Source organism: Flagellimonas sp., assembly GCF_965233845.1.
Taxonomy (GTDB): domain Bacteria; phylum Bacteroidota; class Bacteroidia; order Flavobacteriales; family Flavobacteriaceae; genus Flagellimonas.
Window position 1 is genome coordinate 461128 of the sequence record NZ_OZ247584.1, and the last position, 57671, is coordinate 518798.

Genomic DNA, 57671 nt, shown 5'->3' on the forward strand with positions numbered 1-57671 from the left:
CTGTTTTTCAGCAATGTTTGGAGCTGTATCCCAAGCAGGAATTTGATGTTTTGATGCAGAAAGTGATGAAGAAAAGCAAGATTAATCGCAAGTACGATGCCTTTGTCCGAAACTTCGTGGCCGGAATGAAAGAGTTGTCCGTTGATGGGGATACCGGGAGAATTCAGATTCCGAGAAACCTTGTGGAATATGCAGGCATTGAAAAAGAAGTGGTCCTTAATGCGGTGTTTGACAAGATAGAGATCTGGAGCAAGGACAAATATGAAAAAGTCCTGGCGGAAAGCGAAAAGGACTACGCGGATTTGGCAGAAGAGATTTTTGCTGACGATGAGTAATCAATACCATGATCCCGTTTTGCTGCAAGAATCAGTTGACGGGTTAAATATAAAAGAAAATGGAGTGTATGTGGATGTCACCTTTGGGGGCGGAGGGCATTCCAAGGAGATTTTGAAACGGCTGGGTAAGGAAGGCAGATTGTTTGCCTTTGATCAAGATGAGGATGCGCTGGCCAACGCTATTGATGACGATAGATTTCAATTGATCAACCAAAACTTTCAATTTCTAAAACAGTATTTAAAGTTCTATGGCATTCGGAAAGTTGACGGAATCTTGGCAGATTTTGGGGTGTCTTCGCACCAATTTGATGAAGCTGAACGTGGTTTCTCCATTCGGTATGATGCCGAATTGGATATGCGGATGAACAGAAACAGCGAATTGTCCGCTTATGAAGTGGTCAATACCTATTCCCAAGAAGATTTAGCAGCAGTTTTATTTCAGTATGGCGAATTGCGAAATGCCAAAGCATTGGCAAAAACCATAGTGGATTATAGGACTGAACAACCCATCAAGACCACGGACCAATTGAAAGCGGTTTTGCAAAGGTTTCTGCCCAAGATGAAGGAGAACAAGATTTTGGCACAAATCTATCAGGCTATTAGGATTGAGGTCAACCAGGAAATTGAGGTCTTGAAGGCATTTTTGCAACAAGCACCAGATCTATTGGAGGCAGGAGGGAGATTAAGCCTGATCAGTTACCACTCTTTGGAGGATCGTTTGGTAAAACGGTTTATCCGCGCCGGCAAGTTTGAAGGAGAGCCGGAAAAGGATTTTTATGGCAACATCAACGTCCCCTTAAAAAAAGTGGGTGGACTCATAGTTCCGACAACCGAAGAAATAGCCAGGAACAACCGGGCAAGAAGTGCAAAACTCCGGATTGCGGAACGCATATAAGATGTACGCCCATTAAAGGGTATCTGTGAAATTCGTGTCAAGCCGATGACGGATTTTGGGAGTTTGCACAGAGCACTGTTTAAGAATAAGACATTTGGATTGCCGCCTTTGCGGAAATGACAAAAGGAACATAGAAATGAAAAAAGGATTACTGGACATACTAAAAGGAAAGTTTTTGGTGAGCGGGGATGCTCCCAAAAACTGGATGTTTTTGTTGTTTGCCTCTTTCTTGGCGGCCATGATGATCTCCAGTAGCCACAACGCCGATAAAAAGGTACATGAAATCGCGGCCTTGAACGAAGAGGTGAGAAAACTTAAAAGCGAATTCTTCAAGCACCGATCCACCGTACAGCAACTCAAACTGGAGTCCACATTAAGGGAGACCGTTGCGGTTGAAGGTTTGGCGCCATCAAAAAATCCACCGCAAAAAATCAAAGTAAAGTCTGAAGATTAATGGCCATCACCGAAAAAAATATCATGAATCGCCTATACCTTGTAGCAGGATGTCTGCTGGTATTCGCTATTGCCGTGGTGGTGCGTTTGGTGGATATCCAAATGGTCAAAGGGGAAGAATATAAAGAGCTGGCCCTTAGTAAGACCGAAAAAATGTTCACCATAGAGCCAAACCGGGGCAATCTGTATTCGGATGACGGAAGTTTGTTGGCCGCTTCAGTGCCCAAGTATGAGATTCGGTTTGATGCCAAAACGGTATCCGAAGAAAATTTTACCGAAAACGTGGCTGCCCTATCGGATTCTTTGGGCAATATGTTTAATAGGCCGTCCTCGTATTATCGGAAGTTGTTCAGAAAAGCCAGGGCCAATGGTAATCGCTACAAATTGGTGGCTCGCAACGTGGATTATTTGGATTATGTCCGCATCAAACAATTCCCTCTTTTTGAAAATGGACCCTATAAAGGGGGTTTTATTGAAACCCATCGAGTGGTTCGGGAATATCCATTGGGTAAACTGGCGGCGCGTAGCATTGGTTATGAGCGCGTGGATGAAAATGGATATTATACCCGAGTTGGCTTGGACGGAGCTTTTGGGGAGCAATATTTGAGAGGTAAGGAGGGTAAGCGCCTAAAGCAAAAAATAGCCAAGGGACAATGGAAACCCGTAGGCTTGGACAATATTGTGGAGCCTCAGGATGGTTTGGACGTGGTATCGACCATTGATATCAGCATCCAGGACATTGCGCACCATGAATTGCTGGCACAATTAGAAAAGTATCAAGCGGACCACGGTTGTGTGGTGGTTATGGAAACAAAAACTGGAGAGGTGAAGGCCATTTCCAATTTAGGGAGGACATCAGAAGGGAAATACTATGAAAAACTCAACTATGCTGTTGGGGAATCCCATGAGCCTGGTTCCACCTTTAAGTTGATGTCACTTGTTGCCGCTTTGGAGGATCAAGTAGTGGACACCAGCTCGGTAATCGATACGGAAAAAGGAAGGTATCGCATCTACGATAGGGTAGTAAAGGATTCAAAATGGGGCGGTTACGGAAAGATTTCCGTATCAGAAGCCTTTGCGGTTTCCTCAAATACGGCATTTGCCAAAATGATCCATGAAAACTATAAGGAAACTCCAGGAAAGTTTGTCAACCGCTTAATGAACATGGGGCTGCATAAAAAGCTGGATTTGCCCATAATCGGAGAAGGAAAACCTGTGATCCGCTATCCCGGCGATGAAGGTTGGTCCGGTATTTCATTGGGATGGATGTCGCATGGTTATGAAGTTTCGCTCACACCCATGCAAACCCTGGCCTTTTACAATGCCATTGCCAATGATGGTGAGATGGTAAAGCCAAGATTGATCAAAGCAGTGAAGGAAGGGAACAAAGTATTGAAAAGGTTTGATAAGGAAGTGGCCAATGCATCCATTTGTTCGGAGGAAACGGTTAAAAAGGTAAAACACTTGATGAAGGAAGTAGTTGAAAAGGACTATGGAACAGGTCATAAACTGTATTCCAAAAACTTTTCCATGGCTGGTAAAACAGGAACCACACAAAAGAACTATGTGGCCAAGGATCCAGATAAATTGGCTTATATCTCATCCTTTGCAGGCTATTTTCCAGCGGATAACCCCAAATATTCCTGCATTGTGGTCATTCATGAACCGGACAAGAGCGTGGGCTACTACGGTGCTGACGTATCCGGACCCGTATTCAAGTCCATGGCCCAAAAAATATATGCCACATCCCCGGTTACAGATGAAGTAAAGGGCAAAGCTTTCAATGGGGAGCTTTTGGATGAAAAATACAGGCAATACTATGCCCAAGTGCAAAAAGAGCACCCAAGGGTGCCCAATGTAAAGGGCATGTGTGGAATGGATGCCGTATCCCTGCTGGAAAATTTGGGATTGGAAGTGGAAGTAAGGGGTAACGGTAAGGTGAAAAAACAATCGGTCAATCAAGGAACGGATATCAACCAGGTTACAAAAATTGTGTTGGAACTTTCATGAAATTGTTGAAGGACATATTATATGGAGTAAGTCTATCTGCCGTAAGTGGGGATACAAACGTTATGATCAATAACGTGCATTTTGATTCCAGAGAGGTAGCAATGGATGATGTCTTTGTGGCTGTAAGAGGAACCATTACGGATGGTCACAAGTACATTCAGAAGGCGGTGGAGTTGGGTGCAAAAGCTGTAGTTTGTGAAGAACTTCCGGATATTTTGGTCAATGGCGTTACCTATTTAAAAGTAGCGGATAGTAACAGTGCACTTGCTGTTTTGGCCTCCAATTTTTATGACAACCCCTCCAAAAACCTGAAACTGGTCGGGATTACGGGTACCAATGGAAAAACAACGGTAAGCACCTTGTTGTACAATTTGTTCAAAAAGGCCGGCTATAAAGTTGGATTGATTTCTACCATCAAGATTATGGTGGATAATCAGGAATACAAAACAAGCCATACCACTCCGGATGTATTGACCATTAATCAACGACTTGCCCAAATGAACGAGGAAGGGGTGGAGTTTTGTTTTATGGAGGTGAGCTCCCACGGGATACATCAAAAACGGTCAGAAGGATTACACTTTGCAGGTGCCATTTTCACTAATCTTTCCCATGATCATTTGGACTACCACAAGAATTTTGCGGAATACAGGGATACCAAAAAGAAGTTGTTTGATGCCCTCCCAAAATCCGCTTTTGCCCTAACCAATCTTGATGATAAGAATGGGAAGGTAATGTTGCAGAATACCAAGGCCAGAAAGCAAACCTATGCCTTAAAAACCTATGCGGATTACAGGGCCCAAATTTTGGAAGAGCAGTTCAATGGGCAGTTGTTGAAGATTGATGATAATGAACTGTGGTCAAAGCTTATAGGCGATTTTAATGCCTATAACCTACTGGCAATTTATGCCACTGCAGACCTTTTGGGCTTGGAAAAAATGGAAACCTTGAAACTTATCAGTGAGCTGGAAAACGTTGACGGTAGGTTCCAATATTTTATATCGAAAGAGAAAATTACGGCTATTGTTGATTATGCCCATACGCCGGATGCATTAAAAAATGTGTTGGTTACCATCAACGCATTGAGGACTGGAAATGAAAACGTCATCACCGTAGTGGGGTGTGGTGGTGATCGTGACAAGTCTAAGCGTCCGGTTATGGGTCATATCGCCTCAGAAATGAGCAATCAGGCCATATTTACATCAGACAATCCCAGAACCGAATCCCCAACAACAATTATTGAGGAAATGGAGGCCGGGGTAGAACCCCAAAACACCAGAAAGGTGTTGTCCATTGAAAACAGGAAGCAAGCCATTAAGACAGCTTGCAAACTGGCTTTGGCCAACGATATTATTCTGGTGGCGGGCAAAGGACATGAAACCTATCAGGAAACTGACGGGGTTCGGGTGGATTTTGATGATTTTAAAGAAGTAAAGGAGGCCCTTGAGGGTCTTGGAAAGTAATATTGAAAAGAAAGATGAAACAAGAGACAAGAACCAAGAAACAAGATTGAGGTTTCAAGACCTGGCATAATACCGTCTGATATCTAACGTCTTTTATCTAACGTCTAATGTCTAACGTCTAATGTCTAATGACTATCATCTAACATCTAGTAAATGCTGTACTACTTATTTGATTATTTAGAGAAACAATACCAACTGCCGGGAGCAGGACTCTTTGGGTTCCTTACTTTCCGCGCAGCCATGTCCGTGCTTTTATCCCTTTTAATAGCCATGGTTTACGGTAAAAGAATCATTCTCTTCCTTCAAAAAAAGCAGATAGGGGAAAGCATCCGTGATTTGGGCCTGGAAGGACAGCAACAAAAGGCGGGTACACCCACCATGGGAGGACTGATCATTATTATGTCTACCCTTATACCGGTCTTGTTGTTTGCCGATATAAAGAACATCTATGTCATCCTATTGGTAATAACCACCATATGGATGGGTATCATTGGCTTTGTGGATGACTATATCAAGATCTTCAAAAAAGACAAACAAGGATTAAAAGGGCGCTTCAAGATTATGGGGCAGGTGGTATTGGGTCTTATTGTAGGCTCTATCATGTATTTCCATCCCGAAGTGACCATTAAGGAAAAAGATAGCACTCGAATTACGGAAAATTTTAAGGTTGAAACCGTTTTTGGTCAAGAAACCAAATCCGTTATGACCAATGTGCCCTTTTTTAAGAATAACGAGCTGGATTATGCCGAGTGGATTTCTTGGACAGGAGAGGGCATGGAAAATTATGCATGGCTCATATTTATTCCAGTAGTGATTTTGATTGTTACCGCGGTTTCCAATGGGGCCAACCTTACGGATGGGATTGATGGCCTGGCAGCAGGTTCTTCGGCCATAATAGCATTGGCCCTTGGGATTTTTGCTTGGGTATCGGGAAATATTCAGTTCTCGGACTACCTGGACATTTTCTATATCCCCAGGGTAAGTGAGCTTTTGATTTTTATTGCTGCTTTTGTGGGAGCGCTGATTGGTTTTTTATGGTATAACGCATATCCAGCCCAAGTCTTTATGGGAGATACAGGTAGTTTGACCATAGGTGGGGTAATTGCGGTGATCGCCATTATTGTAAGAAAGGAATTGTTGATTCCCATTTTGTGCGGAATCTTCTTTGCCGAGACCTTATCCGTAATGTTGCAGGTGAGTTATTTCAAAAGGACCAAGAAGAAATACGGTGAAGGCAAACGATTGTTTTTAATGGCTCCCTTGCATCATCATTTTCAAAAGAAAATGTACCATGAAAGCAAGATAGTAACACGCTTTTGGATCATTGGAATATTTCTGGCCATTGTGAGTATCGTCACCTTGAAGATTCGGTAGATGGCACGCTTGGTGGTACTTGGTGGAGGAGAAAGCGGTGTGGGAGCCGCCATTTTGGGACAAAAAAAGGGATTTGAGGTCTTTGTTTCGGACAAAGGTGAAATCCAGGAAAAGTATAAGAAAGTTCTTGAACATTTTGAGATTGAATGGGAGTCGGGACAGCATACGGAAGCTAAGATTCTGAATGCTGATCTGGTGATGAAAAGCCCTGGGATTCCGGATAAGGTCCCCTTGGTTAAGCAATTGGTGAATAAAGGGATTCCGGTCATTTCTGAAATTGAGTTTGCATCAAACTATACCGATGCCAGGCTCATAGGAATTACAGGAAGTAATGGAAAAACCACAACCACCATGTTGACCTATCACCTGCTAAAGGAAGAAGGTTTGCCTGTTGGAATGGCTGGAAACATTGGCGATAGCTATGCCAAAATGGTGGCGCAGGAGAACTTGGATGCTTATGTGTTGGAGATTAGTAGTTTTCAATTGGATGGCATTGTGGATTTTAAACCGAACATAGCCATCATCACCAATATCACCCCTGATCATTTGGATAGGTATGAGTACAAGTTTGAAAACTATATCGCCTCCAAATTTAGGATTGCCATGAATCAAGATCACAATGATTATCTGATTTATGATGCTGATGATCCAGTGATTGGTCAATGGCTTTTGCAAAACCCAGTTCAATCCAAATTATTGCCCTTTTCATTAAAGGCGAAACAGGAAAATGGAGCTTGGCTCGATAAGAATATTATAAAGATGAATGTAGAACATAAAACCTTGGAAATGAGCACAGATATTTTGGCCTTGGATGGTCAGCACAACGTAAAAAACACCATGGCAGCGGGTTTGGCAGCCCTATTGGTGAATGTGAGAAAGGAAACTATCCGTAAAAGTATCCAGTCTTTTCAGGGGGTACCGCATAGATTGGAAAAAGTATTGAAAATCAATCATGTGGAATATGTAAACGATTCCAAGGCAACCAACGTCAATGCTACCTATTATGCCCTGGACGGTATAAAGAAACCTATTGTTTGGATTGTGGGTGGCGTGGATAAAGGCAACGATTATTCGGAATTGATGCCTTTGGTAAGGGAGAAGGTTAAGGCCATTGTGTGTTTGGGGATGGACAATTCCAAACTCAAGGAAGCTTTTGGCAATGTCATTGATTTGATGGTGGAGACCTATTCCATGGAAGAAGCGGTCAAGGTGGCCTATAAAATTTCAGAGCGCGGGGATTCCGTATTACTGTCGCCCGCCTGTGCCAGCTTCGACCTTTTTGAAAACTATGAGGACCGGGGCAATCAATTTAAAAAAGCGATTAAAAATCTATAAATGGAAATCTGAATGTCCGCGATTGATAATTTAAACAGAAAACGTCATTCTGAACTTGTTTCAGAATCACATTTGACGGATAACAAAACCTTGTAGTGAGACCCTGAAATAAATTCAGGGTGACGAATGTAGTTAAGATATAAAACAGATATTTAAAAAGAGGTAAAGTGTTGGCAATATTTAAAAATCTGAAAGGGGATAAAGCCATCTGGGGACTCGTGGCCCTGCTGGCCCTTTTCTCATTTTTGCCGGTTTACAGCGCCAGTACCAACTTGGTCTACGTCAATGATGATGGAACCACTATTGGACATTTGGTAAAACATGGAGTGTTGTTGTTTTTGGGGTTCGGAATTATCTATGCGGTTCATCGCATACCCACCCACTACTTCAAGGGACTTTCCATAATAGCATTGCCCATCGTTCTCATTCTATTGGCATATACCCTAACTGTGGAAACCAAAATTGGGGGTGTCACGGCAAATAGATGGATCAAGATTCCCTTTGTTGGAGTCAACTTTCAGACCTCCACTTTGGCTTCTGTAGTATTGATGATTTGGGTGGCCAGATATCTTACCAAGATCAAGGATACGGTAATCACATTTAAGGAAAGCATTTTGCCACTTTGGTTACCAACTGCCCTAGTGGTCTTGTTAATACTACCAGAGAATTTCTCTACAGCGGCCATCATCTCTTTCATGGTATTGGTATTGTGTTTTTTGGGTGGATACCCGCTAAAATATCTGTTTAGTATTGTCGGTGCTGGGTTAGTGTTGGGAGCCATGTTTATGTTCGTGGTCTTCAAAACACCTGAAGTGATTCCCGGGCAGCGGGCCACAACCTGGAAATCGAGAATTGAGACCTTTTGGAGTCCCGAAAAAGCGGATAAGGATGATTTGCACCAGTTGACCTTGGCTAAAATTGCCATTGCAGAAGGTGGTGTGGTTGGAAAAGGAGCTGGAAAAAGTGTGATCAAGAACATGTTGTCCCAAAGCACCTCGGACTTCATTTTTGCAATCATCATTGAGGAGTATGGACTGCTGGGCGGGGGTGCATTGTTGTTTTTCTATTTGCTATTGCTGTTTCGGATTGTGGTGGTAGCCAATTCGGCCAAGACCATTTTTTCCAAGCTTTTGGTCATAGGTGTGGGCTTGCCTATCGTTTTTCAGGCCTTTATCAATATGGCGGTGGTGGTTCAGTTGTTTCCCGTAACTGGGCAGCCCTTACCGCTTATAAGTATGGGAGGAACTTCCATTTGGATGACTTGTATGGCCATTGGAATTGTGTTGAGTGCCAGCAATAAAAAAGAAAATTTGGAGGAGGAATCCTATGACATAGATGAAACCAATCCTTTAGAAGTATTAAGTGGGCAACTATAGGTTTATACTTTCTGGAGGAGGTACGGGAGGACATATTTATCCGGCCATTGCCATAGCTGGTGAGCTTAAAAAGAGGCATCCAAACGCAGAATTCCTTTTTGTGGGGGCCAAGGATAAAATGGAAATGGAAAAAGTACCGCAGGCCGGCTATAAAATAGAAGGGCTTTGGATAAGCGGATTACAACGGAAACTGACATTGAAAAATCTCATGTTTCCCTTTAAACTGATAAGTAGTTTGTTGAGAGCGCGCAACATAGTAAAAAGGTTTCAACCTGATGTAGCTATAGGCACCGGGGGGTTTGCAAGCGGACCGCTATTGCGAATGGCGGCAGGTTCCCGGGTGCCATGTGTGCTTCAAGAACAGAATTCCTATGCAGGAATAACCAATAAGATCTTGGCAGGCAAGGCCCAAAGTATTTGTGTGGCCTATGATGGAATGGAAAAGTTTTTTCCGAAGGAAAAGATTGTAAAAACAGGAAATCCGGTGCGGCAGGATTTGGTGAATTTGCAAGTAGGACAAAAACAGGCGCTGGAAACCTTTGGTTTGGACAGAGGAAGGAAGACGGTATTGATTCTTGGCGGAAGTTTGGGTGCTAGACGCATCAATCAGTTGATAGAACAAAAACTAGATTTTTTCAAACAACAAAACGTGCAGTTGTTGTGGCAATGTGGGAAACTGTACCATGATGAATACAAGAAATACGATTCGGATGGCGTAAGGGTCATGGCCTTCATCAACCAAATGGACCATGCTTATAGCGCAGCGGATTTTATTATTTCGCGATCCGGGGCCAGTTCCGTGTCTGAATTGTGTCTGGTAGGCAAACCTGTGATTTTTATCCCGTCGCCAAACGTGGCCGAAGATCACCAAACCAAAAATGCACAAGCATTGACATCAAAAAATGCGGCCTTGTTACTGAGAGAATCCGAATTGGAATCCAAGTTTGAAACCGCATTTGGCGAATTAAAGGAATCAGAGGAGAAACAAGCCGAGTTAAGCTCGAATATTAAAAAACTGGCTTTGCCTAAGGCCACTGAACATATTGTTGACGAAATAGAAAAGTTGCTCAAATGAACTTGAAGGACATAGATAACGTCTTTTTTATTGGTATTGGAGGCATTGGGATGTCTGCCTTGGCCCGCTATTTCAAGTATGTTGACAAGAAAGTAATGGGCTATGACAAAACACAATCGCCCATTACGGATGAGCTGATTGAAAGCGAAATTTTTGTCCATTTTAGGGATGAGGTGTATTTAATTCCAGACCTCTTCAAGAATCCGAAAAACACCTTAGTGGTATATACTCCTGCCGTTCCTAATTCGCATAGCCAATTGCAGTATTTCAAAAGAAATGGTTTTGAGGTTAAAAAGCGTTCGGAGGTACTGGGAATTATCACCAAGGATACTTTTTGCTTTGCAGTGGCAGGAACACATGGGAAAACCACTACCTCTTGCATATTGGCCCACTTGCTCAAAGAGACAGGTACTCCCTTGGTGGCATTTTTAGGGGGGATTTCGGAGGATTTCAACAGCAACTTTGTGTTGGAGGGGACCTCCCATGCCGTGGTGGAGGCTGATGAATTTGATCGGTCATTTTTGCAACTATCCCCCAATGTGGCCTGTGTAACCTCTATGGATGCGGACCACTTGGATATCTATGGAACCAAGGAGGAACTACATAAATCATTTCAGGATTTTGTGGCCAAAATAAAGCCTGGAGGTCATTTGTTTATTAGAAACGGCCTGCCCTTAAACGGCTATACTTATGGTATTGATGACCATTCAGACTATAGAATAGAAAATATTTCAATTGAACGAGGCACCTACATTTTTGACTTGATTACCCCATCTGAAGAGGTAAAGCAAGTACGTTTCAATAAACCGGGCAGGCATAACCTGCTCAATGGATTAGCGGCTTTTGCAATGGCGATGCAGGCTGGTTCCCCTCCGCATCGTCTTGCCGAAGCTTTAGGAACTTTTAAAGGCGTGCAGCGACGCTTTTCGTATCAAATTAAGGAAAAGGATTTTGTCTTTATTGATGATTATGCACATCATCCCACAGAAATCAATGCGGTTTATGATGCCATTCGGGAAATGCATCCAGAAGAAGAAGTGATGGCCATATTCCAGCCCCATTTATTTTCAAGGACCCAGGATTTTGGGGATGATTTTGCCAAAAGCCTTGCCAAATTCGATATCATTTTCTTGTTGGAAATCTATCCGGCCAGGGAAGAACCAATTGCTGGAATCAATTCGGAATGGCTATTGGACAAGATTCAAAACCCTCGAAAAAAATTGATTTCAAAATCCAACTTGATTGATGAGATAAAACAAAGTAAAACAGGGGTTTTGGTGACCATGGGAGCAGGTGATATTGGACTGGAAGTCCCCAAAATCAGAAAAGAATTGGCCTATGCGAGTTAACTGGAACAATATAAAACTGGGATTTTTGGGTATGGCGGTTATCGTCCTTTACGGGTTTGCCGATTATAGGAGTGACCAAAAAACAATAGACGATATATCCATTAAATTTTTGGGAGACAACAACTTATATCTCACAGAAGCTTCAGTTAATAAATTGTTAATACAAAATTATGGCACCGTAAAAAATAGGCCCAAAGAACAATTAGTTTTGAATACCATAGAGGAGGTATTACGGTCCAATGATATGGTAAAAAATGCCCAAGTCTATCTTACTGTAAACGGGGAACTTATATCCAAGATTGTTCAGCGAAAACCAATTGGAAGGGTAGAGGGAGTCTCCAAATTTTATTTGGATGATTTGGGAGAACGCATGCCGTTGTCCAAGCACCATTCCGCAAGGGTACCCATAATTACAGGGAAGATTACGGGGAAAACCTTGGAGGATGCCTATGTCATTTTGAATTATATCAACGAAGACGATTTTCTTAGGAAAAATGTCATCGGAATACATATTGAGGAAGAAGGGAAATATCAACTCAAGTTCCGCCTAGAGAATTTTGTGGTGAATTTGGGCGGGGTTGAGAACCTCGATGAGAAGTTCAAAAATTTTATGGCCTTTTATGCAAAAGCTACCAAGGATAAATCCTTGGAGAAATATGCAATAGTGAGTTTGGAATTCAGCAATCAGGTGGTTTGCACCAAAATTTAAAATATGGAACAGGGGAATTATTCAGTTGGATTGGACATTGGAACTACCAAGATCGTAGCGATCATTGGAAAGGAAAATGATTACGGAAAAATTGAAATTTTAGGAACCGGTAGATCCAAGAGTTTGGGTGTGCACCGTGGGGTGGTCAACAACATTACCCAAACCATTTCTTCCATCCAGCAAGCGGTGGAACAGGCAGAGTTGAATTCGGGTCTTAAAATTGGATCGGTTGTGGTAGGTATTGCCGGGCAGCATATAAGAAGCCTTCAACATAGCGACTATATCACCCGTCCCAATTCCGAGGAAGTCATAGATGATGATGATTTGGAAAAACTGTGCAACCAAGTGTACAAGTTGGTCATGCTTCCTGGGGAAGAGATTATCCATGTTTTGCCACAAGAATACAAAGTGGACGGTCAATCCGAGATTAAGGAGCCCAAAGGAATGTATGGCGGTCGATTGGAAGCCAATTTTCATGTAGTGGTAGGGCAGGTGTCCTCCATCAAGAATATTGGTCGATGCATCAAAAGCGCTGGACTTGATTTGGGAAACATCACCTTGGAACCCCTGGCGTCTGCAGAAGCAGTTTTAAGCCAAGAAGAAAAGGAAGCGGGAGTTGCCTTGATCGACATTGGAGGTGGAACTACCGATTTGGCCATTTTTAAGGATGGTATCATTCGACACACCTCTGTGATTCCTTTTGGAGGAAACGTAATCACCGAAGATATCAAGGAAGGTTGTTCCATTATTGAGAAACAGGCGGAGCTTTTGAAAATCAAATTTGGATCCGCATGGCCGGGAGAGAACAAGGATAACGAAATTGTTTCCATTCCTGGACTAAGAGGGCGCGAACCCAAGGAAATCACCCTGAAAAATCTTTCCAAGATTATCCATGCCAGAGTAGTGGAAATTGTGGAGCAGGTTTATGTGGAGATAAAAAATTACGGTCACGAAGAGCAAAAGAAAAAACTCATTGCCGGAATAGTTTTGACCGGTGGCGGAAGCCAATTGAAACATTTGAAACAATTGGTTGAATATATCACGGGAATGGACACCCGTATTGGGTATCCCAACGAACATTTGGCCGGTGATTCCGATGAGGAAATTGCCAGCCCATTGTATGCTACGGCCGTAGGGCTGTTGATGAACGCTTTGGAAACAACGAACAAGCAGCACGCGGTTGAGGAGGAAGCAGTTGTTGAAGAGGAAAAGGTACTTGTAGGCCAAGAGCACTCGGGAAGCACTTCCCACAAAGAACGCAAATCGATATTTGACAAATGGTCCGAGAAATTGAAGGACTTTTTGGATAACGCAGAATAATAACCCCATTAAAACGAAACACAACTGTCATGAGTAAGAGCACCGAATTTGACAACATCGCTTTTGATCTCCCCAAAAACAAGAGCAACGTAATTAAGGTAATCGGCGTTGGTGGAGGTGGTGGAAACGCCATCAATCACATGTTCCAGGCCGGAATCAACGGAGTGGACTTTGTCATCTGCAACACAGATGCGCAAGCCCTGCAAAACAGTCCAATTCCCAATAAAATCCAGTTGGGGGTTTCCCTAACGGAAGGATTGGGAGCCGGAGCCAATCCCGAAATTGGTGAGCAAGCAGCCTTGGAAAGCATGGAAGAGGTTAAGGGTATGCTGGAAAGCAATACTAAAATGGCATTTATCACCGCAGGAATGGGTGGTGGAACGGGGACAGGTGCTGCCCCGATCATAGCCAAGGTAGCGAGGGAGATGGATGTGCTTACCGTGGGGATCGTGACCATACCTTTTCAGTTTGAAGGAGCCATGCGTAATAAACAAGCGCAGGCTGGAATAGAAAAATTAAGGGCCAATGTGGATTCGTTGATCGTGATCAACAACAACAAGCTCCGTGAAGTTTATGGAAATTTGGGGTTCAAAGCAGGTTTTTCCAAAGCGGATGAAGTATTGGCAACGGCAGCAAGGGGTATTGCCGAAGTTATTACACACCATTACACCCAAAACATTGACCTTAGGGATGCTAAAACAGTGCTTTCCAATAGTGGTACGGCCATAATGGGCTCTTCTACGGCATCTGGGTCGGCAAGGGCCAGTGAGGCAATCATGAAAGCTTTGGATTCTCCCTTGTTGAACGATAACAAGATCAATGGAGCCAAAAATGTGCTATTGCTGATCGTTTCAGGAACTCAAGAAATTACCATTGATGAAATTGGGGAAATCAATGATTATATCCAGATAGAAGCGGGTCATAGTGCCAATATTATCATGGGTGTCGGGGAAGACGAGAATTTGGGAGATGCCATTGCGGTAACCGTAATTGCAACGGGATTTAATGTGGATCAACAAGACCATATAGTAAATACAGAGAGCAAAAAAGTGTTTTACACTTTGGAAGATGAGCAAACCGCTGAGCAAGAGTTGACCCCTGAAGCAACATCCGTACAAGAGATCAAATTGGAAAAACCTCCGGTCAAGGAGGAACCTGAGGTGGTGCGACATACCTTGGACATGGAGGAGGAAATCAGTGAACCTGAATTTGTTCCCCAAGAGGTAGAGTCAGATTTGATTCCGACCACCAACTACATCAGAAACTTCAATGTTTTCTATGAGGAGGTGGTTCCTGAGAATGTAGAAGATGATTTTGTAATCATTGAAGCCAAAAGTATCCTAAATGATATTGAGGTTGTTGATCCCGAAATTTTAGCACCAAAAGCCGAGGAAGACCAGTTTGCATTGACCTTTGATATGCCATTGAATGCCAGCGATCCAGAGGAAGATGAAACCCAGCATACCATTACTTTCGATTTGGATGACGATACCATCAAGGAAATTGATGTAGAGGAGTATGTAGAAGTAAAGCCAGTTTTGGAATACAACAAGCAAGGTGAAACTCGATATGATTTGGAGGAATACATGGAATTGGAGACACAACTGACGGGAGCAAAATCTGTTGCCGAGACCCATGAGCCTAAATTGGTGGAAAATGAATTGGTTTTTGAGAAAAAGACCATAAAACCGCAAGCTTCTACAGGAGATAATGCCTCTGGTAACCAAGACCCATTTAATAGCTCCATTAGTGATATGTTGAAGGACAGAGCTGATGAACGTAGAAAAAAACTGAAAAATTTCAATTATAAGTTTCAGAATAACAGAAACAGCATAGATGAAATAGAGAAGCAGCCAGCCTACAAAAGGCAGGGAGTAGATTTATCAGATACGCCCAAAGAGCAAAAGGTTTCCCGCACCACATTGAGTGAGGACAGCAATGACGAAATGCAGTTGCGTTCCAACAACTCTTTTTTGCACGATAATGTTGATTAGTAGTGTTTAAATTGTATCCATTTTAAATGGAAATGATAAGCCCGATAGTTAAGAGACTTTCGGGTTTATTTTTTTATCTTCGCAGCCCAAAATAATTTCAAATGGGTTTGCAGGAAAAAGTCATGACGGAAATGAAAGCGGCAATGAAGGCAAAAGATGCTGTTGCCCTTGAGTCATTGCGTGCTATAAAATCTGCCATTTTGCTGGCTAAAACAGATAAAGGTGCGGGAGGAGAGCTTTCTGAGGAAGATGAGATTAAATTGGTGCAGAAGTTGGTAAAACAGCGCAAGGACAGTGCTACCATCTTTACCGAGCAGGGAAGGGATGATTTAGCTGCTCCTGAGCTTGCCCAGGTTGCAGTTATTGAAAAGTTTTTGCCAGAACAATTGACTGAAGAGGAAATTGAAAAGGTGGTTGTCCAGACCATTGATGCAGTAGGTGCAGAAGGGATGAAAGATATGGGGAAAGTGATGGGAATGGTTTCCAAGGAATTGGCAGGTCAGGCAGACGGAAAGACCATTTCAAGTATTGTTAAGGCAAAATTGAGTTCATAAAATAAATTGGCCACGTAGCTCAGCTGAATAGAGCACTGGATTTCGGCTCCAGCGGTCGTAGGTTTGAATCCTACCGTGGTCACGAATAAGTAGTTCGACAAGAAAAAACGCCAAGCTTGCTTGAGCGTTTTTTTGTTTGAACTATTTTCAAAGCGGAGCTTTGTGAGGATATCCAATCCGTTGCATCGAAGTTCACTGATTTAAAGGAGGTCCTTGCTTGAGCGTTTTTTTGTTTGAACTATTTTCAAAGCGGAGCTTTGTGAGGATATCCAATCCGTTGCATCGAAGTTCACTGATTTAAAGGAGGTCCTTGCTTGAGCGTTTTTTTGTTTGAACTATTTTCAAAGCGGAGCTTTGTGAGGATATCCAATCCGTTGCATCGAAGTTCACTGATTTAAAGGAGGTCCTTGCTTGAGCGTTTTTTTTGTTTGAACTATTTTCAAAGCGGAGCTTTGTGAGGATATCCAATCCGTTTGATGGAAGTTCATCGGTGCAAAAAAGTCATCCTTAATCCATACATTATTTTCCTTTTTCCTTTGTTTGAATCCTGCTACCTTTAGCGACCAATTACAATCTGGACAATTATGCATTTGAGTGGAAAAAATATCCTTGGAAATCATCAATCGGCAGAAGGCGCAACTACTTTTTACGCCAACAATCCTGCAACAGGTGATGCACTGGAGGTTGCATTTACCGAAGCTACCCAAGCTGAGGTGGACAAGGCTGTGGAATTGGCTGAATCCGACTTTGACGTTTACAGACAAAAATCTGGTATGGAGCGAGCGGAATTTTTGGAGACCATAGCCTCTGAGCTTGCCAAAATTGAGACATCCCTTGTTGAAAGGTGCACGTTGGAAACTGGACTTCCAGAAGGCAGGCTAAAGGGCGAATTGGGAAGAACCACAGGACAGCTGAGATTATTTGCGAGTTTATTGCGCGAGGGTTCATGGGTTGATGCCAGGATAGACCATGCCAATCCCGATAGAACCCCAGTGCCCAAACCGGATACCCGTCAAATGCAAATAGCCCTGGGACCTGTTGGGGTCTTTGGTGCCAGTAACTTTCCTTTGGCTTTTTCCGTGGCGGGAGGAGACACGGCTTCTGCACTGGCAGCGGGCTGCCCAGTAGTCGTTAAAGCCCATCCTGCGCATCCTGGGACTTCGGAATTGGTGGGGCAAGCCATTGCAAATGCAGCCCAAACATGTAATATGCCCAATGGAGTCTTTTCATTGGTGCATGGGGCATCCATTGCTGTGGGTCAGGCCATAGTGAGGCATCCTTTGATCAAAGCCATTGGCTTTACAGGATCTTTTAGAGGCGGAAAGGCACTTTTTGACGAAGCTGCAAGACGCGAGGAACCCATTCCCGTATATGCCGAAATGGGAAGTTCCAATCCTGTTTTTATGTTACCGGGGGCATTGAAAGAGAATTTTGAAAGCTTGGCCGCTGGTCTAGCTGGCTCGGTGCAATTAGGCGTAGGTCAATTCTGTACCAACCCTGGAATTACCATTGTACCTAAATCAGAAGATGCAGCCAACTTTGAAAAGGAATTGGAGCAACAAATTTCAACTTCAGAGTCCGCTACCATGCTCACCGAGGCTATTCAAAAAAACTATGTTTCTGGTTTGGAGACCTTAAAATCGAAAAACGAAGTGACATCACTTGGTAGGGGGAACCAAACGGATGGCGGCGCACAGGGTACAGCGGAAGTGCTTACTGCTACCGCAGCGGATTTTATTGCCGACAAAGAAATGGAAGAAGAGGTTTTTGGACCTTCCACGCTTTTGGTCAAATCTGAAAACAAGGAGGAGATGCTTGAAATTGCCAAGAATCTCAATGGGCATCTAACAGCAACCGTACATGGTACCGATGATGATTTAAAGGAATATGCTGATCTACTCAAGTTGTTGGAAAGAAAGGTGGGTCGATTGCTCATCAATTCCTTTCCTACGGGAGTGGAGGTTTGCCATTCCATGGTTCATGGAGGGCCGTTTCCTGCAACATCGGATGCAAGGATGACTTCGGTCGGGACAGCGGCCATAACTCGATTTACGAGACCTATTTGTTATCAAGGTTTCCCCGATTCCCTGCTGCCAGATGAATTAAAGGACGGGAACCCACTTAACATTTTGAGGCTGGAAAACGGTACGTATCAATTACCAAAATCCTAAAGGGTAAGCTTACTCCTCTTCTTGCAAGGTCCTGATGTCGGCAATAAGCTGATGGATTGCTGTTTGTTGAGCCCGTTGTAGATTCCACGGATATGTCTCTTTGTATCAATGAGAACGAAGTTTTCCGCGTGGAGAAATTCGTCCATGGATTTTTAAAACCCTTGGTCTTCCTCAACAAAGTAGGCAAACCGTCCTAGGTTATAGATGTCCCTGCCCTCACCAGTGACCAAATGCCATTTGTTTGCCAAAACACCTTTGGTCTCGGCATAACGTTTTAGGATGGGTAATGAGTTTTATGAGCGCTCGACCTAAGTTTTAGATCTAACCTAAATACCAAGCAAATATGTCTCAGAAATTGATTGAAATAGCCAAAGAACAACGTGTTGGGGAATTTGATTTAAGTGGCATCCTTCCATTCCCAATTGTTAGTGGGGATGAAAGGAATCCCTTGGCGCAAAGACATAATATCATATATAATAAGCTCCTTGAAATAAGCTGGGAGATGGAAAAATTGAGGGATTGGTCTCAGATAGGTATTAAAACACTAGATAAGAAATCTTCAATCTATTAATATGAAAAGAATACTGATTTTAGCATTTTTCTTTACAGGAGCCCTCATGTATGGGCAATCCAAGCATGTAAACACCAAAAAAGGGTATGCGGCCAATGGCTATGACGTAGTCGCTTACTTTAATGGCAAGGCAGAGGAAGGAAGTAAAAAATACAAGGCAAACCATGCAGGGATTGACTATAAGTTTTCATCCGAGGAAAACCTGAATGCATTCAGGGCCAATCCAGATAGATTTGTTCCCCAGTATGGCGGATATTGTGCCTATGCCGTTGCGGTTTCGGGAAAAAGGGTCAACGTTAATCCTGAAACCTTTGAAATTCGGGATGATAAACTGTATTTATTTTATAATTCCGGAAACACGAATACTTTGGAACTTTGGTTAAAGGAATCCCCGGAAAAACTAAGAACCAAGGCGGATCAGAACTGGAATAATCTCATTGCCGATTAATCTTAAGCTTAGGTTAAATTTGGAATTCTTCGCGTGAAATTTGGTTTAGGCTGTTAGGTATGCCTATTTTAGAGACTATAATAAACAATGTTTTAGCGAACACTTGTTGTCAAATGGATAAGCACGCAAAGGTTGGTTTTTATGGCGTATTGATTAGCTTTTTGGGAGCATTGCCCTTGGGAACGCTTAACCTCACCGCCTTTGATATTGCAGCTTCCCAAGGTTTAACTGCCGCTATTTGGTTTGCACTGGCCGTGGTGCTTGTAGAGTTGACAGTGGTTAGACTTACCTTACTGGGAAATGAACACTTGCATTTTGGGGAGAAGTTTTCATCATATCTCATACTATTGGGAATTGTGTTGCTATTGTATCTGTCAATTTCCAGTTTTCAAGCTTCGATGCGTTTAGCAAATGTGGAACAACAAATCACGGCTTTGCCCAAGATAAGTTCGGCCTTTGTGCTAGGATTGTTGCTAAGTGCGCTGAATCCGTTACAAATCCCTTTTTGGATGACATGGAACAAGGTGCTCTCCAACAAAGGAGTGCTTAAAAGTACCAAGAGCCATTATAATTTTTACCTTGCTGGAATAGGTGTTGGATCCTTATCGGGTCTTGGGGTTTTTATTGCGGCAGGAAAATTCATTTTTGCCAACTACGGGAATTATGCCATGATTACCAACATATTTATGGGATTGCTCTATTTGGGCTTCGCTGTTTATCTCGGGTATTTGTTGCTTAAAAAACGTCTTAAACTAAAAATTCAATAAACCATATGTTCAGGTCTTCCATTAACACATTGGAACAATTCAAGGAAATTCTGCTGCAACTGCCAGAAGGATGCTATACACATTCTTGCGCTGTACTTTCCAACAGCAGTATAGGTCAACATACCCGCCATATCATTGAACTGTATCTATGTCTTCTCAAAGGATATCAGAATGCGGATGTTTCCTATGACAATCGGGAAAGGAACAAACGAATAGAACAGGAACTCCCATTTGCCATTGAGCAGCTTGATTTGATACAGGAACATCTGGAGAAACCGAACAAAGCCGTAAAGGTTACCTATGAACTCTGTGGGGAGAAAACTTGTCTGGAATCCAATTACTTTCGCGAGGTAATGTACAATCTGGAACATACCATTCATCACCACGCTTTGATTAAAGTAGGGATACAACATTTCACCCAAATGGAGCTTCCGGAATCGTTTGGAGTGGCCCCATCCACGCTTCAATACAGACAAGCATGTGTACAGTAAGCTATATATCACGACAGGGACGTTGCTTTATCACATCCAACAGGGATGAGCATATCTCCCGTCCGATAGCTTTGGAACCCCGTGAACAAATTGTCAATTCGGTTAAACTGTTGTTTCCAAAAGATCCTCAAGCTGGCGGTACTTGGTTTGCCATCAATGAATTTGGAGCGGTAGCCGTATTGTTGAATGGGGCCTTTGTGAACCACGAACGCAAATTACCCTATGATAAGAGCAGGGGCCTGATTTTGTTGGATGTAATAGCCAACTCGGAACCACAGGTAGTTTTACAGACCATGGAATTAAAACAGGTTGAACCCTTTACCTTGGTTTTGTATGTTGGTGTGGATTTACTGGAACTTCGATGGGATGGAGAAAAGAGACATCTAAAGCAGTTGGATGCTGGAAAAGACCATATCTGGTCCTCTGTGACTTTATATGATGAGAAGGCCATTGCTCGGCGCGAATCCTTGTTTGATGAATTCATAGCCACCACCGAAGAAATTACGGAGTCTAAAATTGTTGATTTCCATTCCAACAACAACCAGGATTTTGAAAACGGCTTTATTATCGACAGAAATACAGGTCTCAAAACTTTTAGCGTAACCCAAATGGTTTTGGATCAAGACCAAATGGCCATGCAACATTTTGATTTGCTGAATGATCGTAAATATTATATCCCATTTTCACCCAAAACATTGGAGACCTCAAAATGAGCTCGTGGAAGTTAAAATGGCATAAATTAACGCATTGGGAGTATTGGCCTCTGTGGGCCATATATTATCCCCTGTTCCCGGTATGGCTTTATTTTTCCTTGAAAGCCCGCTCCTTTTTCTTTTTCAATGCAGCTAATCCCTCTATGAAAAATGGAGGTATGGCCATGGAGTCCAAAATGGATATTTACAAGCTGATTCCCCAAGAACATATCCCTCAAACCCTGTTTGTTTCCAAGGAAGCGAATCCAGTCATGATGCTGGAGAACATTCTGGATAGTGGTATTTCGTTCCCGTTTATTGCAAAGCCGGATATTGGAATGAAGGCTTTCGGAGTTGAAAAAATACATAACAAGGATGAATTTCAGGGGTATTTTGCAAAGACGCCCGAGAATTTTTTAGTGCAAGAACTTATTCCACATACCAAGGAGGTGGGTATTTTTTATGTCCGTATTCCTGGGGAGAAAAACGGCAAAATCACAGGAATTGTATCCAAAGAGTTTTTGTCCGTTATTGGTGATGGCAAAAGTTCCATTGAGCAGCTCATCAAGAAAAATCCAAGAAGTCATTTGCAGCTAAAGGCGCTTCAGAAAAAGTTTGGAGCTGGCTTAAAACAGGTGTTGGCCAAGGACAAAGAATTTATCTTGGTGCCTTTCGGGAGTCACACCCGCGGAGCCAAATTTGTGGATATTACCCATAAACTAAATGAGGGGCTATCCAAAACCATTGATGGGATATGCTCCAGAATGAACGGCTTTTTCTATGGTCGTTTGGATGTCCTTTACCATTCTTTGGAAGACCTTGCGGAAGGCAAGAATTTCAGCATTATTGAAATTAATGGGGCAGGGGGAGAGGCCACGCATATTTATGACCCAAAACATTCCCTGTTTTTTGCTTGGAGGGAAATTACCAAGCATTGGAATTATATGAACAAAATCAGCATCCTGAACCACGAAATGGGTCACTCGTATTTGAGTTTTAAGGATGGAAGGCAAATGCTGCGGGCCAATGGCGCCCTGGAGGCCCAATTAAGGGTGATTTAAATGGACAAAAAAACACTTTTAGGTTTGTTTCTGTTAGTGGGGATGTGGTATTCGCATGGGCAGGAGACAGCAGTTGGTGTTTCTTTTCAAGTTTACCCGGCCGGTTTTATACCAACCTTGAATTTTGAACACACGGTAAACGAAAATACTTCCCTGCTGTTTAGGGTAGGAGCAAACTTTACTGATAGAAAAGATTTTAGTGATGTCAACATATCCGAAGAAGGTGATGGTTTTGGGGGCACTCTGGGGCTTAGGAAACACTTTCCCTCTGGTAGCGGAAAGTTTATTACGGGTCTAAACTTGGATGTTTGGAGTATGCATATCGATTGGACGGATATGGGCCCTGCAGATGGAATCATTTCGGGAAGGACCTATATTTTTGTGGTTCAGCCTTGGTTGGAAGGAGGATACTTTTTGCCTTTCAAAAAGTCGAATTCAGAGATTGGACTTACGCTGGGGTTTGGTAGGGAAATCAATGCCATTACCAGTGGTGAAGAAGTGGAACAAGGCTTTATTGCAAGTATATCCCTGCAGTATATGATTTTACTCTAGATTTTTATAACGCGCCAAGGCCTCTTGGAAAAATTGCACCGCCATCTTCTCGGTTAAACCGGATACGGGCAATACTGCACCCTTGAATGCATCATTTACCCATTTACCACGAGTCAGGGATTTGAAGGCCCAGGTGCGGAGGGCGTCGTGGCCGCCGCGATACCCGCTAATATATAGGTAAAGGTCATCAACAAGAGTGTCGGGGATGGCCATGCCTAAGCCAATCGACTTTCCAGAACCGTCATTTAAGGCCGTAAAGGCCCCCGTATCAAAATGGTGTGGCCAGATTCGGATTTCCGAAACCAATTCTTCCTTTTCCAGAAAAGAAGCCAAAGCCTGTTGTGCCAAGGTTCTGGATTGAATTAGATGCTCTACTTGATCTGCATTGGACAACTCAAATTTGGAATTTTTGTCCATACTATAGGGCAGCGAATAGTGCAAATCAAAATGATAAGGAGGTAAGCCCAATTGTTCTGCCGTTCTCTTCAACCATGTTACAACTTCCTCATGACCTTTCCCTTTTAAATCCAGGGAAAGTGCTTCTTTGGAAGACCACTCTAAAGCAAACTCTCGGTAGTTCAAGCATAATTGCGTTCCGGCTGAATCCAGTGGCCAGGTTTCCAAGCGAGCTTTGTTGATCGAAAAACCAAGATTGGTATGGCTATCATCCGCTTTTTTCTCCAAGAAACTGATACCGGCAGTGGCTAGGTATTGGGCGGCAAGATGCAATTGTTGAAGCATTTCCATGGCTATATTTTATAGGTACTCCCTTAAAAATACGGAATTTTGGAATGCGTTTGAAGCGGTTGCCAGACTTTGGACTGACTCAGGATTTCTGCACCAATTGCATTTTTTCTACAATGCTGTTGATGATGATGGGAGCGTGAATTCTTGAATTCTCAATAAACCATTTATGGGTTTCCATACCCCCGCAGATCACCCCGGCCAAAAACAAACCTTCAACATTGGTTTCCATGGTATCGGGATTGTAATTGGGAAGTTTTTTATCGTCATCGGATAACTCAATGCCCAATTGCTCCAAAAACTTAAAGTTGGGCATGTAACCAGTCAGGGCCAGCACAAAGTCGTTTTGGAGATTAAGCTCTCCTTCTGGGGTATTTATAATGATTTCGGTCTCTTTTATTTCCTTGATATTGGAATTGTAATAGGCCTTTATACTCCCCTCCTTAATCCGATTAATGATATCGGGCCTCACCCAATATTTAACCCGTTGCCCCACCTCTGGACCACGGATGATCAGGGTTACTTCGGCACCTTTGCGCCAGCATTCAAGTGCTGCATCTATGGCCGAATTGCTAGCACCCACAATGGCCAGTTTTTGACTGGCATAAAAATGGGGATCCTTGTAGTAATGGGATACTTTGGGTAGATCTTCTCCTGGAACATTTATCTTGTTGGGGAGATCGTAAAATCCTGTAGCCATAATAATGTGTTTCCCTCTGTATTCGGATTTATCTGTTTGAACCCAAAATTCATCCACTTCCTTTTTGACCTGGACCACTTTTTCGAAAAGATGGATGTTTAATTGGTTGGAAGTGACAATTCTCCGGTAGTATTCCAGAGCTTCGTTGCGTTTGGGCTTGGCCTCCTTACTGATAAAGGGGATTTCGTCAATCTCCAGTTTTTCCGAAGAAGAAAAAAATTGCATGTTGATGGGGTAGTTGAACAGCGAATTTACAATAGGGCCTTTCTCGATGATCAAATACGTTAAGCCTTGCTTTTTTGCCTCCAGCCCACAAGCGATGCCAATGGGACCACCACCAACAATAAGTATATCAAAATTCTCCTGCATTATGCAATCTGTTCTTTTAAAGCTTTTATGGTCGCGGTTGGATCATCACTCTTAAAAACAAAGCTTCCAGCCACTAGTACATCTGCCCCAACTTCAACTAACTTCTTGGCATTGGTCGCATTTACCCCTCCATCAATTTCAATGAGGGTGTTGGAATTCTTTTGTTCAATCAGATTTTTTAGGTCTGCAACTTTTTGATAGGTGTTTTCAATAAAGGATTGCCCACCAAATCCTGGATTTACACTCATTAGGCAAACCAAATCAATATCTTGGATGGTGTCTTCCAATAGTTTTATGGAGGTGTGTGGATTCAATGCCACCCCAGCTTTCATGCCTTCGGCCTTAATGGACTGAAGGGTTCGGTGCAAATGATTACAGGCTTCGTAATGTACCGTCAAATTATTGGAACCTAAATCCGCAAAGGTTTTGATATATCGATCAGGGTCAACGATCATTAAATGTACATCCAAGGTTTTTTGGGTGTGTTGTGCCATGGACTTGATAACGGGCATCCCGAACGAAATGTTTGGGACAAAAACCCCATCCATTACATCCAAATGAAACCAATCGGCCTCACTTTGGTTTACCATTTCAATATCTCGTTGTAAGTTGGCAAAGTCGGCTGCCAAAAGGGAAGGTGCAACTAATTTTTTATGCATCGGAATAAAACTTACACAAAAATAGCGAAATGATCTGGCTTTAAACCTTGGGGAGAAAGTTTACTATAACCAATAGGTGACCTTCAACACCACAGACCTGTTTTTGATTCCCAATCCGGCAGTATCATGGTTTTCATTATAAATTAGGAAAATGTCGGACATGGGACTGTAACGCCATTGCAGACGTGAAAAAACACTCACGTTGTCGCCTTGGGTATTGTATTGCACCACGTTACGAAGAAATAGTTTGTTGGAAAAGCTAATGTCCCCATTGAACCGCATTAGATGAATCTTGTCCTCACCATAACCTTCGGCCAAACGGATGTCGTTGTAATCGTATGTAATCCCAAAACTACCCCATGGTCTTAGTCGGTATGAGGCTTCCACCATGGCTCCGTTACGTGTTCCATTGAAGAATTGCCCGTACGCAAGGTTGGCTTTCCAGACAAACTTTTTGCGCACATCCGAGCTGTAGCGAAGTTCTCCCCACGGAAAGTTATATTCGCCAATAGGAATGGGCGTAAAATCATCTCCCAACAGAGATGTGGGAAACAACAGGTCCACTTTTCTAAAGCGGGAAAGGACGACCAAGCGTGCCGTGTTCCGGTATTCAAAGTCCCAACCCAGGTTGTTCTGACTTTCGTTAAATGTTCCGTCAGAATTGAGATAAAGGTTGTGCCAAGTTCTTAGCCCGTGGTAGTTTAGTTTTTTGTTTTCATCTTCTATAAAAGTCAAATACCGTAGCCATGGGTTGATCAAGGTGTAACCCAATCGCACAGTTTCCTCGGTCTCGGCGTTGTAGTTCTCCAATCGCGGATTGATTCCCAATTCTGTGATGTAATTGTCCCCAACAACATTGAGGGTCCAGCCAGTCCGTAAACGCTTGGAGCTGTAGTAACCATCAAAACCGTAAAAGTGGGTGTCTTTGTAATTTTCAGGTGTAATGGAGGTGTGGTACAAAAAGGTAGTGTTCAGTTTCCCACTTTCAGACACATAACTGAATTCCAATCCAGCATTCCTGGAGTACTCCAATTCTTGGGTATTGCTGGTGGCCTGCCGATTGATAAATATGCCTTTGATTACGGACCGTTTCAAGACTTTTTGCTGAAATGCACCAACGCTGTAGTTTTGTGCAGCAAATTCCCCGGTTTGTCGGGTTTGAACGTTCATTACTCCAATACGTAGGTTAGGGGAGATGTTACCCGTCAATCGTCCACCAAAATCAATGGGAATGGCTTCCCCGTCCATAATTCCAATTCTTCTGGAGAAAAAGGGTTTTACGTCATAGGTTCCAAAATTGGAAAATACATCATTATTTTCCAGAAAGAAGTTTCGTTGTTCGGGCAGAAATATGTTGAATCGGGTAATATTGGTCACTTGTTGGTCTACATCGGCATTGGAAAAGTCCGGAAATAGGGTCAAATCCAAGTTGAGGTTACTGGTCAGTGCGATTTTGACTTCCCCGCCCAAATCACTGTTCAACTGGGCTTCCAATTCTTCACTGTCTTCAAAATCACGAATGGATGAGGAGGTCACATAGGGATTAAAAATAAAAGTGCCTTTTGCCTTTTCGGGACTTCGGTCCCATTGCAGGGAGCCCATGTAATTCATGCTTACCCCATTAAAGTTCACAGGAAACTGCGTCCATGTGGTATAGGCATTGTTATGCTTGTCTCCCCTAATAAAGTTGATGCCCCAAGTGCTTTGGTTTGGGTTGTAGCGCAGGGTTTTGAACGGGATGGCCATTTCAACAAGCCAATATCCCGGATATTCTGCCGTTTTGGAGGCCCATTTATTGTCCCAATTCTCGGATAAATAGGTCAGTGATCCCTCAATGGTTAGGCTACCTTCTGTTTCGGCACCACCAGCGGTAACCCCAAAAAAGAATCCACTTTGTTTGGTGTTCACTGGATCCAGCACCAGGGAGAAATTATCACTGCCCCAGTAGTCCTCGTCACTATCCCTTACCAAGGATTGCACAATACGTTCCCCATTGTCAAAACACTTGGCCAAAAGGTATAGGTTCTGATCATCGTAGGTCAGTTTTACTTCGGTTTGGTTTTGGGCCTGACCTACATCTGAGGGCCAATGATTGAAAAATTGGCTCACCGGCATATGATTGTCCCATTCGTTTTCCCCTATGGCAGCATCCAAGGTAATAGGATGCGTAGTTTTTTTGATGTGGTATTGGTACTGCGCCCTCGTATCGACACTGCCATTTTGGGAAAAACCAAGTATTGGAACTAATAAAAGCAGGTGTGGCCAAATGGTTTTCATGAACCGTTCGTTTTTTGATGATACCAAAGAACAACCTCGCTGAAAGCAATAACAAATGCATCTTGGGAATGTAGGGCAGGTGCTTGCAAATGACGCCCAAGGGCAGTTTGGTGCCGAAAACGACTAAAAAGAGGCTGAAAATGCAAAAGAAGGGCCGTTTGGGACGGAATTAAGGAATGCTTAACAGTAAAAAGCCCTAAACGTTAAAGGTATGTTAGCTGGATTTTTTCTGCAAAACGTCAAGCGCGTGGGATCGGTAATTTCTACCAATGGGAAGCTCTTTCCCATTTACCTCTACCATAATACTGTTGAAAGCGGTGACTTTATCCAAGGCAACAATAAAGGATCTATGGGTTCTAATGAAGTGGTTTTTCGGCAATTTTTCTGCCAGATAACCTATGCGTTGGGTAGTCTGAATCTGGGACTTGGAAGTATGAATAATGACTTTGTCATTTAAACTTTCCAAATAGCTGATGTCCGCTAAGTCCAGCTTTACAATTTTACGCTGGGCTTTGATGTATAGCAATTCGGGTTCTTCTGGAGCAGGGTTGGAGGTGGAGGTTTCCTGGATGGGTTCGTTGGATCCCTGCCCATTTGCACCATTCAGGTACTTATTGGCCTTGGCAACCGTTTTCATAAACCTGCTAAGGGATATGGGTTTTAGCAAGTAATCTATGGCGTCCAGTTCAAATGCCTTAATGGCGAACTCCCTATAGGCAGTGGTAAATACTACCAGCGGAACTGGATTCAGCGATTCCAATAGCTCCAATCCGTTGATTTTGGGCATTTTTATGTCCAAAAAAACCAAATCAATTTGCTGTTTTTGAAGGTGACCGAAAGCTTCAACGGCATTGGCGCACACCGCCACAACCTCCAGCTGGTCAATTTGGTTGGCATATCCTTCCAACACATCCCTGGCCAAAGGTTCGTCATCAACAATAATACATTTGATTTTTGTGGTCATAACTTGTTGCGAAGTTAGGAACTAATATCACTTAGGTCAATTTCCAGTTTGACCAAAAAACTATCGGGTTCCTCTAGGATTTTAAGCTGGTGTTTTTCGGGGAAGAAAAGATCTAAGCGTCTCCTTACATTTTTTAGTCCGATGTTTTTGTCGCTATCCAAATTTTCTTCCAGAGCCATGGTGGCCTTGCTGTTCTCCACCATAAATTGCAATTGCTGGTTTTCCAGCTTAAGGTCAATTTTGATCCACGAATCAGAGAGCAAACTATCGGCCCCATGTTTAAAGGCATTTTCCACAAAAGGCAAGAGAAGCAAAGGTGGAATGAGGCTTTCTTTGTTGTCATCCTTAATGGTGGCTGAAATGGAAAGTTGGTCGCCATAGCGCAATCGTTCCAATTCCACCAGGTTCATCAGTTGTTCCCACTCTTTATCCACGGTAATGAACTTGTCGTTGCAATCGTATAGCATATAATCCAGGAACTTGGATAACCCCAATACCGCATCCGGGGTTTTGGTGGATTTTGCCAAGGACAAGGAGTAAATACTGTTGAGCGTATTAAATAGAAAATGCGGGTGTATTTGTGCCTTGAGAAACTTCAGTTCCGTTTCCACTTTTTCCTTTTCAAGTGCTTTGTTGATTTGATCCTTTTGATAAAAAAAGCGTTGCAATTTAATGGACATGGCCACAAAAACAGGCGTGTAAACCCTAATCAGGGAGTTCAGTATTTTTGGGAAATACCAAACCGGGTCCTTCCAGTGTTCTTCCTCGAAATAAAACCATGGATAGATATAACGCCAAGTCATGTACCGATCAATCAAAGCCATACTAATGGCCAAGATTACGGAAAGCAAGATGTATATGCCCATTTTCTTGTGATACAAGTATTTGGGCATTAGGTAGTACAAGGTGATGTAGGTGGGGATTATTTTCCATGGGAGTAGAAACAATACCTGCAGAAACTGGTCAAAATAGTTGTCTTCATAACTGCCCCAAAAGACCGTAAAGAACAAGATATACCCCAACCAAAACAGCAGGTGGTAGTAAATCCGGTTTTTTGTGTACAGCGCTTTGTCTATCATGAACTTGGATAATACTTTTTGAATATCATAAACGGTGCGAAAATTACAAATTAGCACCCATTTTTAGGGAATTTGGACCGTAGATAACCCGTTTGTAACGCTAAATGTTTGTTTCTTAACGGGAACGGAATGGTATAAAATGAAAAAACTCCGGTAATCAGCCGGAGTTTATTCATCAATCAAAAAACGAACAGTCATGATAAACTGTTGTAGGATTACAAATTACAACTTTCTTGCCAAAAAAACAATTTGGGCTTTATTTAACTGTAATTTGTACGGATAATCCTATAGTTATCCCAAATAAGTCTTTAAAATTTTGCTTCTAGAGGTATGTTTTAACCTTCTAATAGCTTTTTCCTTAATCTGACGAACCCTTTCCCTGGTAAGGTCAAAAGTCTCACCAATTTCTTCCAATGTCATGGAATGTTGCCCGGCCAAACCAAAATAAAGGCGGATAACATCGGCCTCTCTTGGCGTCAAGGTCTCCAAGGCACGCTCTATCTCGGTGCGCAAAGACTCGTGCAACAATTCTTTATCTGGATTTGGGGATTCCCCACTTCGCAATACATCATAAAGATTGGAATCTTCCCCGTCAATCAAAGGGGCATCCATGGATACGTGTCGTCCTGAATTTTTCAAGGATTGCTTTACGTCTTCCACAGTCATGTCCAATTCCTTGGCAATTTCCTCAGCAGAAGGAACACGCTCATGGGCTTGCTCCAAAAAGGCAAAGGTCTTATTGATTTTGTTGATGGAACCAATCTTGTTCAAAGGCAAGCGAACAATACGGGACTGCTCTGCCAATGCCTGTAGAATGGACTGACGAATCCACCAAACGGCGTACGAAATGAACTTAAATCCACGGGTTTCATCAAAACGCTGTGCAGCCTTGATGAGTCCCAAATTTCCTTCATTGATCAAATCAGGAAGGGTCAATCCTTGGTTTTGGTACTGTTTTGCTACCGAAACCACGAACCTGAGGTTGGCTTTAGTTAATTTTTCCAAGGCTATCTGGTCTCCCGCTTTGATTCGTTGTGCCAATTCCACTTCCTCATCGGCTGTGATCAAATCCACCTTACCGATTTCCTGCAAATACTTGTCCAACGACGCGGTTTCCCTATTGGTAACCTGTTTTGTGATCTTTAACTGTCTCATCTAATTTTCCCTTCTTTTATAATTTTAGAACCGAAGCTCATTAAGTTATACGTAGGAAATTGCAAAAAGTTACAATTTGGTAAAGTTTATTTGGATTTTTGTTGTAAAAAAGGCCCCAAGCGGTACTTGGAGCCTTTAAACTCTGCTATTTGACTAAAATTAGTCTCTTCTAGGCTTTCTATCACGATTGCCTCCCCTGCGGTCATTGTTTCTGCGATCTCCACCACGATCATTTCTAGGTGGACGCTCTTTATAGCCTTCAGGTTTTGGCAAAAGGGCTTTTCTGGAAACCTTTTCTTTTCTAGTTCTAGGATCTAAACCGAAGTATTTCACATCAAATACATCTCCCATGTTCACCACATCGGAAACATTTTCGGTGCGTTCCCAAGCCAATTCTGAAACGTGAAGCAATACTTCGTTGCCCGGAGCTTCCATGTATTCAACCACGGCTCCAAAGTCAAGCATTTTGATCACTTTTACTTCGTAAACGCTACCAACCTCAGGTTTGAACATTACCGCATCGATTTTGGCGATTACCGCATCGATACCAGCTTGATCGGTACCCAAGATCTCAACAATACCTTCTTCGGTATCTGGATCTTCGTTGATAACAATGGTAGTGTTGGTTTCTTTCTGCAACTCTTGGATTACTTTTCCACCAGAACCGATAACCGCACCAATATATTCTCCAGGAATGATTTTGGTAACGATTTTTGGTGCGTAGGACTTCACCTCTGGTTTAGGCTCTGCAATAGTATCCGTTAGTTTTTCAAGAATGTGCAGTCTGCCATCTTTGGCTTGCATCAAAGCTTTTACCAAAATCTCGTAGGACAAGCCTTTTACTTTAATATCCATTTGGCAAGCCGTGATACCATCAGAAGTACCGGTCACTTTAAAGTCCATGTCCCCTAAATGATCTTCGTCTCCCAAAATATCGGAAAGAACGGCATATTTTCCGGTTTCGGTATCGGTGATCAATCCCATGGCGATTCCGGAAACTGGCTTTTTGAGTTGAACCCCAGCATCCATCAAAGCCATAGTTCCAGAGCAAACCGTTGCCATGGAAGAAGAGCCATTGGATTCCAATACTTCGGATACCACACGTACAGTGTACGGACAATCTTCAGGAATCATACCCTTTAATGCACGTTGGGCCAAGTTTCCGTGCCCTACCTCTCTTCGGGAAGTACCACGGATAGGTCTGGCTTCTCCGGTTGAAAAAGGAGGGAAGTTGTAGTGTAGATAGAATGTTTCTTCGCCTTCGTGGGATGGCATATCAATAACATTGGCCTCTCTTGAAGTACCCAAGGTAACAGTGGCCAAGGCTTGTGTTTCCCCTCTGGTAAAGATGGAAGAACCATGAACGGACGGCAAATAGTCGATTTCGCACCAAATTGGACGAATTTCATCGGTTTTACGGCCATCCAAACGCAATCCTTCATCCAAAGTAAGGTTACGCACGGCTTCTTTTTCTGCCTTGTAGAAATATTTGGACACCAAGCCACCAATTTCTTCCAATTCTTCTTCGGAAAAAGTAGCTTCTACCTCTTCTTTAATAGCCTGAAAAGCTTCACTTCGCTCGTGCTTGGCAGAACCTGCTTTTGCAATGGCGTATACCTTGTCATAAGTAAGGTCGTGAACCTTCTTCTGAAGATCTTCATCCTCAACCTCAGGCTCATACTCTCTGGTTTCTTTCTTTCCGAAAGCTTCAGCCAATTTTAATTGTGCCTCACATTGTACCTTGATGGCCTCGTGGGCAAATTTGATGGCTTCCACCATTTCTTCTTCGGAAATCTCATCCATTTCCCCTTCCACCATCATTACAGAATCAGCAGAAGCACCGATAACCATATCAATGTCTGATTCTTTAAGTTGTTCGCGGGTTGGGTTAATGATTAATTCACCGTTCACCCTACCTACACGAACTTCGGAAATGGCACATTCGAAGGGAAAATCCGAAAGTTGGATAGCCGCTGAAGCCGCAAGCCCTGCCATGGCATCTGGCATAACATTCTCGTCATGAGACATCAATTGGATCATCACCTGGGTTTCCGCATGATAATCTTTCGGGAACAAAGGTCTTAGAACCCTGTCCACCAAACGCATGGTCAATACTTCCCCATCGCTGGGTCTGGCCTCACGCTTGAAAAAGCCACCGGGGTAACGTCCTGCAGCCGCAAATTTTTCGCGATAATCCACGGTAAGTGGAAGAAAATCCACATCACTTTGCTTGTAGTTGGAGACAACGGTACATAACAACATACATTTGCCTGATTGGACAACAACAGAACCATGGGCCTGTTTTGCCAGTTTTCCGGTTTCGATAGAAATCTCTCTACCGTCACCAAGGTCTATGACCTCTCTAAAAGTTTTTGGAATCATAAAATTAATCTTACCCGCCAAAATAATACGGGTCGTTAAACATTTGGTCTACCGTCTGCCGGACGGTCGGGTTGTGTTGTTGTTGTGTGTGCCTAGGGCACTGACCAATGAAAAACTATAGGTAGCTTTTTGTGTTGCCCAATCTAAAGATTGGGACTTAGTTTATAATACCCTTCGCCAGCTCAGGGTAAAAATAATGGGAGCCCGATGGACTCCCAGTTATTTTATTTTCTAATACCCAATTCCTTAATTAGGACACGGTATTTTTCAATATCCTTTTTCTTCAGGTAATCCAAAAGACTACGTCTTTTACCTACCAATTTTACCAAAGAACGCTCGGTGTTGTAATCCTTGTGGTTCTTTTTTAGGTGTTGCGTTAGGTGGTTGATACGGTGTGTGAACAATGCAATTTGCCCTTCCGTAGAACCGGTGTTGCTCTCAGAGCCGCCGTGCTTCTTAAAAATGTCGGCCTTTACTTCTTTAGTTAAATACATTCCAATATTTAGTTAAATGATTTTTATGTATGCGATTGTCAGTTCCTTAGACATGCTCAGGACAAGCAATCAGCGTGCAAAGATAACTCCTTTTTTTGGAACGAAAAATTTTAACAGAAGATTAAACCTTTTGCTTTACGGAAGGTCAAAGAGGCAAACCATTAAATACAATCATTATGAAAAAGAGTCTCAAACAAATGAACTTGAAAAGAATTGCCCCACTATTTTTTGGAACAGTGTTATTGTTGATTACCTCATGTTCTGAGGAAACAGAATCCGTTGAAGACGGAACGGACACGGATACAGAGGTAATCTCTTCCACCGAATTGCAATATAGTGATGAAACAGAAATGATTTCTGAGGAGGTGACGACCATTGCGGAAGATGTTTATGCCACGGATGAAATCTCTATGACCTCAAAATTTGATTATGTTTCAGATCATTTGCCCGATTGTGTTATTGTCACTACGGTGGTGACGGACACCACTAGGGAAAAGACCATTGATTTTGGTGATGGCTGCGAATTGCCCAATGGAAATGTACTTTCTGGAATTATTCATTTGAGTTATGAAAAGGATATGGAAGCAGCTTCCAAATCCATAGCCCTGTCTTTGGAAAATTTTACCTTTAATGGTGTTGCTGTTGAAGGTTCAGCAGATATCCTTAGGGTACGTGCCAACGAAAACGGAAACCCACAGGGTACGGCCAACGCCTCTTTCAATGCTACATGGCCCGAAGGGGATACCGCATCTTTTGAAGGTACTCGCACCCGCGAATGGATCGAGGGCTATGGCTCTGGTTTTTGGGGTGACAACGTTTTCTTGATTACAGGCAAGCGTACCTATATAGGACGTGAAGGCAATGAGTTTGTAAAAGAAGTGATTACACCCCTGCGTAGGGAAACGGCCTGTAGATTTATTGTAAGTGGGGTCCTCGAAATTTCTAGAAATGACAATACCGCAAGCTTGGATTTTGGTGATGGTAGTTGTGATGCAACAGGAATTTTGACCCAACCTGATGGTACGGAGGTAGAAATATTCCTAAGACGTTTTTGGAAGAAGTAAAAAGAATAGGTTAAATAAAAAAGCCCCGATTCATCGGGGCTTTTTTTATGCTCGTATCGGCTGATTCATAATCAGGTCGATGTATAGATTAATTTTCCTTTTCAGTTCTTTTCGGTGTGCAATAAAGTCCAAGAAACCATGTTCCTTCACAAATTCAGAAGTTTGGAAACCTTCCGGTAAATCCTTCCCCACGGTATCTTTTACCACTCTGGGGCCTGCAAAACCGATAAGCGCACCTGGCTCAGCAATATTAATGTCCCCAAGCATGGCGTACGAAGCTGTTGTTCCTCCCGTAGTTGGATCGGTACACAAAGAGATATAAGGAATCTTTGCCTCTGCCAATTGGGCCAGTTTGGCTGATGTTTTGGCCAATTGCATCAAAGAAAGCGCAGCTTCCATCATTCGTGCACCTCCCGATTTCGAAATCATTACAAATGGGATTTTTTTCTTTTTGGCAACATCTATGGCCCTGGAAATTTTTTCGCCAACCACACTCCCCATAGATCCGCCAATAAAGCTAAAATCCATACAAGCTATGACCAATTCCTTCCCATTGGATTTTCCAACCGCTGTTCGAACTGCATCCTTCAATCCTGTTTTTTGTTGGGCAGCCTTTAGCCTGTCTGAATACTTTTTGGTATCCACGAACTTCAATGGGTCTTTGGCAGACAGCTTTTCATCCAATTCCTTGAACTTGTTGTCATCAAAAAGGATTTCAAAATACTCTTTGCTGCCAATTCTTACGTGATAATCGTCCTCCGGACTTACGTAAAAGTTTTTGGCCAAGTCCTCTGACTCCACAATTTTACCTGTGGGTGATTTGTACCACAGGCCTTTGGGGGTGTCTTTTTTCTCCTCCGTAGCGGTTTGAATTCCTTTTTCCTTTCTCTTAAACCAAGACGACATGCAATCTGTATTAAATTAAACGGCTATTTATGGTCAATTACAACGTGTTCACGTTATTTAGGTCTTCAAACGCTTTTTTCAAGCGCTCAACAAATGCTTTTTCTCCTTCTCTAAGCCAAACCCTTGGATCATAAAATTTCTTATTGGGTTGATCTTCCCCATCCGGATTTCCGATTTGAGCTTGAAGATAGCCCGATTTATCCTGAACATAATCACGTACCCCGGATAGAAATGCGTATTGTAAATCGGTATCGATGTTCATTTTTATTACACCATACCCAATGGATTCCCTAATTTCTTCAACCGAAGAACCGGAACCTCCGTGGAAAACAAAATCAATGTGATTGTGCTCTACTCCAAATTTTTCAGCAACAAACTCCTGAGAATTTTTCAAGATTTTAGGAGTCAAGGTAACGTTACCGGGCTTGTATACGCCATGAACATTACCAAAAGCTGCGGCAATGGTGAATTTTGGGCTTACCTTGGACAATTCCTCGTAGGCATAGGCCACTTCCTCTGGTTGAGTATATAATTTGGAGCTGTCTACATCAGTATTGTCCACACCATCTTCCTCGCCTCCGGTAACACCAAGCTCAATTTCCAATGTCATGTCCATTTTGCTCATGCGCTCCAAGTACTTTTTACAGATTTCGATGTTCTCTTCAATGGGTTCTTCGGATAAATCGATCATATGTGAGCTGAACAACGATTTGCCAGTAGCGGCATAGTGCTCCTCGCTGGCTTCCAACATCCCATCAATCCAAGGCAATAATTTCTTGGCACAGTGGTCGGTATGAAGAATAACTGTCGCTCCGTAAGCCTCAGCCAATTGGTGAACGTGCTTGGCACCGGCTACAGCTCCCAGAACAGCGGCTCTCTGATTGTCATTGGACAGTCCTTTTCCAGCATTGAACTGGGCTCCTCCGTTAGAGAATTGGACAATTACGGGTGAGTTTAGCGCAGCCGCAGTTTCCAAGACTGAGTTGATGGTATTTGAACCAATTACATTTACGGCAGGCAGGGCATATCCGTGTTCCTTTGCATGATTGAAAATAGCTTGAACTTCATCTCCTGTAGCTACTCCCGGCTTGATATTATGGGACATAATTTTAGTTAGTTATGGGTTAAATCAAGGAACAAAAGTAATAAAATAATTAGTCTAGAAAGGATAATTGATTCCGATATTGAATACGGCATCGCTGAGGTTGTAATTCCTGAACCAACGTTGAGACCATTCCTGTGCAGGATTGTATGTTTTAAAGCCCACATCCAGTCGAAAAACGAAATAAGTGAAATCGTACCGCAACCCTAATCCGGTTCCCAAGGCAATGTCTGCCAAGGAGGTAAAATCGCTAAAAACAGCATCTGGATTATCCTCGTTGTCAAAGACGTTCCAAATGTTCCCCGCGTCCGCAAACAACGCACCCTTTACATCACCCGCAATCGGAAACCGATATTCCAGGTTCATGGCAATTTTTAGGTTGGCCTCATTAAAATCGTTGATGTTGTCCGTGCTTCCAGGCCCTAATTCATAAGGATTCCAAGCCCGGTTGTCATTGGACCCACCCGCAAAATAACTTCGGACAAATGGCACACTTTCAGAGTTTCCATAAGGTACCGCAAGGCCAAAGAAGCTCCGGAAGGCCAATACATCGGTATCTGAGAGTTCCCAGTGCCGAATGTAATCAAACTCGGTTTTGATATATTGGGAGAAAGGAACCCCAAAAACCAAGAGCTGTCCATTGTCATTTTTGTTATAGGGAACCACATTTTCCAGAGCGGACAGTAGGTTTCCTGCACTTTCCAGCTTAACCCGAAGCTGGTAAAAGTCGTTGTCATTGATGTCCGTCCTACTATTTTTGGTGAAGGTGTAGTTACTGGCAAAAATGAGGTTGTTTTCGGTGAGCCGCTGTCGGCGTTCGTCTATGCTATTGACCTGGTTGAAATCATCAGCGGACACAGGAATCTCATTGCTCAAAATTCCTTGGACCAAGGAATCGGCACCTGACGGAATAATCAATCTCAAAGGATCCTCATCGTTATCTACTGTTTCAAAAAAGGATGAGAACTGTGGATCATCCTGAAATTGATCGGCAATATTATCAAGATTGTTAAAGGTATTTCGATACTCGTTATAGAAATTATCAGGATTTACATTACGGACAAACTCCACATTCATTAGTTCAATATTGTTCTTTAAACTCAAAGACGGGGTCCAATTATAGGACAATACCGTGTTGAACGTTTGCCTGTCCAAACCAAGGTTACGTTGAAAATTGGTACCCACCAAAAACCGACTCTGGGGTAGCATATAATAGGGAATAATGCGCTCTGTGTTCAACGGAAACCAAATGCGTGGAAAAGTGATATTGATATCACCCCCCAGCTCAGACGTAAAAGTTTCATCAGAGAGTGAAGGGTTCTTTAATAATCCAATGGAACCTCTGGCTGAAATATTCAAGGTTTCCGCACCTCCAAAAACATTTCTGGTGATTACGGTAGCACCAAACACGGTACCCACTTGCTGAATATTGGAATGGGTCACGTCAAAATCCAAGTTCAAGGAAAACTTGGGTCTTGGCGCTAGATAAATGTTGGTAATGAGCTGGGCCTGCGTTGAATCTGGTATAAACTCTATATTGGGATACTTAAAGGTGTTTAGGTTGGTAATTTGCCTATAAGTCCTAATCCGGTCCAAATCACGGTAGATACTATCTTTTTGAAAGAAAATGGCATCCGTAAGCGCTTTAGGACTGTATCTGAGTTTGTTGTTATAATAAATGGTGTAGTTGCCGTACTCCAAAGTGCTAAGGGAATCTTGGCTTCCAGCTATCTGATAATCGGCAAATACGTTGATTTTTTTGAACCGATGGATGCGATAAGGACTTTGGGCAGTGCTATCGTTGGTGCTTCGCGGTTTTTGAATGTTCAATTGTACATCCATCAATTGATCATCAGCGGCTAGGGTTGTATCCCTTAAAATATCGTAGTTGATGGAACTTTCCTGAAAATTATACACTCCGGAATTCCTGAAGAGGATGGTCAACCTTTCGCGCTCATTGTTGAAGTTGAGCAAATCAAATTGATCCCCGTCCTTAACAAAGGATTGCTCGGCTGTTTTATTGTAAATGGAATCCAATTCTGGTGAAGTAATATTGGTGACCACGGTATCTACCATAAATGGCTTTTCCAGATTGATTTTGTATTCAATTCTCGCCCGTTTTTTTCGTTTGCTCTCTACAATATCAAAGCTTCCCGTATTGTTAAAATAGCCTTTGCTGTTATAGTAAGCCTGCAAACGATCCACCGTTTTTTGTGTTAAGCTAGTATCGATTACGGAGGGAGGTTCGCCAATTCTCTTTAGAAATTCACTGGCACCCTTGACCACAAAAGACTCCCTAAGACGGTTTACCTGTTTTTGGGAAAGCAGGTTGTTGAGTCGTTTTTCTCTTTTTTCTTTTCGATGAAGCCAATCGGTAAATGAAGAATCTGGATTGTCCTTGGCCAAATTGTAAAGATTTAGACGAAGAGGATATCCCAAAACACTGCTATTGGGTTTTTGGACGATTAGGCTTCGAATGTCCTCATCCGTTATTTTCTCATCATCGGCATAAATGGAGTTCTTGGTGAGCAGTAATTCGTTGTCCTCCACCTTTTTTAGGGTATTGCAACCGAGCATGGTCAGCATAAGCAACAATAGCCCTATTTTTGCCCAGTAATGCATTAGACCAAAAGAACCCCTCATAGACGCCAAAAATACACGATTTAGATGGTTACCAAAAACCAAATTAAGCTAGTTACAAGCTTACAGCAAAAAAAGTACCGAAGTCAACATAGGCTGTTTGTTGTGGAAGGTAAAAAGTCCGTAAGTGAGTTGTTGGCGGAGGGATTGGTACCCTTTAAAATATTTGTTGACCCGGCCTTGAAAGGGTTGGATTTTGAAGAAGCTGAAACCGCGACCACCCGGGAATTGAAACAAATGAGTGGGCAAACCACCCCCAGTGGTGTCTTGGGTGTTTTTCATATGCCCGAACCCAAGAAAGCTATACAAGCAGATTGGATTGTGGCTTTGGACGCAGTCCGGGACCCTGGAAATTTGGGCACTATCATCCGATTGTGCGATTGGTTTGGAATCAAGCATTTGGTTTGTTCCCCGGATACCGTGGATTGTTATAATCCAAAAGTATTACAAGCAACCATGGGATCCATAGCCCGGGTACAAATAGACTATATGGAATTGCCGAATTTCCTAAAAACAACTGGACTTCCCATTTATGGGGCCTTTATGGATGGGGAAACGGTCTATCAGGAGGTCATTCCGGACAAGGGGATACTGGTCATGGGTAATGAGGCGAACGGAATTTCCAAGGAAGTGGAACAGGCTATTGCAAAACGAGTGTCCATTCCCCAGTTTGGCACAAAATCAGCAGAAAGTTTGAATGTGGCCACCGCAACTGCTATTCTTCTTAATGAGATACGAAGGATTTCTTGAGCTAAGAATTGAAAATGGAAAGTTGAAAATGGTAAACCCCTATGGTTTCTTGAATTCTGAGTTTTGGAATTTGCGAATTGGAATTTATAGTTTCACTATCCAACTACTCAAAAGTAAAATTGATAAAGAACCCTCTGGTGCGCATGGCATTGATGTTGCCTGTCCATGGGCTGTTGGGGTCATTGTCAGGTACCAATTCGTCCGTTAACGCAAATACGCCTCTTATAGAAGGTGAGAATTTAAAATACTCTGTGTAAATATCTATTCCAAAACCCAATTCGTAGCCATAGACGTTCTTTTTCATACGGAATTCACCCGTACTGTTGTCATCCAAACTATCCTCCTTGCTGCCAAGATTCATGGCCGTGTAAACGCCTCCGGTGACAAATGGCTTCCAGTTGCCAAAACGTTTGGCACTGGCCTTGAGCAACAAAGGAAAACGGATATAGGTGGAACGGACTTCCCTAAAAGCATCATTCTCATCGCTAAACCATCGAAAGCCCAAAATCCGTTGCGTGTACAAAAGGCCCGGCTCAAAACGGGCATCCAAAAATTCGTTGATTCGCAGCTCACCAATCAATCCAACATTAAAGCCAACACTCTTGTCCACCAAGATGTCTTGACTTGTATTGTTTTTGTAATCAAACTGGAAATCGTATTGGTTGAAACCTAGATAATAACCCCAGTTCAACAACTTCTGATCCTCTGTCTGAAGATTTAGAATGGGATCTTTTTTGAATTGGGACAAGGCACTTTGGCATACCAGGAGCAGGCCAAGTAACGATAAGAGGTTTTTCATCAATTTATTTTGTCGCGACATATATAGATGCCACCCCAAATGTCTGGGGTTTGTTCTCTATACCTATAAACCCAATTTTGGCCAAAATATTGTTGAAAGCCTTACCATGCGGAAACTTGGAAGCGGATTCGCTCAAATAGGCATAGGCAGACCGGTCTTTGGAGAAAATTTTGCCTATAACCGGCAAGATGTAGCCGCAGTACAACCCGTAACCTTGTTTAAAAGGGAATTTAGTGGGTACGGAGGTCTCCAGGATGACCAAACTGCCGCCTGGCTTTAAAACCCGATGTATTTCCTGAAGCCCTTTTTCAAGATTCTCGAAATTTCGAACCCCAAAAGCTACCGTAACGGCATCAAAGGATTGGTCTTTAAAAGATAGGTTTTCGCTGTCACCTACTACCATTTCAATGGTATCTTCAAGCTTTTTGTTGGTGATTTTGGTTCTTCCAACCTCCAACATTCCAGGAGAAATGTCCAAACCCACTATATGTTTGGCGCCTGTCGCTGTCATGGCAATGGCTAAATCCCCGGTACCTGTGGCAATATCCAATATCGACCTTGGTTTTTTCCCTTTCAGAATTTCCACAACCCGTTTGCGCCATTTGACATCAATACCAAAGGAAATAACCCGATTTAGCCCGTCGTAATCCTTGGAAATGGTATCGAACATCTGGGTGACCTGTTCCTTTTTTCCCAGCTCGGAATCCTTGTATGGGGTGACTTTTTTTGACATTCACTGAATTTGGGGGCAAATATACAACTTCGGTATATGGGAGGCGTACAAAAATAATTGCGTAATTTTGCCGTACAACAAAGGAAAGCTTTTCCGTATCATGTTACGTATGTGTCTTTTTGGACCAAATCTCTATTCTTTTTTTACCATTTGCAGCGCGAATTGAATTTATTTAAGAACATCTTATTTTAATCGATGAAGATTATTATTGCCGGAGCTGGTGAAGTAGGTTTTCATTTGGCAAAACTCTTGTCTTATGAAGCGCAGGATATCACCTTGATCGACACAGACAAGGAAAGCCTTACCTATGCGGATAATCATTTGGATATTCGCGTGTTGCGTGGCAATGCCACCTCCATAGAAGTTTTACGGGATGCCAAGGTGCAGAGTTCCGAATTGGTGATTGGGGTCACAGCTTCGGAAACTACCAATTTGACCCTGTGTATGCTGGCCAAGCAATTGGGTTGCAAGCGTACCATAGCCCGAATTTCCAACACGGAGTTTATGGACAATCGGGAATTGATCAAGTTCGATGAACTGGGGATTGATGAACTCATTTCCCCAGAAGAGTTGGCAGCCAGCGAGATTCAATTGTTATTGAATCAATCGGCGTTTAATGATACCTACGAGTTTGAAGGTGGACTTTTGACCATGATCGGCGTTTTTCTTCCCAAAGCAGCCCCATTTGTGGGCAAGATGGTAAAGGAAGCAGCTAAAATTTTTCCAGAACTGCACTTTATGCCCATAGCCCTGCAACGGATGGGCACCCAGTTCACCTTGATTCCAAGGGGGGATACCGTTTTTAAGGAAGGAGACCAGGTGTACTTTATAACCACCAGTGAAGGGGTAGAGGAGCTCTACAAACTTACCGGAATGCAGAAAAAGGACATCAAAAATGTAATGATCTTGGGTGGGAGCAAGGTGGGTTTCAAAACAGCTAGAGATCTTTGCACCAAAAAGTTCAACGTAAAGTTGATTGAAAAGGATAAGGAAAAGGCTTTTGATATTGCTGATAACCTTCCGCATGCCCTGGTTATTAATGGAGATGGAAGGAATGTAGAGCTTTTGGACGAAGAAAGTTTGGATTCCATGGATGCGTTTATTGCTGTCACCGGAAATTCCGAAACCAACATTATGTCCTGTTTGGTGGCCAAATCAAAGAAAATAAAGAAAACCATCGCCATGGTGGAAAACATGGATTACTTTGAACTTTCCCAGTCCATTGGTGTGGATACACTTATCAATAAAAAACTGCTTGCAGCCAACAATATCTTTAGATATATCCGTAGAGGGGAAGTCTTGGCACTTACTCGCTTGAATAACCTTAACGCTGAGATCCTTGAGTTTGAAGTCAAACCAACTTCCTTGGTCAACGGGGAGATTATTAAGGAATTGAACTTTCCCCGTGAAGCTAGTATTGGGGGTGTAATCCGTGATGGAAAGGGAATTATTGCCCTTGGGGATTTCAAGATTTTGGAAGGGGACCGTGTTGTGGTTTGTTGCTTGCCCAAGGCCATCCCAAGGATTGAAAAGCTCTTCTTGTAATGGGCCTTAATTCGCGAATAATTGTTCATATTATGGGATTGTTGCTGCTGTGCAATGGTTCCTTTATGTTGGTGGCGGCCTTTGTCAGTGGACTGTATAAGGATGGTGTTACCCTGGATATCAGTTTAGCGGCCATTGTAACCATGCTGTTTGGGGTTATGGCCATGTTCTATACCCGGGGTCATAGAAAGGAAGTCAAGCGTAAAGAAGGATATATTGTGGTGACCTTTGGTTGGATCATCATGTCTATTTCCGGGACGCTTCCCTACCTTTTTTCCGGAGCCATCCCAAGCATTACGGATGCCTTTTTTGAAACCATATCAGGGTATACCACCACAGGTGCATCCATTTTGAATGATATAGAGGCATTGCCCAAAGGTATTTTGTTTTGGCGCAGTCTCACGCATTGGATAGGAGGCATGGGTATCATTGTGCTAGCCATTGCCATTTTACCGCTGCTGGGAATAGGGGGAATGCAGCTTTTTGCAGCCGAAGCTCCTGGCCCTGCGGGAGACAAACTGCACCCTCGTATAACCGATACCGCAAAGCGGTTATGGCTCATTTACTTTGGTTATACCGTGGCAGAAACGGTACTGTTGAATTTGGCTGGGATGTCTCTTTTTGATGCCATGAACCACGCCTTGGCAACGCTTTCCACAGGCGGATTTTCTACCAAAAATGCCAGTTTGGCCTACTGGAACCATCAGCCTATCATTCAATACATCACCATTTTGTTCATGTTCTTGGCAGGGAGCAATTTTGTTTTGAGCTATTTCGCGTTTACTGGAAAAATCCAGCGAATTCTGAAAGATGAGGAGTTTAAGTACTACACCATTTTTATAGTGTTGTTTGCCTTGGCGGCATTTTTGGTGGTGAATTACAAGGTGGAGGTCCCGGTTTCCGATTTCCATCCCATGGTTTGGGGAGCTGCGGAAAGTGCTTTCAGGCACGCCTTGTTTCAGGTGGTAGCCATTGTGACCACTACGGGTTTTGTAACGGCCGATTTTACGAGTTGGACCTCTTTTTTGACCGTTTTCTTTTTTGGTTTGATGTTCTTGGGAGGATCCGCAGGATCCACAGCTGGGGGAATCAAGGTGATGAGACACCTGTTGATCATTAAAAACGGGATTTTGGAGTTCAAGCGCACCTTGCACACCAATGCCGTAATTCCCGTTCGTTATAACGAAAAGACAGTTACCGAGCATATCGTTTACAATATTATCGCCTTTTTTGTGCTTTACATGTTGCTATTTATCATAGGATCCCTGGTGTTGGGCTTTATGGGGCTGGACTTTGTTTCCGCCATTGGTGGTGCAGCCTCATCATTGGGTAACGTGGGGCCTGCTTTGGGTGACCTAAATCCAGTGAGTAACTATGCCAGTCTTCCAGCAGCTGGCAAATGGTGGTGTGGCTTTCTTATGCTTTTGGGCAGATTGGAGCTTTTTACGGTCCTTATCCTGATGACCCCATATTTCTGGAAAAAAACGTAGTTTTCCATTCCGTAGTAAATTACTGGACATAATGAATAAAATAGTTATTTTCCTTGTCGGGACGTTGCTCCTGTGTATGGCTTGCAATAGCTCAGAAGAAGCCGATAAAGCTGAAATCATTAGCTTGTTAAGAGATCAAGAAAAAGCGTGGTCAAATCACGATCTAGAAGGGTTTATGCAAACCTATTGGAAGAGCGATTCCTTAAAGTTTTATGGAGCCAGTGGCTTAACCTTGGGCTGGCAAAAAACACTGGAAGGTTACCAAAAAAGATATCCGACCAAGGATGAAACCGGAACCCTGAATTTCACTATTGATGACATGACCCAAATAGAGTCCAACTCCTATCATGTCATGGGGCAGTACCATTTAAAAAGAAAAGCGGGAGATGCCAATGGGGTGTTTTTGATTATTCTTCGAAAGATTGATGGAGAGTGGAAAATTGTAGCGGATATGTCCTGTTGAAGTTCTCTTTAGTTCTAATTTTTGAACATGCAACCACTACAGATCAGCTGGGAATTTATTGAAGGGCACACCAATTTTTTGGAATTGACCCAGGCTCTGCAAGAAGGATTTGCAAGTAACAAGATGTTGGTTCCCAAGCGTCATCACCACGATTTCCCCAATCCTAAGACCCAAAAAGATACCACTTTGCTATTGATGCCTGCATGGAATCCAGGAAAAGAAGCAGGGGTTAAAGTGGTAACGGTAAACCCGGGAAATGACAAATTCGACCTGCCGTCCATTCAGGGGTGTTATTTGTACTTGGATGCCAAAACGGGGGTGTTAAAGGCCGTCATGGAGGCAAAGAATATGACAGCCAAGCGCACTGCCGCGACATCTGCTTTGGCTTCGTCTTTTCTATCCAGGAAAAATACGGAGACCATGCTTATGATTGGTACTGGAGCCCTATCTGTCAATCTAATCAGGGCGCATGCAGCGGTTCGTCCCATAAAAAAGGTATATGTATGGGGTAGGAAGCAGGCAAAAGCGGAGGCGGTATGTCAGGAGCTCACCCAAGAGCCTTTTGAAGTGTGCAGTGTGCCCGGTGTTGCATCCTGTATTGGAGATGTGGATTTGGTGTCCTGTGCCACTCTTTCCGAAACACCTTTGGTATTTGGAAGCGATCTTGTTCCTGGACAGCATATTGATTTGGTGGGCGCCTACAAGCCCAACATGAGGGAATCTGATGATGAGACCATTCGCAGGGCATCGGTTTTTTTGGATACTCGCGAAGGAGGGCTGAAGGAAAGCGGCGATATCGCCATCCCGTTAAAAAATGGACTTTTGAAGGAAACAGAAATCAAAGCGGATTTATTTGACTTGTGTGCTGGGCTGGTCCCTGGAAGGACTTCGGAAAATGAAATAACCCTTTTCAAATCGGTGGGACATGCCTTGGAAGATTTGATTGCCGCAAGCTATTATTATTCCAAATTGTAAGAATGGGACAAACGTACGATAGGATTTTGGTGAAAAACACATTTGATACACCCAAAGACTGGTTGCAGATCAAGACCATTGATATGCATACGGGAGGTGAACCCCTTCGCGTAGTAGTGGAAGGTTTTCCAGAATTGAAAGGGAACAATGTACTGGAATACCGAAGGTATTGCAAGGAGCATTATGATGCGCTGAGAACAGCTTTGATGTTTGAACCCAGGGGGCATGCGGATATGTATGGCTGTATACTGCTGCCTCCCAATGACGATGAAGGCGATTTTGGGATTATATTCCTGCACAACGAAGGGTATAGTACCATGTGTGGCCACGCCATCATAGCCATTTCTACCCTGGCTGTTCAGATGGGCTGGGTTGATGAAAAGGAAGGAGTGACTGAGTTGAAAATTGACGCTCCTTGTGGACGAATTTACTCCTACGTTGAAATAGTGGGGAAAGAAGTAAAGGGAGTTCGATTTCATTGTGTGCCCAGCTTTGTAGTGGGATTGGATAGAAAAGTAGCGGTGAAAGGATTGGGAGAGGTGACCTACGATTTGGCATATGGCGGTGCTTTTTATGCCTATGTGGACCTTAGAAAGAACAAGCTGGAATTGGCACTGAATTCAAATTCATACCAAGATTTGATAAGTAAGGGAATGGATATTAAGCATGCCGTGATGGAGCAAGACCAAGAGATCTTGCATCCTTTTCAGGAGGATTTGAGTTTTCTCTACGGCACTATTTTTATTGATGGCTCCGAAACTCAAGGGGTGGATAGTAGAAATGTTTGCATTTTCGCCGAGGGAGAAGTAGACCGTTGTCCCACTGGTTCCGGTGTTTCTGGTAGAATGGCCATTCATTGGGTCAGGAATGAGATAAAATCCGGCCAGGTCATGGTGGTAGAAAGCATCACTGATTCCTCATTTGTTGGAAGTGTCGTTAAGGAAGTGGACTATGGTCCGTTTAAAGCTGTTATTCCCCAGGTTGAGGGCACGGCTCACATAACTGGGATGCATACATTTGTTTTGGACCCCAAAGACCCCATGAAAAAAGGGTTTATCTTAAGATAAACCCCTTAATATTCTTTTTACGGATGTGTGTTATACAACTGCCTTAATTCGGGCAATGGCTTCTTTGATTTCTTCCACACTTGCTGCATAGGAAATACGGATGGAATTTCCATTTCCAAAGGCATCACCTGTAACAGTAGCCACATTGGCTTCTTCCAACAAATACATCGCAAAATCCGAAGCATTGTTAATTTTCTTGCCGTTCAATGTCTTTCCAAAATAAGCTGAAACATCTGGATAAACATAAAAAGCACCTTGTGGCTCATTGCATTTAAAGCCTGGAATGTTGTTCAGGAGTTCCAAAATGAGCTTTCGCCTGTTTTTGAACTCGTCTACCATGTATTGAACCCGGCTTGGTGGTTCCAATAGGGCGGTGATTACCGCACGCTGGGCAATACAGTTGGCTCCACTGGTTACTTGACCTTGTAATTTGTTGCAAGCCCGGGCAATATAAGTTGGGGCTCCAATATACCCAATTCTCCACCCGGTCATGGCAAAAGCCTTGGCTACCCCATTTACCGTTACGGTGCGATCATACATATCTTCAAAGCCGGCCATAGAGGCATGTTCGGTTACCCCATAGTTGATATGTTCGTAGATTTCATCACTGACCACAACTATTTGGGGGTGTTTTTGAAGTACATCGGCCAAACCTCTTAATTCTTCCTTGCTATAAATGGAACCACTTGGGTTGCAAGGAGAGGAATACCAAAGCATTTTGGTCTTTGGCGTGATTGCCGCCTCCAATTGCTCTGGGGTCATTTTAAAATCGTTTTCTATGGAAGTAGCAACCTCTACCGGAACTCCATCGGCCAATTTTACAATATCGCTATAGCTTACCCAATATGGACAAGGTAGGATAACTTCGTCGCCTTTGTCCAAACAGGCTTGCGCCACATTATAAAGAGCCTGTTTGGCCCCGGTGGAAACCACAATCTGTGAGCGGTCATAGCTAATGCCGTTGTCCCGCTGAAATTTGGTGATGATGGCATCCTTAAGTTCTACATAGCCATCGACTGGAGTGTAAGAATTGTATCCATCGTTTATGGCTTGAATAGCTGCCTCCTTAATGTAATCTGGTGTATTGAAATCCGGTTCTCCCAGACTTAAACCGATAATATCTTTTCCTGAAGCTCTCAGCTCACGGGCTTTTGCCGCCATTTCAAGGGTTGCCGAAGGAACTAAACTATTAATTCTTTCAGAAAGTTGGTTGCTCATGGACCTTGCTATTTTACTGAAATTGAAGGGCTGGTTTTTTACCCAACTCCTTTAGATGTTTGAAGTGCGAAATTATGGCTTTTCGTGTAGTTTTATATTCGTTGTAGGGCAAATTAAATTCCCTCGCCGTCTGTTTCACAATTTTGGAAATTTTTGTGTAGTGAATATGGCTGATGTTGGGAAATATATGGTGCTCCACTTGGTGATTCAATCCACCGGTAAACCAATTTACAATCCTGTTTTTGGTCCCAAAATTAACCGTTGTAGCAAGCTGATGGATGGCCCAAGTATTTTTCATTGTACCATCTTTCTCTGGAAGTGGAGTTTCCGCATCATGGACAATATGTGCCAACTGGAAAACCACACTTAGAATCACTCCGGCCACATAGTGCATGATAAAGAAGCCCAATAGTACTTGCCACCAAGGAATCTCAACAAAAATCAATGGAAGAACAATCCAAATAGTAATATATATGGCCTTTGTAATGACCAAGGTGCTCCAATTGATAACCGGATTGGGTAATTTTCCGTAGGACAGCTTTCGCTTCATGTAACGATACATTTGCTGAAAATCCGTTGTTATGGCCCAGTTGAAAGTCAAAAGTCCGTACAAGAAAATGGAATAGTAGTGCTGAAATCTATGGTGTTTCTGCCATGCTGCATGTTTGGAAAAACGAAGGATTCGACCTGCCTCCATATCCTCATCATGCTCATGGATATTGGTATAGGTGTGGTGCAATACATTGTGCTGTACCTGCCAATTGTATACATTACCAGCCAAGATGTAGATACTGCCCCCCATTAACTTGTTCACCCATTTTTTGGTGGAATAAGAGCCGTGATTTCCATCGTGCATAACATTCATCCCAACTCCAGCCATGCCCACACCCATGGTTATGGATAACAACACATAACCCCAAAAAGGCAGGTTTAAGGTCAGCATTAAAAAATAGGGGGTCAAAAAGACGGCGAACATCACTATAGTTTTCAAGTGCAGTTTCCAATTACCGGTTTTCTTGATTTGGTTTTCACTAAAGTACTGGTTAACCCGTTTGTTCAGTGTTCTAAAAAATTGTGCGGAATCTTTTCTTGAAAACCGTATGGTATTTTCCATAAAATATCTTTTTGTAAAAATAGCTATTAATGTCTTGCAATAGCCACTTCCATTTCTAAACGAAAATTAGGTGCCCAAAAGTATTAATTTTGCCGAAATTAACAGTTAACAAATGGGCTCAGATTTGATCTTTAACTATTTTACGACACTCACCGAAAAACAGAAGGAGCATTTTCAGGCTTTGGAGGCATTGTATCAGGATTGGAACAAGAAAATAAATGTAGTGTCCAGAAAAGATATTGACGAGCTGTATTTGCGCCATGTACTGCATTCACTGGGAATAGCCAAAATTCAAACTTTTAATTCAGGGTCGGCGGTCCTTGATGTGGGTACCGGAGGAGGTTTTCCAGGAATACCGTTGGCCATCCTTTTTCCCGAAGTCCAATTCACTTTGGTGGACGCCATTGGCAAAAAAATACGTGTGGTACATGAAGTGGTGGAGGGACTTCAGTTAGACAATGTGAAAGCTTTGCACACAAGGGTTGAGGACTTGGAGGAACAATTTGATTTTATTGTAAGCAGGGCAGTTGCCGCCATGCCAACTTTTGTCCGCTGGACCAAGGGGAAAATCAAAAAAGACTCTATGCATAGTAGAAAAAATGGGATTCTCTACTTGAAAGGTGGCGACCTGTCAGAGGAATTACGGCCCTATCAAAACGCCCAAGTTTTTGATTTGAAGGATTATTTTTCCGAAGATTTTTTTGAAACCAAAAAGGTGGTGTATTTACCTCAAAAATATAAGGTATCCCATTAAATGCTCAAGGTGTCATAATACAACAGCCTGCATTTTTTGGCATAGGCCTTTAAGTATTGCCATATGCTTTCATACCTATCAGCCACCATTTTTCTCCAAATACGCATCCGTGCAGTCATAATTTGATGGTTTAGTTCCTAAAGATAAATAGATTACATTTAATTTACAATTACTTAACGTTAAATTTACATATAAATTGTCTTAATGGCGATTTTTTGACTTTCTCTAGTTATTTATTACCAGTTTTTTGGATTCAGTAGAACCATCATCAAAATGTACTGTCACAAAATAGATTCCATTCCCCTTTTCCAATAGATGTATGGGATTTTCCATATCTGGATTATCGATGGATTGAATTAGGATACCGTAGCTATTGTGGATATTTACCTGTGCTATTTGGGAATTCTCATTATTGGACTGAATGGTAAGTTGTGTTTTGGCAGGATTGGGATATAGGATTGATTTTGCATTATTTCCGCCATTTCCTCCACAATTCAACAGAAAACTATTGCATTTTTTTATGCAATCTGTTCCATTTTCAAGAGTTACTTCAGCACAAACGGCAATATAGTAATTGGTCCAGTTTCCCGGTGGATAGTAGAAAGATGCCGTATTGCCGGTGGTCACTACTGTTCCGGAGTGTCCTGCCAAGGCCCATGTCCATTTTATGGATTTGATGTTTTCCAAATTTTCGATTGTGGCCATTCCCGTGGCGCAAAGCCCATTTCCCGCCTCATTGGAGAATATGATATCATCCACAGAAGGACAATCTCCAGATGAACCCATGCCCCCTTCACCTTCACTGCCACCACCCTCGCCAATCATGCCATTTTCACAAATATGGGATACGCAGGCTTCAACACAGCTCCCATTCGTAAAACGAACCAGTTTAAGTTTAAAAACTCCGAATCCACAGCTTACCGCTACGTCCTGGTTTGTGTTTGAACCCTCAATACTGGCGTCACCGCTACAAATTTCCCAATAGTATGCCTGGGCATCGGTTGCACTAAAGGTACCGTCTCCGTTATACGAAATTGAATCGGAAGGATCTCCACAATTCTGACATTGTCCATATCCCGATTGAACAAATAAAGCAAGCAGGAGGACAATAGGTAGTATTCTGTTCATAACAACCCTAATTTAATGGGGTGTTGCAACGGCATCATTCAATAATAAATAATTGAAGTTTTATACCTGGACCCCGGTTAAAAAAGAAATTTAGGTATTGGCTTGTGTTAAACAGCTGCTGATCTGACGGTTGCCCTTTTTGGATCCATGGATGCGGTTTTTTGGGGTACCATTAAACGTTTCCCCTATAAAAAAACCAAAGGCCATTGTGATTCACAACGGCCTTCCAAGGATTGTTTGGTATGCTAATTTGATTGGATTCTGTAATTACAACTTCTTGTACACAGCTCCATTTTGGGTAAGGGAGTAACCAATAATTTGGTTGGCATCGTTTCTTTTGAAGTAGATGGGCTCACTGTTGACATTGGAGAACATATCTTCACTTTCATGATATACCGGATAAGGAATTCCATTGATCAGTGCTTGCAGATTTTCCTTTTCGCCATTGTAGGCAACTATAATCTGACTTCCATCCTCATGTTCGTACTTTCCTTCAAATTCGCGGAAAAAGCTTGCATTTGCCAATGGGTCATAAGGACTGTCGTTGGACAAAATCAATCCGTCACCTGGTTTCCAATTGTCGTATTCCATATAGTAGGCGGTACGTTTAGCTGCATTCAGTCCTTGAAGTTTGGCTACTAAGTGCAAGGCGCCATCTATTCCGGCAGAGACCCCTGCTGTAGTGATGACTTTGCCATTATCTACAAAACGAGCGTCCTTTTTTACATCAATCTTTGGATAGTCCTTTTCCAGACTATTGAGGGCACTATGAAAGGTAGTAGCTGTTTTTCCATCCAAAAGGCCTGCTTCTGCAAGGACAAACGCCCCTGTGCATACGGAAAAGTGGTATTGAACATCTTCCTGTTTTTGAACCCACTTTATAACATCCTTGTTCTGGGATGCTGCCCCTGAATTTCCACCAAAAAAGGCTAAAATATCCGCCTTAGGGGCATTCTCAATACTGTAATCTGGAATGACCTTTAGCGTGCCTTGGGAAATGATAGGTTCCTGGGTGGCCGAAACGGTAAATACTTTATATCCAGAATATACAAAAACCTCCATAGGGCCTGCAAAATCAAGGACTTCCACACCGTCCTGGAGATAAAAAGCTATGGTTTTGGACAAATCCTTTCGAATCAGGACCATATTACAATCCGTACAGATACCAGGGCCGTCGTGTTCCACTTCGTCACAGGACATGTTGCAAGGGGGGCAAATGTATTTGGTGGATGGAATTTGTGAATCTTGGGCAATACCGTTGGAAATCATAAAAAGTAGCGTGATAATTAAAATAGACTGTTTCATTGTTTCTTGTTTGATGATGAAACAAAATTATACCGATATAAGAATTAAAGAAAGGACAACTAAGCGCAGTATACGGACAATTATCCCTGCCATTCCGAAGGAAGGGAATGCGTATGTTTCTTTAGCAATGCCCTTAGTTGATTGCTACTCCGAAGGCCGCAGGCCAAGGATGCAGCACTCACTTTAGAGCCATCAGATAATAACTGAACAGCGCGCTCCACCCGAAGCTTTTCCAAATAACCTCCAACGGTGATTCCAGTGACTTTTTTAAACAACCGACTTAGATTTCGCGGACTCATGTGAACATGAGCTGCCAAGCTTTCCAGATTGGTCTTTCTGGCCAAATTCTGGGCCAAATAATCCTGTACTTGGTGGATTCGGTTATCCAAATGGTTTCTATACTGAAGAAATACACTCAATTGGGGGTCACTATCTGTTCTGCGGAGGTAAATGACCACTGCTTTGGCTATTTTGGTGGCAAAGACCGGCCCAAACAGTTCTTCCAAGATAAAAAGGGCCAAATCTATTCCTGATGACACGCCAGCACTGGAGTATAAATTTCCGTCTTTTACAATCAGCCGGTCAACCAGTAATTTGGATTGAGGGAACCGGTTTTGAAAATCTTCCAAATACTTCCAATGGGTGGTGCAATTTTTCCCGTTGAAAAGTCCAGCATAAGCCACAATATACGCTCCTGTACAAACCGAGCATATTTGAGCTCCATTTCCATATTGATTTTTTAACCAAAGGATGAATTCTTGGTTTTTGGCCGCATAGCCAGGCTCAGCAAAAATCCACCCTTCCAATCCAGGTATAAAAAGAAGGTCATCTGGTTTCAACTCAAATGCATCATAGGGTTGTAGTTTACCCAAGGACACCCCAGCACAAGTCACCTCTTCCTGTGAGGATGACATACTCAAAAAGTGGTTTTGAATGTCGGCTCCATACAAAGTGGCCTCATAGAACAGGTGGGCGGGACCTGCAAAATCCAGAAGTTGCACTTCTGGAGGGATAAGGAAAAAGGCTCTGTATTTGGGGCTTTTCGTATTCACAAGGAACTATTTTCCTCGTTGTTTCTCTATTTCGAGCAATTCAATAGCCTTGCTTAGTTCGCTCTGGAGTTCATCATACCCGATAACTCTTCCAATCCCCGAAAGTTCCAAGAAGTGAAATCTCAATTGTTGGTACAAGGACTCTTTAATCTGGTTTTTAATCTGGACTACCTCCTCGGTTTGAGGCATGCCTTCCAACTGCTTGTAGGTTTTTAATAATTCTGCGTTCATATGTTTGGTTATAAAAATGTCAATCCTATTCTTCGGCCAAGACCTTGTTCAAAAATCCGGATAAGCGTGGAAAGTTGAATATTCCCCTTGGCATTTTCCAATTTGGAGATATAGCTCTTTTTAGTGCCTGCTCGCTCTGCAAGTTGCTCCTGGGTGAGGTTGGCCTGTTTTCTTGCTTCCTTGAGCATTTCACTGATAATGAACATTTGGGCACCTTCATCATATTTGTTGCGATTTGCGGTACCTATTTTCCCATGTTCATGCTCAATGAGTTCCTCAAAAGTTCGTATGTTCTTGTATGCATCCATGAGGTTATTGTTTGCTTTCAAAATATCTTTTCATTAGCCTCTTGGCCTTTTCTAATTCCGTTTTAGGCGTTTTCTGCGTCTTTTTTTGGAAACCATTGAAGAGAATTACCAGCTTTCCTTCGTCAAAGCAACAGAAGATTCTGTATATGTTGGATTGATATTCTATTCTGATCTCGAATAATCCCTCAGATCCAGCAATGTGTTTGAGGAACTTTTGGGGAACATGCTCAACCTGTTTGATCAATTCCAAGACGTATTGAATTTTTCCCCTCACTTTGGAATCCTGTCTGCGATAGAAGTCGATAAAGTGATTTTCAAAAAATACAATCTGTCTGGCCACTGTATAAAGTTATCTTAAAAGATAACAATTTGCAAATTCAAAAGAAATCAATAAAAAAAAGTGCCATCTCCTCTAAAGGAAAAACTCGCTGTATGCAGTATCAGCTTGCACTATTCAAATCTATGTCAAAATACTTTTTCAGGTATTCCTCAAACTGATTTTCATGAAATTGAATCTCTTCAGTATCTGACCCTTCCGTAATTTTTAAACTAGTATTATTGAGTGTGATACGACCTTTTTCGGTGCTTATGGAGATTACCTTTTTTCTTGTAAAATGGGAATTGGGGTTGGTTTGGTGATAGTTGCACATGCCTTCAAATTCATCCAAACTCCTGGGTTTGGGATTGAAAATATATTGGGGTGTCCGATTTTTATCGGATTGTTCACTAACTCTGATGTAGGAGCGATCTGTTTCAAAATGATTTATGACAAAAGTGCCGTAGGGATCGTGTTGAGGAACATTTAGGTCTATGGTCAGGGGTTCCAGGGTAAATTTTCCGAAACCTACATCTACCAGATACTTTATACTGTCAAGGGTTACCAAAAGAGCCATGTGATCGTATTCTGGACTATAGGCGCCATCTTTATCATGCACTCTGGCAGAAACCCTATGGACGTTAAACCCAATTGTATGTAGAAGCTCATAAAAAAGGCCATTCAGCTCATAACAAAAACCACCTCGGTTTTGGAGAACTATCTTATTAAAGAAAGATGCTGTCTCTAAAGTAATCGGGACATTGTAATGAATATCCAGATTTTCAAAAGGCACACTGAGCAAGTGTGCCTTTTGAAGTCCAAAGAGGGTCTGTTTGTCAGTTCCAACTCTAGCTGTATAGTTGATTCTATTCAAATAGGCTGAAACGTCCATATGTTTGTGTATTACCCCAAAAAAGGATATCTATAATCCTCGGGTGTTACAAAGGTTTCCTTGATCAATCTAGGCGATACCCAGCGCAATAAGTTTTGGGCAGAACCGGCTTTGTCATTGGTTCCCGAAGCTCTTGCTCCACCAAAAGGTTGTTGTCCCACAACGGCCCCTGTAGGCTTGTCATTGATGTAGAAGTTTCCTGCACAATTTTGCAACGCCTTGGTCGCTTCGTCAATGGCATAACGATCGGTGGACAATACCGCTCCTGTCAATGCATACTCCGAGGTACTGTCTACCAACTTCAAAGTTTCACTCCAATCCGCATCATCATAAATGTAAACGGTTACCACAGGTCCAAACAGTTCAGTGCACATGGTCGTATATTTTGGGTCCTGGGTCAAGATAACCGTAGGTTCCACAAAATATCCTTTGGATTTATCATATCCACCACCTGCAATAATTTCGGCATCTTTATCCGCTTTGGCCTGATCAATGTATTTGGCCAACTTGTCAAATGAACCTTCATGGATCACAGCAGTGATAAAATTGCCCATATCTGCGGGTGAACCTGGCTTGTTAAAGGAAGCTATATCTGTTTTTACCAATTCCAGTATCTCATTGGCAGTAGATTTTGGGAGGTATACCCTTGAAGCAGCACTACATTTTTGGCCCTGGAATTCAAAAGCACCTCTGATGATTGCAGTGGCAACTTGTTCCGGTTTGGCTGTTGGGTGTGCCAATATGAAATCCTTTCCACCCGTTTCCCCAACTATTCTTGGGTAGGTTTTGTAGGTATGGATGTTATTCCCAATTTGTTTCCACAATTCTTTGAAAACAAAAGTAGAGCCCGTAAAATGGAGTCCAGAAAAATCCGGATTGGAAAGTACGCTTTCGGTGACCATAATGGGGTCTCCCATAACCATGTTTATAACCCCATCCGGAAGCCCGGCTTCCTTGAATACATCCATGATTACTTTGGCAGAGAACACTTGACTGTCACTGGGTTTCCAAAGCACAACATTTCCCATCATGGCAGCGCTGGCTGGCAGGTTACCGGCAATGGCCGTAAAATTGAAGGGGGTAATGGCATATACAAATCCTTCCAAAGGTCTATATTCAACACGGTTCCAGATACCATCTGCGGACTCTGGCTGCTCCGCATAAATTTGAGACATGTATTCCACATTGAAACGCAAGAAATCAATAAACTCACAGGCAGCATCAATCTCCGCCTGATGGATGGTTTTGGATTGAGCCATCATGGTGGCTGCATTAATTTTTGCTCGGTAAGGTCCAGCAACCAAATCGGCCGCTTTCAAGAAAATGGCAGCGCGTTGCTCCCAAGTTAAGTTGGCCCATTTTTCTCGGGCCTCCAAACCGTTGGAGATGGCTTGCTCCACATGTTTTTTATCTGCAATGTGGTATTGACCCACAGCGTGTGCGTGCTCATGTGGTGGAGACATGCTTTGGGTGTTTCCGGTCCTGATTTCTTCGGCACCTATATATAAGGGAACATCAACGTTTCCGCTATAATAGGCATCATACTGTTGTAGCACTTCTTCTCTTTCTGGAGTGCCTGGAGCATAACTTTTTATAGGTTCGTTATATGCTGTTGGAACCTGAAAAAAACCTTTTCCCATAGTGGTATTTTTACGATTTAAAAATTCCACCAAAGGTAGTAAAAGAAAAAGGGATTTAATGTCTAATTGTTAATTGATCAATTGTTAATTGATCGCAAAGGGAGCAGAAAACTTAAAGGTGGGTATCTCCACTTCAAATTCTTCCGTGGAAGTGAAATTTACCATATGATAATACCCGCGCATGGCGCCAATAGGAGAGGCCAAAAGACAACCGGAACTATAGGTGTGGGATTTACCGGGTTTAATGACCGGCTTTTTGCCTACCACCCCTTCACCGTCCACAGTCTCCATTTCCTTTAAGGCATCAAAAATATCCCAGTGCCTGGCCGTAAGCTGTACGGTATCCTGACTTTGATTTTCAATG

56 protein-coding genes and 1 tRNA gene (2 of these 57 only partly in view) are annotated in these 57671 nt (G+C 42.7%); 31 read left to right on the plus strand and 26 right to left on the minus strand.

Annotation, left to right across the window (positions count from 1 at the left end):
• The 23 genes from mraZ to ACO6S0_RS02160 all read left to right on the plus strand — a co-directional run.
• On the plus strand, nt 1-335 hold the 3' portion of the coding sequence (mraZ, locus tag ACO6S0_RS02050) for a division/cell wall cluster transcriptional repressor MraZ (RefSeq protein WP_422350383.1). It extends 121 nt beyond the left edge of the window; 335 of the gene's 456 nt are visible here — the last part of the coding sequence; its start codon lies off the left edge, out of view; its stop codon occupies nt 333-335.
• Nucleotides 328-1230, plus strand: a complete 903-nt coding sequence (rsmH, locus tag ACO6S0_RS02055) for a 16S rRNA (cytosine(1402)-N(4))-methyltransferase RsmH (RefSeq protein ID WP_422350384.1) — start codon at nt 328-330, stop codon at nt 1228-1230. Before mraZ ends, rsmH begins: the two co-directional genes overlap by 8 nt.
• A 136-nt stretch (nt 1231-1366) precedes the next feature.
• Complete coding sequence (locus ACO6S0_RS02060) at nt 1367-1684, plus strand: FtsL-like putative cell division protein (protein WP_420398820.1); 318 nt, start codon at nt 1367-1369, stop codon at nt 1682-1684.
• On the plus strand, nt 1684-3693 hold the full coding sequence (locus tag ACO6S0_RS02065; protein WP_422350385.1) for a penicillin-binding protein: 2010 nt from the start codon (nt 1684-1686) through the stop codon (nt 3691-3693). The genes ACO6S0_RS02060 and ACO6S0_RS02065 overlap by 1 nt, the downstream gene beginning before the upstream one ends.
• Nucleotides 3690-5153: a UDP-N-acetylmuramoyl-L-alanyl-D-glutamate--2,6-diaminopimelate ligase gene (locus tag ACO6S0_RS02070; protein WP_422350386.1), complete on the plus strand. Its 1464-nt coding sequence runs from the start codon at nt 3690-3692 to the stop codon at nt 5151-5153. The genes ACO6S0_RS02065 and ACO6S0_RS02070 overlap by 4 nt, the downstream gene beginning before the upstream one ends.
• 153 nt (nt 5154-5306) lie before the next feature.
• A complete protein-coding gene (gene mraY, locus ACO6S0_RS02075; protein WP_422350387.1) occupies nt 5307-6527 on the plus strand; it encodes a phospho-N-acetylmuramoyl-pentapeptide-transferase in 1221 nt (406 codons plus the stop codon).
• Nucleotides 6528-7862: a UDP-N-acetylmuramoyl-L-alanine--D-glutamate ligase gene (gene murD, locus ACO6S0_RS02080; RefSeq protein ID WP_422350388.1), complete on the plus strand. Its 1335-nt coding sequence runs from the start codon at nt 6528-6530 to the stop codon at nt 7860-7862. It abuts the gene before it with no gap.
• A gap of 167 nt (nt 7863-8029) precedes the next feature.
• Nucleotides 8030-9238, plus strand: a complete 1209-nt coding sequence (locus tag ACO6S0_RS02085) for an FtsW/RodA/SpoVE family cell cycle protein (protein WP_422350389.1) — start codon at nt 8030-8032, stop codon at nt 9236-9238.
• Nucleotides 9225-10313, plus strand: coding sequence for an undecaprenyldiphospho-muramoylpentapeptide beta-N-acetylglucosaminyltransferase (gene murG, locus ACO6S0_RS02090; protein ID WP_422350390.1), 1089 nt, complete (start codon nt 9225-9227; stop codon nt 10311-10313). Before ACO6S0_RS02085 ends, murG begins: the two co-directional genes overlap by 14 nt.
• Entirely contained in the window at nt 10310-11662 is a 1353-nt protein-coding gene (gene murC / locus ACO6S0_RS02095; RefSeq protein ID WP_422350391.1) for a UDP-N-acetylmuramate--L-alanine ligase, read from the plus strand. Before murG ends, murC begins: the two co-directional genes overlap by 4 nt.
• Nucleotides 11652-12371 carry a cell division protein FtsQ/DivIB gene (locus ACO6S0_RS02100; protein ID WP_422350392.1) on the plus strand — a complete coding sequence of 240 codons (720 nt, stop codon included), beginning with the start codon at nt 11652-11654 and terminating at the stop codon, nt 12369-12371. The genes murC and ACO6S0_RS02100 overlap by 11 nt, the downstream gene beginning before the upstream one ends.
• Before the next feature lie 3 nt (nt 12372-12374).
• The gene (gene ftsA, locus ACO6S0_RS02105) at nt 12375-13691 is read left to right on the plus strand and encodes a cell division protein FtsA (protein ID WP_422350393.1); all 1317 of its coding nucleotides are present in this window, start codon (nt 12375-12377) and stop codon (nt 13689-13691) included.
• 29 nt (nt 13692-13720) lie between these two features.
• Nucleotides 13721-15685, plus strand: coding sequence for a cell division protein FtsZ (gene ftsZ, locus ACO6S0_RS02110; protein ID WP_422350394.1), 1965 nt, complete (start codon nt 13721-13723; stop codon nt 15683-15685).
• A 101-nt stretch (nt 15686-15786) separates the two neighbouring features.
• The gene (locus tag ACO6S0_RS02115) at nt 15787-16239 is read left to right on the plus strand and encodes a GatB/YqeY domain-containing protein (RefSeq protein WP_420398830.1); all 453 of its coding nucleotides are present in this window, start codon (nt 15787-15789) and stop codon (nt 16237-16239) included.
• Nucleotides 16240-16247: 8 nt separating this feature from the next.
• Nucleotides 16248-16321 (plus strand) — tRNA-Arg (locus ACO6S0_RS02120).
• Nucleotides 16322-16823: 502 nt separating this feature from the next.
• Complete coding sequence (locus ACO6S0_RS02125; protein ID WP_422350395.1) at nt 16824-18410, plus strand: aldehyde dehydrogenase (NADP(+)); 1587 nt, start codon at nt 16824-16826, stop codon at nt 18408-18410.
• Between the two features lie 343 nt (nt 18411-18753).
• Nucleotides 18754-18981, plus strand: coding sequence for a hypothetical protein (locus ACO6S0_RS02130; RefSeq protein WP_422350396.1), 228 nt, complete (start codon nt 18754-18756; stop codon nt 18979-18981).
• Between the two features lies 1 nt (nt 18982).
• Nucleotides 18983-19429 (plus strand): YHS domain-containing (seleno)protein, encoded by a 447-nt coding sequence (locus ACO6S0_RS02135; protein ID WP_422350397.1) that lies wholly within the window; start codon nt 18983-18985, stop codon nt 19427-19429.
• Nucleotides 19430-19542: 113 nt separating this feature from the next.
• Complete coding sequence (locus tag ACO6S0_RS02140; RefSeq protein ID WP_422350398.1) at nt 19543-20196, plus strand: LysE family transporter; 654 nt, start codon at nt 19543-19545, stop codon at nt 20194-20196.
• A 5-nt stretch (nt 20197-20201) separates the two neighbouring features.
• Entirely contained in the window at nt 20202-20687 is a 486-nt protein-coding gene (locus tag ACO6S0_RS02145) for a DinB family protein (RefSeq protein ID WP_422350399.1), read from the plus strand.
• On the plus strand, nt 20675-21400 hold the full coding sequence (locus tag ACO6S0_RS02150) for an NRDE family protein (protein ID WP_422350400.1): 726 nt from the start codon (nt 20675-20677) through the stop codon (nt 21398-21400). Before ACO6S0_RS02145 ends, ACO6S0_RS02150 begins: the two co-directional genes overlap by 13 nt.
• On the plus strand, nt 21397-22440 hold the full coding sequence (locus ACO6S0_RS02155; protein ID WP_422350401.1) for a D-alanine--D-alanine ligase: 1044 nt from the start codon (nt 21397-21399) through the stop codon (nt 22438-22440). The genes ACO6S0_RS02150 and ACO6S0_RS02155 overlap by 4 nt, the downstream gene beginning before the upstream one ends.
• Nucleotides 22441-22992, plus strand: a complete 552-nt coding sequence (locus tag ACO6S0_RS02160) for a hypothetical protein (RefSeq protein WP_422350402.1) — start codon at nt 22441-22443, stop codon at nt 22990-22992.
• Here ACO6S0_RS02160 and ACO6S0_RS02165 read toward each other — a convergent pair.
• From ACO6S0_RS02165 to rpsO, 9 genes are all read right to left on the minus strand, one after another.
• A complete protein-coding gene (locus ACO6S0_RS02165) occupies nt 22984-23733 on the minus strand; it encodes a hypothetical protein (RefSeq protein ID WP_422350403.1) in 750 nt (249 codons plus the stop codon). The two genes, ACO6S0_RS02160 and ACO6S0_RS02165, sit on opposite strands and share 9 nt — an antisense overlap.
• An 85-nt stretch (nt 23734-23818) precedes the next feature.
• Complete coding sequence (locus tag ACO6S0_RS02170) at nt 23819-24805, minus strand: YpdA family putative bacillithiol disulfide reductase (protein WP_422350404.1); 987 nt, start codon at nt 24803-24805, stop codon at nt 23819-23821.
• Nucleotides 24805-25464: a ribulose-phosphate 3-epimerase gene (rpe, locus tag ACO6S0_RS02175; RefSeq protein WP_422350405.1), complete on the minus strand. Its 660-nt coding sequence runs from the start codon at nt 25462-25464 to the stop codon at nt 24805-24807. Before rpe ends, ACO6S0_RS02170 begins: the two co-directional genes overlap by 1 nt.
• A 63-nt stretch (nt 25465-25527) precedes the next feature.
• Nucleotides 25528-27741 carry a DUF5916 domain-containing protein gene (locus ACO6S0_RS02180; RefSeq protein WP_422350406.1) on the minus strand — a complete coding sequence of 738 codons (2214 nt, stop codon included), beginning with the start codon at nt 27739-27741 and terminating at the stop codon, nt 25528-25530.
• A gap of 214 nt (nt 27742-27955) precedes the next feature.
• The gene (locus ACO6S0_RS02185; protein WP_422350407.1) at nt 27956-28705 is read right to left on the minus strand and encodes a LytR/AlgR family response regulator transcription factor; all 750 of its coding nucleotides are present in this window, start codon (nt 28703-28705) and stop codon (nt 27956-27958) included.
• A gap of 14 nt (nt 28706-28719) precedes the next feature.
• Entirely contained in the window at nt 28720-29784 is a 1065-nt protein-coding gene (locus ACO6S0_RS02190) for a sensor histidine kinase (RefSeq protein WP_422350408.1), read from the minus strand.
• Between the two features lie 291 nt (nt 29785-30075).
• Nucleotides 30076-30939: a sigma-70 family RNA polymerase sigma factor gene (locus ACO6S0_RS02195; RefSeq protein WP_073180565.1), complete on the minus strand. Its 864-nt coding sequence runs from the start codon at nt 30937-30939 to the stop codon at nt 30076-30078.
• 159 nt (nt 30940-31098) lie between these two features.
• Nucleotides 31099-33321 (minus strand): polyribonucleotide nucleotidyltransferase, encoded by a 2223-nt coding sequence (locus tag ACO6S0_RS02200; protein WP_422350409.1) that lies wholly within the window; start codon nt 33319-33321, stop codon nt 31099-31101.
• A 224-nt stretch (nt 33322-33545) separates the two neighbouring features.
• On the minus strand, nt 33546-33815 hold the full coding sequence (gene rpsO, locus ACO6S0_RS02205; RefSeq protein ID WP_422350410.1) for a 30S ribosomal protein S15: 270 nt from the start codon (nt 33813-33815) through the stop codon (nt 33546-33548).
• Nucleotides 33816-33991: 176 nt separating this feature from the next.
• Here rpsO and ACO6S0_RS02210 point away from each other — a divergent pair, with 176 nt between their 5' ends.
• Nucleotides 33992-34879: a hypothetical protein gene (locus ACO6S0_RS02210; RefSeq protein ID WP_422350411.1), complete on the plus strand. Its 888-nt coding sequence runs from the start codon at nt 33992-33994 to the stop codon at nt 34877-34879.
• Nucleotides 34880-34924: 45 nt separating this feature from the next.
• Here the strand turns inward: ACO6S0_RS02210 and accD are convergent, their stop codons facing one another.
• The 3 genes from accD to ACO6S0_RS02225 are packed head-to-tail and all read right to left on the minus strand — an operon-like array spanning nt 34925 to nt 39530.
• The gene (accD, locus tag ACO6S0_RS02215; RefSeq protein WP_422350412.1) at nt 34925-35785 is read right to left on the minus strand and encodes an acetyl-CoA carboxylase, carboxyltransferase subunit beta; all 861 of its coding nucleotides are present in this window, start codon (nt 35783-35785) and stop codon (nt 34925-34927) included.
• Nucleotides 35786-35822: 37 nt separating this feature from the next.
• Entirely contained in the window at nt 35823-36890 is a 1068-nt protein-coding gene (fbaA, locus tag ACO6S0_RS02220; protein WP_422350413.1) for a class II fructose-bisphosphate aldolase, read from the minus strand.
• Nucleotides 36891-36944: 54 nt separating this feature from the next.
• Nucleotides 36945-39530: a BamA/TamA family outer membrane protein gene (locus ACO6S0_RS02225; RefSeq protein ID WP_422351787.1), complete on the minus strand. Its 2586-nt coding sequence runs from the start codon at nt 39528-39530 to the stop codon at nt 36945-36947.
• A 24-nt stretch (nt 39531-39554) separates the two neighbouring features.
• On the opposite strand from ACO6S0_RS02225, the gene ACO6S0_RS02230 reads away from it, so the two are divergent.
• Complete coding sequence (locus tag ACO6S0_RS02230) at nt 39555-40277, plus strand: TrmH family RNA methyltransferase (RefSeq protein WP_422350414.1); 723 nt, start codon at nt 39555-39557, stop codon at nt 40275-40277.
• Nucleotides 40278-40380: 103 nt separating this feature from the next.
• Here ACO6S0_RS02230 and ACO6S0_RS02235 read toward each other — a convergent pair whose 3' ends face one another.
• Nucleotides 40381-41076: a porin family protein gene (locus tag ACO6S0_RS02235; protein WP_420398860.1), complete on the minus strand. Its 696-nt coding sequence runs from the start codon at nt 41074-41076 to the stop codon at nt 40381-40383.
• Nucleotides 41077-41080: 4 nt separating this feature from the next.
• Nucleotides 41081-41809: a bifunctional demethylmenaquinone methyltransferase/2-methoxy-6-polyprenyl-1,4-benzoquinol methylase UbiE gene (ubiE, locus tag ACO6S0_RS02240; RefSeq protein ID WP_422350415.1), complete on the minus strand. Its 729-nt coding sequence runs from the start codon at nt 41807-41809 to the stop codon at nt 41081-41083.
• A gap of 195 nt (nt 41810-42004) precedes the next feature.
• Here ubiE and trkA point away from each other — a divergent pair, with 195 nt between their 5' ends.
• The 5 genes from trkA to ACO6S0_RS02265 are packed head-to-tail and all read left to right on the plus strand — an operon-like array spanning nt 42005 to nt 47349.
• Nucleotides 42005-43354, plus strand: a complete 1350-nt coding sequence (gene trkA / locus ACO6S0_RS02245; RefSeq protein ID WP_422350416.1) for a Trk system potassium transporter TrkA — start codon at nt 42005-42007, stop codon at nt 43352-43354.
• On the plus strand, nt 43354-44844 hold the full coding sequence (locus tag ACO6S0_RS02250; RefSeq protein WP_422350417.1) for a TrkH family potassium uptake protein: 1491 nt from the start codon (nt 43354-43356) through the stop codon (nt 44842-44844). The genes trkA and ACO6S0_RS02250 overlap by 1 nt, the downstream gene beginning before the upstream one ends.
• 31 nt (nt 44845-44875) lie before the next feature.
• On the plus strand, nt 44876-45307 hold the full coding sequence (locus ACO6S0_RS02255) for a YybH family protein (protein WP_422350418.1): 432 nt from the start codon (nt 44876-44878) through the stop codon (nt 45305-45307).
• Nucleotides 45308-45334: 27 nt separating this feature from the next.
• The gene (locus ACO6S0_RS02260) at nt 45335-46282 is read left to right on the plus strand and encodes an ornithine cyclodeaminase family protein (protein WP_422350419.1); all 948 of its coding nucleotides are present in this window, start codon (nt 45335-45337) and stop codon (nt 46280-46282) included.
• A gap of 2 nt (nt 46283-46284) precedes the next feature.
• Nucleotides 46285-47349: a proline racemase family protein gene (locus tag ACO6S0_RS02265; protein WP_422350420.1), complete on the plus strand. Its 1065-nt coding sequence runs from the start codon at nt 46285-46287 to the stop codon at nt 47347-47349.
• Between the two features lie 30 nt (nt 47350-47379).
• Here the strand turns inward: ACO6S0_RS02265 and ACO6S0_RS02270 are convergent, their stop codons facing one another.
• Both ACO6S0_RS02270 and ACO6S0_RS02275 read right to left on the minus strand, forming a co-directional pair.
• Nucleotides 47380-48567, minus strand: coding sequence for a pyridoxal phosphate-dependent aminotransferase (locus ACO6S0_RS02270; protein ID WP_422350421.1), 1188 nt, complete (start codon nt 48565-48567; stop codon nt 47380-47382).
• 13 nt (nt 48568-48580) lie between these two features.
• Entirely contained in the window at nt 48581-49681 is a 1101-nt protein-coding gene (locus ACO6S0_RS02275; RefSeq protein WP_422350422.1) for a fatty acid desaturase family protein, read from the minus strand.
• 112 nt (nt 49682-49793) lie between these two features.
• Here ACO6S0_RS02275 and rsmG point away from each other — a divergent pair, with 112 nt between their 5' ends.
• Entirely contained in the window at nt 49794-50435 is a 642-nt protein-coding gene (gene rsmG / locus ACO6S0_RS02280) for a 16S rRNA (guanine(527)-N(7))-methyltransferase RsmG (RefSeq protein WP_422350423.1), read from the plus strand.
• Here rsmG and ACO6S0_RS02285 read toward each other — a convergent pair.
• From ACO6S0_RS02285 to apaG, 10 genes are all read right to left on the minus strand, one after another.
• Nucleotides 50432-50554, minus strand: a complete 123-nt coding sequence (locus ACO6S0_RS02285) for a hypothetical protein (protein WP_422350424.1) — start codon at nt 50552-50554, stop codon at nt 50432-50434. The genes rsmG and ACO6S0_RS02285 overlap by 4 nt on opposite strands.
• A gap of 106 nt (nt 50555-50660) precedes the next feature.
• On the minus strand, nt 50661-51563 hold the full coding sequence (locus ACO6S0_RS02290) for a T9SS type A sorting domain-containing protein (RefSeq protein ID WP_422350425.1): 903 nt from the start codon (nt 51561-51563) through the stop codon (nt 50661-50663).
• A gap of 267 nt (nt 51564-51830) precedes the next feature.
• Nucleotides 51831-52868, minus strand: a complete 1038-nt coding sequence (locus tag ACO6S0_RS02295; RefSeq protein WP_422350426.1) for a DJ-1/PfpI family protein — start codon at nt 52866-52868, stop codon at nt 51831-51833.
• A gap of 80 nt (nt 52869-52948) precedes the next feature.
• Nucleotides 52949-53920 carry a GlxA family transcriptional regulator gene (locus ACO6S0_RS02300; protein ID WP_422350427.1) on the minus strand — a complete coding sequence of 324 codons (972 nt, stop codon included), beginning with the start codon at nt 53918-53920 and terminating at the stop codon, nt 52949-52951.
• A gap of 6 nt (nt 53921-53926) precedes the next feature.
• Nucleotides 53927-54151: a hypothetical protein gene (locus tag ACO6S0_RS02305; RefSeq protein WP_420398874.1), complete on the minus strand. Its 225-nt coding sequence runs from the start codon at nt 54149-54151 to the stop codon at nt 53927-53929.
• Nucleotides 54152-54159: 8 nt separating this feature from the next.
• Entirely contained in the window at nt 54160-54459 is a 300-nt protein-coding gene (locus ACO6S0_RS02310) for a helix-turn-helix domain-containing protein (RefSeq protein WP_422350428.1), read from the minus strand.
• 4 nt (nt 54460-54463) lie between these two features.
• Nucleotides 54464-54799: a type II toxin-antitoxin system RelE/ParE family toxin gene (locus tag ACO6S0_RS02315; RefSeq protein ID WP_422350429.1), complete on the minus strand. Its 336-nt coding sequence runs from the start codon at nt 54797-54799 to the stop codon at nt 54464-54466.
• A 100-nt stretch (nt 54800-54899) separates the two neighbouring features.
• On the minus strand, nt 54900-55667 hold the full coding sequence (locus ACO6S0_RS02320; RefSeq protein ID WP_422350430.1) for an arylamine N-acetyltransferase family protein: 768 nt from the start codon (nt 55665-55667) through the stop codon (nt 54900-54902).
• An 11-nt stretch (nt 55668-55678) separates the two neighbouring features.
• Nucleotides 55679-57307, minus strand: a complete 1629-nt coding sequence (gene pruA, locus ACO6S0_RS02325) for an L-glutamate gamma-semialdehyde dehydrogenase (protein WP_422350431.1) — start codon at nt 57305-57307, stop codon at nt 55679-55681.
• An 84-nt stretch (nt 57308-57391) separates the two neighbouring features.
• Nucleotides 57392-57671: the 3' portion of a Co2+/Mg2+ efflux protein ApaG gene (gene apaG, locus ACO6S0_RS02330; RefSeq protein ID WP_138838430.1), read on the minus strand. It continues 107 nt past the right edge of the window; only the last 280 of its 387 coding nucleotides appear in the window; its start codon lies off the right edge, out of view; its stop codon occupies nt 57392-57394.

Excerpts from the sequence above, each read along its gene's own strand:
- ACO6S0_RS02285 (WP_422350424.1), bottom strand. The coding sequence starts at position 50,554 with ATGACTGCACGGATGCGTATTTGGAGAAAAATGGTGGCTGATAGGTAT.
- ACO6S0_RS02230 (WP_422350414.1), top strand. The coding sequence starts at position 39,555 with ATGGTTACCAAAAACCAAATTAAGCTAGTTACAAGCTTACAGCAAAAA.
- ACO6S0_RS02290 (WP_422350425.1), bottom strand. The coding sequence starts at position 51,563 with ATGAACAGAATACTACCTATTGTCCTCCTGCTTGCTTTATTTGTTCAA.
- ACO6S0_RS02130 (WP_422350396.1), top strand. The coding sequence starts at position 18,754 with ATGTCTCAGAAATTGATTGAAATAGCCAAAGAACAACGTGTTGGGGAA.
- ACO6S0_RS02310 (WP_422350428.1), bottom strand. The coding sequence starts at position 54,459 with ATGGATGCATACAAGAACATACGAACTTTTGAGGAACTCATTGAGCAT.
- mraY (WP_422350387.1), top strand. The coding sequence starts at position 5,307 with ATGCTGTACTACTTATTTGATTATTTAGAGAAACAATACCAACTGCCG.
- ACO6S0_RS02160 (WP_422350402.1), top strand. The coding sequence starts at position 22,441 with ATGGACAAAAAAACACTTTTAGGTTTGTTTCTGTTAGTGGGGATGTGG.
- rpe (WP_422350405.1), bottom strand. The coding sequence starts at position 25,464 with ATGCATAAAAAATTAGTTGCACCTTCCCTTTTGGCAGCCGACTTTGCC.
- ACO6S0_RS02150 (WP_422350400.1), top strand. The coding sequence starts at position 20,675 with ATGTGTACAGTAAGCTATATATCACGACAGGGACGTTGCTTTATCACA.
- rsmH (WP_422350384.1), top strand. The coding sequence starts at position 328 with ATGAGTAATCAATACCATGATCCCGTTTTGCTGCAAGAATCAGTTGAC.
- ACO6S0_RS02200 (WP_422350409.1), bottom strand. The coding sequence starts at position 33,321 with ATGATTCCAAAAACTTTTAGAGAGGTCATAGACCTTGGTGACGGTAGA.
- ACO6S0_RS02275 (WP_422350422.1), bottom strand. The coding sequence starts at position 49,681 with ATGGAAAATACCATACGGTTTTCAAGAAAAGATTCCGCACAATTTTTT.
- ACO6S0_RS02235 (WP_420398860.1), bottom strand. The coding sequence starts at position 41,076 with ATGAAAAACCTCTTATCGTTACTTGGCCTGCTCCTGGTATGCCAAAGT.
- ACO6S0_RS02070 (WP_422350386.1), top strand. The coding sequence starts at position 3,690 with ATGAAATTGTTGAAGGACATATTATATGGAGTAAGTCTATCTGCCGTA.
- ACO6S0_RS02210 (WP_422350411.1), top strand. The coding sequence starts at position 33,992 with ATGAAAAAGAGTCTCAAACAAATGAACTTGAAAAGAATTGCCCCACTA.
- ACO6S0_RS02060 (WP_420398820.1), top strand. The coding sequence starts at position 1,367 with ATGAAAAAAGGATTACTGGACATACTAAAAGGAAAGTTTTTGGTGAGC.
- ACO6S0_RS02305 (WP_420398874.1), bottom strand. The coding sequence starts at position 54,151 with ATGAACGCAGAATTATTAAAAACCTACAAGCAGTTGGAAGGCATGCCT.
- ACO6S0_RS02065 (WP_422350385.1), top strand. The coding sequence starts at position 1,684 with ATGGCCATCACCGAAAAAAATATCATGAATCGCCTATACCTTGTAGCA.
- ftsZ (WP_422350394.1), top strand. The coding sequence starts at position 13,721 with ATGAGTAAGAGCACCGAATTTGACAACATCGCTTTTGATCTCCCCAAA.
- ACO6S0_RS02195 (WP_073180565.1), bottom strand. The coding sequence starts at position 30,939 with ATGAGACAGTTAAAGATCACAAAACAGGTTACCAATAGGGAAACCGCG.
- ACO6S0_RS02180 (WP_422350406.1), bottom strand. The coding sequence starts at position 27,741 with ATGAAAACCATTTGGCCACACCTGCTTTTATTAGTTCCAATACTTGGT.
- ACO6S0_RS02295 (WP_422350426.1), bottom strand. The coding sequence starts at position 52,868 with ATGAAACAGTCTATTTTAATTATCACGCTACTTTTTATGATTTCCAAC.
- ACO6S0_RS02100 (WP_422350392.1), top strand. The coding sequence starts at position 11,652 with ATGCGAGTTAACTGGAACAATATAAAACTGGGATTTTTGGGTATGGCG.
- ACO6S0_RS02135 (WP_422350397.1), top strand. The coding sequence starts at position 18,983 with ATGAAAAGAATACTGATTTTAGCATTTTTCTTTACAGGAGCCCTCATG.
- ACO6S0_RS02140 (WP_422350398.1), top strand. The coding sequence starts at position 19,543 with ATGGATAAGCACGCAAAGGTTGGTTTTTATGGCGTATTGATTAGCTTT.
- fbaA (WP_422350413.1), bottom strand. The coding sequence starts at position 36,890 with ATGTCCCATAATATCAAGCCGGGAGTAGCTACAGGAGATGAAGTTCAA.
- ACO6S0_RS02115 (WP_420398830.1), top strand. The coding sequence starts at position 15,787 with ATGGGTTTGCAGGAAAAAGTCATGACGGAAATGAAAGCGGCAATGAAG.
- ACO6S0_RS02185 (WP_422350407.1), bottom strand. The coding sequence starts at position 28,705 with ATGACCACAAAAATCAAATGTATTATTGTTGATGACGAACCTTTGGCC.
- ACO6S0_RS02320 (WP_422350430.1), bottom strand. The coding sequence starts at position 55,667 with ATGGACGTTTCAGCCTATTTGAATAGAATCAACTATACAGCTAGAGTT.
- pruA (WP_422350431.1), bottom strand. The coding sequence starts at position 57,307 with ATGGGAAAAGGTTTTTTTCAGGTTCCAACAGCATATAACGAACCTATA.
- accD (WP_422350412.1), bottom strand. The coding sequence starts at position 35,785 with ATGTCGTCTTGGTTTAAGAGAAAGGAAAAAGGAATTCAAACCGCTACG.
- ACO6S0_RS02145 (WP_422350399.1), top strand. The coding sequence starts at position 20,202 with ATGTTCAGGTCTTCCATTAACACATTGGAACAATTCAAGGAAATTCTG.
- ACO6S0_RS02250 (WP_422350417.1), top strand. The coding sequence starts at position 43,354 with ATGGGCCTTAATTCGCGAATAATTGTTCATATTATGGGATTGTTGCTG.
- ACO6S0_RS02155 (WP_422350401.1), top strand. The coding sequence starts at position 21,397 with ATGAGCTCGTGGAAGTTAAAATGGCATAAATTAACGCATTGGGAGTAT.
- ACO6S0_RS02265 (WP_422350420.1), top strand. The coding sequence starts at position 46,285 with ATGGGACAAACGTACGATAGGATTTTGGTGAAAAACACATTTGATACA.
- ACO6S0_RS02190 (WP_422350408.1), bottom strand. The coding sequence starts at position 29,784 with ATGATAGACAAAGCGCTGTACACAAAAAACCGGATTTACTACCACCTG.
- ACO6S0_RS02260 (WP_422350419.1), top strand. The coding sequence starts at position 45,335 with ATGCAACCACTACAGATCAGCTGGGAATTTATTGAAGGGCACACCAAT.
- rpsO (WP_422350410.1), bottom strand. The coding sequence starts at position 33,815 with ATGTATTTAACTAAAGAAGTAAAGGCCGACATTTTTAAGAAGCACGGC.
- ACO6S0_RS02225 (WP_422351787.1), bottom strand. The coding sequence starts at position 39,530 with ATGAGGGGTTCTTTTGGTCTAATGCATTACTGGGCAAAAATAGGGCTA.
- ACO6S0_RS02170 (WP_422350404.1), bottom strand. The coding sequence starts at position 24,805 with ATGCAGGAGAATTTTGATATACTTATTGTTGGTGGTGGTCCCATTGGC.
- rsmG (WP_422350423.1), top strand. The coding sequence starts at position 49,794 with ATGGGCTCAGATTTGATCTTTAACTATTTTACGACACTCACCGAAAAA.
- ACO6S0_RS02270 (WP_422350421.1), bottom strand. The coding sequence starts at position 48,567 with ATGAGCAACCAACTTTCTGAAAGAATTAATAGTTTAGTTCCTTCGGCA.
- murC (WP_422350391.1), top strand. The coding sequence starts at position 10,310 with ATGAACTTGAAGGACATAGATAACGTCTTTTTTATTGGTATTGGAGGC.
- murD (WP_422350388.1), top strand. The coding sequence starts at position 6,528 with ATGGCACGCTTGGTGGTACTTGGTGGAGGAGAAAGCGGTGTGGGAGCC.
- ACO6S0_RS02165 (WP_422350403.1), bottom strand. The coding sequence starts at position 23,733 with ATGCTTCAACAATTGCATCTTGCCGCCCAATACCTAGCCACTGCCGGT.
- ACO6S0_RS02125 (WP_422350395.1), top strand. The coding sequence starts at position 16,824 with ATGCATTTGAGTGGAAAAAATATCCTTGGAAATCATCAATCGGCAGAA.
- trkA (WP_422350416.1), top strand. The coding sequence starts at position 42,005 with ATGAAGATTATTATTGCCGGAGCTGGTGAAGTAGGTTTTCATTTGGCA.
- ftsA (WP_422350393.1), top strand. The coding sequence starts at position 12,375 with ATGGAACAGGGGAATTATTCAGTTGGATTGGACATTGGAACTACCAAG.
- ubiE (WP_422350415.1), bottom strand. The coding sequence starts at position 41,809 with ATGTCAAAAAAAGTCACCCCATACAAGGATTCCGAGCTGGGAAAAAAG.
- ACO6S0_RS02255 (WP_422350418.1), top strand. The coding sequence starts at position 44,876 with ATGAATAAAATAGTTATTTTCCTTGTCGGGACGTTGCTCCTGTGTATG.